The following is a 47,123-nucleotide window of genomic DNA, read 5'->3' as shown; positions in this document are numbered from 1 at the left end:
GAATTAAGTTAAAAAAACTTTATCCTAATAAATTAAATTAACAATGCACTAGTATTAATTTCTATTAATTAAAAGTGGGGATAATAATTATGGAAAATCAATATTTAATGCTTGCAGAAAATATAGTTTATAAAAACAGTAAATTAAGCTGCATAAATATAATTGACCAGATTTTAACAATAAAACTCCCGTCAGAATTCCAATTTGACCTCGTTGCTATTTGCGGACCCTGTTGGAAAGAAGGAGAATACTCAATTTCAATTAGAGTTCAGGTTGATGAATCGGAAATTAATGAACTCGGTCAAACGCATGTAAAAATCCCCAATGAGCATTTTACTTACAATGCGCTTGCTTCTGATTTAAAACTAATGATTCCTGAAAATTCAAAAAGCATGAAGTTTTATGTTTATAGAGATGACAAATTAATTCTGGAAAGAATTTATCAGATAGCCACTTTATTCGTACCGCAAGAACCACAAGAAGTAATACTTTAAATGCCAAAAATCAAAGTCGTATTTTTTGATATAAAAGACATAGAACAAAATTTTCTTGAAAAAAATAAACCTGAAAATTGTGATTTTATTTATATTCAAAGTCCTTTGCATATAGGATTTGAAGATAATCTGGAAAAAATTAAAGATGCAGAAATTATTTCTATTTTTACAGGCTCTATAGCTTCAGGGGATTTACTCAAGAAAATGCCTGATCTTAAATTTGTTACAACCAGATCAACAGGATATAACAATGTTGATATTGGATATTGCAAAGAAAAAGGAATCAATGTAGCAAATGTCCCGAAATACGGAGATTGTACCGTTGCAGAATTCACATTTGCGCTTCTTTTAAATGTAATAAGAAAAGTAAGCACAGCTAATGATGAATTACGGCACGGAGTCATTAATCTTGAAAAATACATAGGACATGATTTACTCGATAAAACAATAGGAATTATAGGAACAGGTGCAATCGGAGCATACACAGCAAAGATTGCTTACGGTTTCGGGATGAAAATTTTATCTTATGACCCTTTTCCCAGCGAAGAGTTAAAAGAAAAACTCGGGGCTGAATACGTTGAGCTTGACAGACTTTATAAGGAATCTGACATAATAAGTATTCATGCGCCTTCTCGAAAAGAAAACTTTCATATGATAAATGATAACGCTTTTTCTCAAATGAAAGACGGTGTAATAATAATCAACACGGCACGCGGTGAAATTATAGACACAAATTCGCTTTATAAAGCACTTAAGTCAGGCAAGGTAGCAGGTGCAGGATTAGATGTACTTGAGTGTGAAGAAATTATTGCAAATGAGGAATTATTTTTTTCCAAAATTGATTGCGTAAAAAAAGATTGCCTTGAGAAAACGCTTATAAATCATAAACTCCTAGATATGCCAAATGTTATAATAACCCCTCATATAGCTTTTGATACCATAGAAGCCATACACAGGATTTTGTATACAACCATAGAAAATATAAACGGCTATATTCAAGGAAATTTGGTTAACACGGTAAAATAGACGTTTTTATTTATTTGCCTTTTCTGTATACAAATTTATAGCCTGAGAAGCAATATTTTTTACATTAGCATCGCTGTCATTTTGCGCTTCGCCAAGAATTATTCTCATTGTTTCAGCATCTTTTTTATCCTGAGGATCAGCAAGCATCACAAGGGAAGCAAGACCTGCTTCTCTAACTTTAGGGTTGGTATCTTTTTGCGCAACTTCTACAACCTGCACAATACCTGAAATTTCTGTCATGGAAGGTGCAGGAATGTTAGCTTTAGCAGCTTCTTCTTTTAGTCCTTGTTTAAGTAATTTTTGAACCGTTGATAACGTCAAGACTGCAGCAATTTTGATATTATCAGCTTTATTTTTGTCATCTCCCGTTAGAGCAGATGTATCTTTAGTTGCTATATTGGCTAATCCCAGAAATGTATTTTGCTCAAGTAACTTTGGTAAAACCAGACTATCAAGTTTTTCTTTTGCTTTTTTAGCTTCTGCACTGGCAGGAGAAGCAATAATACTTTTATTAATTGCGCCTGCAACTTGTACGAATTTAAATATAGTTTTTATTGCCGTAATTTGTTGTTCTATAGCTGCTTCAGGAGTTCCTTGTTGCGGTGCAATAATATTTATAGCATCTTCAAGAGGTTTGAGAGCTTCCTGTTCTTGTTGCGAAGGAGCTTGCGAAACTTCTTTCTTTTGCGGAATTTCTTCTTGTTTTGGAGTTGCTGTTTGTTCTGTCGGAGAATTTGCTTCAGGTTTTGTTGCTGACTCTTGCTTTGGAGCTTGTTCCTGCTGTATATATTGCGGAGGTGGCGGAACTGCACCAATAGTGGCAGAATGAGGAATCTCCTGCGGTAAAGGCTGTGCTTCTGTTTGTGGAGAAATTTGAGTTAATCCCGGATAAACAGGTATTATTTGTTGTTGATAAGTATTATATTCAGGAATTTTCGGTGATTCAATTCCATTAAGCTCAATATTTACTGCTGAAAGTTTTGGTGCAAAAGTTTTATAAACAGGATTGTAAGGAATACTGCTATAAACAGGTACAACACCGGCATGTTGTAAAGGCTCTGTTGCGTTGTCATGAATAAGTACAGGTGACGAATTATCTTTCATTGCAGGGACTATACCCTGCGGTAAGTAAAATTGTTGCGGAGTTGTATTTTGTATCATTTTCTTCCCCTTTTATATCTAGCTTCCGTTTATTTCCATTATTAGTCTTTAGATTTGCCTACACCCAGAACATCATGTAAAAACAGTGCGCCTGCTCCAAAGAGAAGAAGACCCGCAGAAGTGGCAGCAATAATAGTTCCTGCACTTTGAGAAGTTAAGCACTTTAGCATTTTGCCGATAGAAGAAAACATTTGGTTCCTAAAATCCGTGTTTGTAAGTGCTTTACAGATTTTTGTAACGGAGTTGTCAATCTTTTCCAGAACTTTTAGAACTGTAGGCATTATTTGAGCACTTTTATATTTCTCAATTATAGCCGGTGCGGCCATCGCCATTATAGAAAGCCCCAGAGGGACAATATTTTCTTCAGTTTCCTTAATCCAGCAGAGTGCATGATTCATTGCACTTGATAAAAATGGCATATAAGTATCATCTAATCTTTTTTCTGTCGCATATTCCTTAACTTTTTCCAGCAACTCGGATTCTTTAGAAGAAGAAAGATTTTTTATATACATATCAGTATAGTCATCGGCAAGATTTTCTTTTGTTTTACAATCAGCTTTAACGTTTCCGTCAACTACGATGCTATAAATAGAAACAGCAGCACCGGCAGCACCGATTGCCATTGATGGTATTTTGAATAATAAGTTAGTTTTGCTCATATACAAGCACCTATCTTGACACTAAATTAGGTTTCGGCTCCGAAACACTATCAGGTTTTTTGTTCTCTGATTGTATTCCTGCGATTTTTGTTAAAAGTACTTCGGCTGTTTCTGAATTACCAAAAGTATCTTTTTTATCTTTTATTGCTTGCAAACGTTGTACTGTTACAGGATTTCCTACTGCATATCTGTTTTCAAGCGCTTGCATTGCCGCAAGTACAACAGGCTTAGAGTCATCTTGCAGCGCAACATTCAAGAGGTTTGTAAGTCGTATATCATCTTTTCTTGATGGATCTTCCTTAAATTTGGTAATAAGTTCCGCAACAGCGTGTAGACGTACAGTTTTGTTTGATTCGTTTAAATTTTTTTCAAGCTGTTGGACATAATCATCAGTTAATTCAACTACTGGTTTGTTTTTAGCTATTTCTTCAGGGTTTTTTTCAGGTGCCGTTGCGGGCAAAGGTTCTTTTTTCTGTTCTGCCGATTCAGCGGCAGGTTTTTTTTCAGGTGCCACAGTAGGCAAAGGTTCTTTTTTGGGTTCTGCTGACTCAGCTGCGGGTTTATTATTTACGGGCAGATAATAATGAACAACAGGAGGTATAATTTGTGGAACAGTTGGGGAATTAACTCCATTAATAGTAATATTTACGGCAGGAGCAGCGCCTCCGTTATTTAAGCCCTGTTGAATCGGTTGTCCCTGTGAAGGCACAGGTGCGGCATAAACAATACCATCTTGAATTAAAGAGTTATATCGTGTTGGAATATAATTATTATTTTGAATAGGCTGGTATTCAAGAGTTTGTCCCTGAATATATTGCGAAGGGCTGAATTCAGAAGCTTGCTGCACAGGAATATAGTTCTGTACAGGCTGCTGAGATATGTAATTTTGAATATTTTGTGTAGACATAGCCCTTCCCGAATTTTGAAATTTACGCTTTCCATGAACAAGATAAATACTTGCTATTAATATAAACAATTGTTTATATAAAAATTTGCGTTATTTGCTGAGTTCTAAATAAAATTGCAACACTTTGTTACAATCTTAGAAATAATTAAATAAGCTTATTTCTTCCTTTGATATTTGGACTTATATCGATATAAATCCAATAAATTGCAGCAAAATTAAACCCGAGTTAATTAAGTTTGGGCGCAGGCGGCAATATATATATAGAATTATTGCTTTTATTAACAGGTTTTAATTTTTCTATTTTTGGCGCCGTATAAAAAGCATCTTTTGTTCCGTTAAAAATACTTGTTGAAATTACTTTTATTCCTTTTGCTGTTTCTTTGATAACAAACCAGCCGGCTTTTAATGTGTATTTGGTTACGTTGTAAGTGGCTTTGGCTGTAAGGTTTATGCTCTCATCAATCATAGCAGAAGCTCTTCCTGCGTTGGCTTTTTGGGGACACAGGAAAAATATACAAATAAAAATCATAAAAAGTAAATATTTAAAATTTCTCATAAATTTAGTTTATCCTTAATTAACTTGAATTGCTAGTTAAATTTGAGTGTCATTGCAAGCATAGCGAAGTAACGACGATTCTGAGAATTTAGCAAATAAAAAAATTAATCATAAATTTTGCCATCGAGGATTGCTCTTTTTACATAAAAGACTTCGCAGGCTCCATCACCTGAATCATCTCTTGTTAAACTGGAATTCCAATGAATATTTCCGTTTCCAACCGTTCCGCTTATATAAACCAGATAGCCTTCCATATAAATTTTTTCTCCGGTTCTAACTTTGTCAATGGCATTAAAGACGTTTTTATTTGCGGGAATAATATGATGGTTAGCCGAATGAGAGACTATATAAGAAGGCGAAAGCGTAAAAGTTTTGTCATACTGGTAATAATACCACCTGTTTGATTGAGTATACGAAATACCTTTCTGATTTTCAGGAAGCATTAACTTGTTCCATGCCAGTGCAAGGTCATAAGGAGCAACTTCTCCATCCCATCCCCATATATATCTGTTTTTGCTCATAACCATTGCATAGATTCTATAATTTGCTTGAGGATATAGCTTTAATTTATAATCATTTTTTTCAATCCTGATAGGATTACTTTTAAAACTATAATAAACACATTGCTCAGGGTCTTTGAGGTTTTCGAAATTATATGTTTTTGCCATTTCTTGATTTTCAGGTGAGTCTTTAATAGTAAATGGCGTATTATAAGCATTGTTGCACACCAAATATAATATCAAAGCCAGCATCCAATATATAAAAAAATCAATTTTTTTCATTATATTTTTCCATTATGCAGGTATACTAAAACGAGTTTATATTTTCAAAAATTCATCGTTTCCGAAAATAACGCTCCTACTGTCGATTACCGCTTTTTTGCAGTTTGTTAAAATCCTGAATTTATTTTGAAGCGGTATATTTAAATCTTCGTCTTATTGAGAAAGAAAATTAACGTATGTTTAAAGTAAATTTTTGAAAAATACATGAATCGTTGAAAACTTTATTGAAAAGGCAAATATGATATAATTTTTTTTAAATAATTGTATCATATTGGAGAATTAATTATGAAAAGTGACAAAATAACGCAGGGACTGGATAGAGCTGCACATAGAGGACTATTGTATTCATTGGGTATGACAAAAGGTCAGTTAAAAACACCATTTATCGGGATAGCCAGCAGCTTTTCTGATTTAGTCCCCGGTCATTCAGGGATGAGGGATTTAGAAAGATTTATAGAAAAAGGAGTTCATTCAGCAGGCGGGCATTCCTTTATCTTTGGAGTTCCTGCTGTGTGTGACGGAATTGCTATGGGGCATGAAGGAATGAGATTTTCTCTTCCGTCAAGGGATTTAATTGCTGACTGCGTTGAATCAGTTGCAAGCGCGCATTCATTAGACGGTTTGGTTTTGCTGTCAAATTGCGACAAAATTACTCCCGGAATGTTAATGGCTGCATCAAGATTAAATATTCCCTGTATTGTCGTAACAGCCGGACCAATGGTTGACGGAAAATGTGAAAATCAAACTTTAACTCTTATTAGAGGAACTTTTGAAGCTGTTGGTCAGGTAAAAGCAGGAAAAATGACTGAGGAACAACTCGAAAAATACGAATTAAATTCCTGTCCGGGGGTAGGCTCATGTCAGGGCTTGTATACTGCAAACACCATGGCCTGTTTGACTGAAGTTATGGGAATGAGTTTGCCGGGATGTGCTTCTGCTGCGGCTGTTTCTGCAAAAAAACGCCGAATAGCTTTTGATAGTGGAATGAAAATCGTTGAACTCGTCGAAAAACAAATTCTTCCTCTTGATATAATAACAAAAGAATCGGTAAGCAATGCAATTATAGCTGATCTTGCACTTGGCGGCTCAACAAATTCTGTTCTGCACCTTCTTGCTATTGCAAATGAAGCAGGTTTAGATATCTCTTTGAAAGATTTCGAAGCATTAAGTTATAAAATTCCGCAAATTATAAAGCTTGACCCGTCAAGCACTCTTACCATGACTGATTTTGAAAATGCAGGAGGAATTTCGGGAACTTTAAAAAACCTTACGCACAAAGAAATAGGTATTGCAGACACAAAAACGCTATCAGGCTTGACAATAAAAGAAATAGCAGAAAAAGCATGGGTTGATACAGAAGTAATAAGAACTGTAGAAAGTCCTGTAACTTCAAATCCCGGACTGGCTGTTCTCTATGGAAATATTGCCCCGGAAGGAGCAGTAATAAAAATTTCCGGTGTTGATGCTGAATGCCTTAAATTCGAAGGCACCGCAAGAATTTTCAACAGCGAAGACGAAACAATGGAAGCAATAAATTCCGATATAGTTAAAGCCGGTGATGTAATTGTAATCAGATACGAAGGACCAAAAGGCGGACCCGGAATGAGAGAGATGCTTGCCCCAACTTCCTCAATAGTAGGAAAAGGTCTTGGCAAAAGTGTCGCGCTTATCACAGACGGAAGATTTTCAGGCGGTACACGAGGACTTTGTATTGGACATGTTGCGCCTGAAGCCGCAGCAGGAGGAGCTATTGCCTACCTGAAAGACGGTGATAAAATTAAAATAGACATACTCGCCAGAGAATTGAATGTGGATATTTCTGATGAAGAATTAGAAAAAAGAAAACAGGAAATCAAGCTTCTTCCTCAAAAAATAACAAAAGGTTATCTCTCCAGATACTCCAAAACAGTATCATCTGCAAGTAAAGGCGCAATAAGCTGTTAATAAATTATTGTTTAGAATTTTTATCCATTTCTAAAATTACGGCACCGTCTATAACAGCAATTTCGTCATTTTCTAAATAATTGAATTTTTCAGGAATTTCATAAAAACCTGAGGCGTCATCAGTAAGAGTTTTTTCATTATCATCATAATTATGAAAAAATTTTCCTGATTCGATTTTGGCAGGTTTTATATAAAAATTACCGTTTGATTTAGAATACGGGTCATGAATCGCTAAGGACTTATCATCAGAAAGAGAATCATTCTGACCTGTACCTGTTACGGTAATCCAATGTCCGTAATGTCTTTCATATTGAGAATTCTTTTTATTATAAATACCCAAATTTAACAGAACAACGTTACCTTTTTTTATTTCTTTTTTGATTTTTTCAATATCAGGGCACATAGAAGTTTTATATTTATCGTCCACAGGACGAATCCCTTGATATTCAAGTTTTGAAATTTTATAACCTCTGCTATTAATGAAGTTTTCCAGCCCGACACACATATTATTTGCTGTAGTGCCTTTGTTTACTTCTTTAATTAATTTTACATGTTTTGAAAGTTCTTCAATAAGAGTAGAAGGATTATTGGATGTGTATAAATTTTTATAGCCATTGTTGCTTAACCATATAATACTGTTTGCAGCAGAAACAGGTGCGCAAGAATACTCATCTTCCTGCTTTAAATTAGGAAAAGGAACCGATATTGGCAGCGCAGGTGTTTTCTGCAATGGAACAGTAACAGGCATATCATTTATATTATGTTGTACCTGCTTAACCTGAGAATAGATAGGTACAGAATAAGAAGGACTTTGTTTGTTTGAAAATGTATATCGTGGAATATAATTATTTTGAATAGACTGATATACAGGAGTTGATGTCTGAATATAACTAACAGGAACTGGTACGCAATAAATTTGACCTTGTTTAATCAAAGAAATATATCTTGTTGGAATGTAATAATTTTGTATCGGTTGATATATTTGAGTTTGTCCATGAACATCTTGTGATGGTATATCTCCGGAAATTTGCTTAAGGGAAACATTATTCTGAAAAGGCTGCAAAAGTATATAATTTTGAATATTTTGTGTAGTCATTGCCCTTCCCGAATTTTATAACTTATGTTCCATGAACCAGATAAATAATTGCTATAAATATAAACAATTGTTTTAGTTTAAATTTGCTCTTTTTATTGAGTTTTAAATAAAATTGTAAGACTTTGTTACAATCTGAAAATTCGGAAGTTTAATTTTTTTTTAAATTTTGAACCTTTTTATTTGCAATTTCGTTATGATATTAAGAGAACATAATTAAAAGGTTTAAAAAATGAGTTGTGATAAATTTGAAAAACTTTTTATTCAGGAAACGCAGGATGAACTTTTAAGTCATATTAAAAATTGTGAAACCTGTAATTTTGAGTACAAAAAAATGTTAATAACAGAAAAAATAATTAAGGAATCAAAACCTCATTTTTTAGGAAGAAAAAAAACTAAAGTTTTTGTAAATATGGCTGCCAGTGTAGCTTTACTTGTAATAACTTCAACAGTTATATTTAATAATTGCTATGTTACAAAAATTGCTTATGATGAGTCTGTTTCTACAGCGTTTCCGGTAGATCAATACGGGTTATTAGAAGTCCAATAATGCTAATAGAAGATTTTATTAAACAAAACCAAATAAAAATCAGAAACATAATAGGTCAATTTACTGATGATGAAACGTCAAAGGATATTGAACAGGATGTTTACTTAAAAATATGGAAAAATTCTGCACAGGACAAACCTTTTGGTTATGTAAAAACTATTGTGGTGAATACCTGCAAAGATTTTTTTAAATCAAAACAATACAAACAATCTCAACAAACTTTTAATGATGATGAAAAACTCCTATCCGCAAAAGCAGCGACAGATACCCCTCATCAAAGAACAGAAAGAATATTCAGGCAAAAAATGATAACAAATGCCATAAATAATCTTTCGCCAAAGCTTAAAGAAGTTATTATTCTTTATGATATAGAAGAATTGGAACAAAATATTATTGCGCAAAAACTAAAATGTCCGATTGGAACTGTAAAATCAAGGTTATTTACCGCAAGAAAACAGCTTCAGGCTGATCTTGAAAAATTAATAGAAGGAGATTTATTATGAAAAAACTGCTTATTACTCTTTGTGGAATTGTTATCATTTCAGGACTTTCCAATTTTGCTCATGCTGAAGAAAAACGTCATCCTGACAAATTTTCCCCGGAAATGAAAGCTAAAATGGAACAAAGAAAGGCTGAATTTGAAAAAAGGCTAAACCTGACGCAGGAACAAAAAGATAAAATGAAAGCCATTCACGAAGCTTCAAGAGATCAAATCAAACCTCTCTTTGAGAGTCTTAAGGCAGAAAGAGAAAAATTGAATCAGCTAAAATCTTCCGGCGCTTTAGAGCAGGAAATTCAAGCAGAGCAGCAAAAAGCCGGAAGTATTAGAGATTCGATAAAAACTATCAGAAAATCGAATTTTGAACAAACTCAGGCGCTTTTGACTCCTGCACAACAAAAAGAATTCAATAAAATGCATGAAGAACGTAAAAAATTCAGGAATCATAAAAATAAATTTGAAGAAAAAGATAATAAAAATTAAATTAATAAAATAATTCTTAGAAGCTGTCTTGTTAAAATCAGAACCGCCTTGTCAAACAAGCCGTTTATGATTTTAACCGCAGTCCCTAAACGAGCCTTAAAAGCTTATATATATTAATTTTAATATTTTAGCAAGATCGGCTCTTAGAAATCAAACCAAAATAATATTTTTGGTTTGATTTCTTTTTTTTGGTGCTATTATTTACTTGAAATAGTACTGGAGGTATTTATAATGTCAAATGCAGTAGATTTAAAAGTTTATTATGACAAAGATATTGACGCTAATCCTATATTAACTAAAAAAGTAGCAATTTTAGGATATGGAAGTCAGGGACATGCACACGCTCAAAATTTAAAAGAATCAGGCGCAAACGTAAAAGTTGCACTTAGAGAAGGTTCAAAAACTTGTGAGAGAGTTAAAAATGCCGGTCTGGAATGTATAACATTTCAAGAAGCAGTTGAATGGGCTGATGTTTTAATGATTTTGCTCCCTGATACAGTTCATAAAGAAATTTATGACAAAGATATCGCTCCAAATATAAAAGCAGGTCAGTATTTAGGATTTGGACATGGTTTCAGTATTCACTACGGGCAGATTGTTCCACCGGCAGATGTAAATACATTCATCGTTGCACCAAAAGGTCCTGGACACCTTGTAAGATCAGAATACAAAATCGGCAGAGGCGTTCCTTCACTGGTAGCTGTTGGTCAAAATCCATCAGGCGATACTTTAGATGTTGCTCTTGCCTATGCAAAAGGTAACGGAGGCTCTAGAGGCGGCGTTATTGAAACAACTTTCAAAGACGAAACAGAAACAGATCTTTTCGGAGAACAGGCTGTACTTTGCGGTGGCGCAACAGCATTGATTAAAGCAGGCTTTGAAACTCTTGTTGAAGGCGGATATCCCCCAGAAATGGCATATTTTGAATGTCTTCATGAATTAAAACTAATTGTTGATTTGATTTATTACGGCGGAATCAGCGATATGAGATATTCTATCAGTGATACAGCCAGATATGGCGATGTGACTCGCGGGCCAAGACTTGTTACAAAAGATACCAAAGCTGAAATGAAAAAAATTCTTGAAGAAATTCAGAACGGTGAATTTGCAAAAGAGTGGATAGAAGAAAACCAAAAAGGTCAACCAAATCTTAAAGCACTCGTTGATGAAGACAAAGATCACGAAATTGAAAGAGTTGGAAGAAAACTTCGCGGTATGATGAGCTGGATTAAAGATACTCAGCTTATTAACTCAGACGAAAGATAATAAATAAAAGTTTGATATTAGTTTGTTAATAACTTTGTATATAATTTAAAAAAATATTTGCAAATTATTTTGTTTAATTATATATTATAAATATAGCCCGACCATGAGATCGGGCTTCTCTATTTTTAAAATAATTTTATAAAATTAAGAAACTAATTTATCAATTTTGTTTTGTTCCGGAGGACCTATTTGATCAAGCAGAATCTTGATAACATTTGACATTTGACAGACGAAAGAATAGCTGCTTTTTACAATAGAACAATCAAGGCAGTTTCCATTGCTTAAATAACATCTTATTGCCTGATCAGTCCAATTTTTAGTTATCGAGTTTGATATTTCATTAAGTTCTCGTGATGGAATGTAGCTAATCTTTGAAGCATTTTCTGATTTATTATAAGCTTTGTTTATCATATAACCTGACATCCCTTATATCCTCTAAAACGAACACCCTGATACAAAATTGCATCATCCTTTGACAAGGATATACTGTTCTTGTCTTATAGTAATCATTTATTTGTTGTATTATTTTGAAAATTTTTTATAATTAAAAAAATATAATTGTATAATTGTCTTATTAAGGCATATTGGATGTTTTTTCTTTAAAATTATGAACAATAAAAGTATAAATAAGTATATTTTTTCTTTTCTACTCTGCTCTATCCTGGCTTCAAATTCAGTAAGTACAAGAGCAGAGGGAATTAATATTGAAAAAATAAACTTTGAACTTGGAGTTAGCTGTCTTAAGCAAAATGATTATAAACAAGCAATAAGATATTTTGAACTGGTTGTGCAAAAAAATCCAAAAAATATTGAAGCTTATTATAATCTGGCTTTAGCTTATAAAAAATCAGGTATGGCAGAAAAATCAGTTTCAGAATTTGATACGGTTGTAAAATTACTTAATGACCCAAAAAATTCTCAAGTAAAAGAAATAGACATAAACAAAATTAGTCAGGAAAACAGAATCCTGCACAGCAATGAGCTTGCCTCAGATAAATACGGACTTTATTCAAAGGTTAAATCGCAGGAAAATGATTATATTGACCTCGGGGACATTCATTATGACAATCAGCAGTTTGATACCGCTATTGAATACTATAATCTTGCTCTTCAAATAAATCCTTATAATGACAGTATTTATTTCAAAATTGCAAAAAGTTATGTTGATGCGGGAAATTTCATTAAGGCAAAGCCATATATAACAAAAGCAGTTGAATTAACTCCGCAAAATCCAAAATTTACTTACTATAAAGATCTTGTAGAAAAAAATACAGGCAGTAAAAAAATTAATTTACCGCAAAAAACTGTTAATCAGCCTATAAACAAAAAAGAACTTTTCCGCGAAGAAACCCCTGCGGTTAAAGTAAGCACAGAAATAAATAAATCAAAAAATAACCCTGATTTTCAGAAAGAAGAAACAAAAAAAATTGAAATTCCAAATATCAAATTAAATGACAAGATTTTAAAACCAAAGATTGTTTCTGAAATAAAATCACCAGCTTACAAAAATACATTTACAGAAGACAAAAAACAGTTAATTAATCAGGAAAATTCATCTCAAGGGAAATCACAGGAACTAGATTATCTCGATTTAGCCGACTTGCATTATGACAATCAAGAACTGGAAACGGCTATCGAGTATTATACTCTTGCTTTAAATATCAATTCAAATAATGATTATACTTATTACAAGCTTGCACGGTGTTTTCTTGACATGAAACAATATAAAAATGCCGATAAATATATAGATAAAGCCATTGCCTTTAATTCGGTTTCTTCGCAGAAAAAATATTTTTATTTTAAAGATGAAATCTTAAATAAATTGAATTCTGACAACAATACGGCCTTGTCGTACAAAATACCTGATAATTTTACAAAAAGCAAAACTAATAAGGTCGTGAAACTTAATCCTGATTTGAATAAATTTTCAAAAGAAAGACAGAACCCGTCTTTTAATAACTTAGTTTCGCCCCTTAAAATGATAGCTGAAGATCCAAAAATAAATCCTGAAGATGAAACCGTATCAACAGAAAAACAAGACGTTTCCGAAGTTAAATCAGCAGAAAAGCCTCATGTTATTAAAAATCAAAAATTACTGGAAATATCAGCCTTTTTTAACAAACTGAAGCCTGATTTTAGCCAATTTAACAATTATTATCAGGAAAAAATAGTAGTAAAAGTTCCTCAAAAAGAAAAAGTTAAAGAAAAAATAAGTGTTAAAGTCGACAAATCAAAAACTTTAATAACAGATATTTCAAAGCAGCAAACAGCTTCAACAGAAATGCCGGCTTCTGTCTTTGGCAATGATATGAAGTATTACCAGACTCAGGAACCGGAACATGCCAAACCTGCCGAGATTCAATACGAAAAACCAATGCAGGAAGAAACTAAAGAAGTACAATATACAGCTGATTATTATAATGAAAAAGGTATTGAATATTTTAAACGTGATAATGCCCAAAAGGCTGAAAATTTCTTTAAAAAAGCCTTGGAATTAAATCCAATGTACGCAAAAGCTTATAATAACCTTGCAAATATAGAAGTACAAAAAGATAATCCCGAAAAAGCTATTGAATACAGCAATAAGGCACTTGCGATCGAGCCTTCTTATCCTGAATCTTTCTATAATTTAGCATTGATTTATAAAAAGAAAAAAGATTTTGCCAATGAAATTGCTTATTTAGATAAAGCTATACAAGCTGACCCAAAATATTATCAAGCTTATTTTACAAAAGGACTTGCTTATTACAATGCAGGAAAGTATGAACAGGCTAAATATAATTTTAAAGAAGTATTGAATCTCAAAAATGACCATTATCTTGCAAGTCAAAATCTTGGGATTATTTATGCAAACGAGTTAAACAAAACGGAAGCTGAAAATTACCTGAAAACAGCTATAAGGCTCAATAAAGATAACCCGACTTCATATTATTACCTTGCTTCTATTTATCAAAGTACAGGGAGTGTATTTGATGCAATAGAAAATTACCGCAAAACCATAGAACTTGATCCCTCAAATTATAAAGCTTATCTGGCTTTAAGCAAGGTCTATGAACAAAACGATGAAGTTGACAGGGCTATCGATACGTTAAATGATGCAATACAGCTAAATCAGTCAAATGCGGAACCATATAATTATAAAGGTTTGCTGTATCTGAAAAAAGATAAATATATAGAAGCAACCAATGCTTTTCAGAAAGCTATCGCTCTTAATCCCAACAGGTCTGTCTATCATTACAACCTGAGCCAGAGCTATATTTGTCTGAATATGAAAAACAAAGCCCAAATGGAGTTTGAGAAAGCTGTAAATAACCAGCCTAAATCCATACAGGACGTTATCGACCTTTCGGAAATTTTTTATGACCGCTCAATGCCGAGTTATTCAATAAAAGTTTTGAAAGAAGGGATTGCCATTTTGCCTGATAATGATTATCTTTATGTGGTGCTTTCAAATTTTTACGAAAAAACAGGCGCTATAAATTCAGCTAAAAAATTGCTTTCAGATTATCTTGTCAAAAAACCAAACGGCACACTCAGCCTGCTAATTCAGCGTAAATTAAGCAGTATGGAAAATACGGGAAATAATAATGAGAATTAATTGTTATGATTATAGATAAAATACAGAATGCATCTTTGTATTATGATATCAACGAAAAAATGGCCATAGCCCTTAAATATCTTGAAAATACTGACTTTTCTGAAATTCAAAACGGAAAATACGAAATTTTAGGCGATGATATTTTTGTATTAGTACAGGATTACCAGACAAAACCTCTTGCAGAAGGAAGATTTGAAGCTCATAAAAAGCATATTGATATTCAGTATTTGATTAAAGGCGTAGAAAAAATGGGCTATACAAATGTTAATACGCTAAAACCTCTAACTGATTATGATGAAACCGCAGATATTATGTTTTTGGAAGGTAATGGCTATTTAGTTACAGTTGAAGAAAAATTTTTCACTATTTTCACTCCGTTAGATGCCCACATGCCGGGAATTGAAGCAATAACTTCTCAATACGTCAAAAAAGCGGTTGTAAAAATAAAGATATAAACATCAAAATTCTCTTTACAACAAATATTGCTGATGATAAAATTTATCACAACAAATAGGGAAACTCCGGTTAAAATCCGGGACTGTGCCGCAACTGTAAAGAAGGCATTTTGTTTAATTTATGCTTTCAAGTCAGAATACCTCTTTGTTATATGTTAATAGCGAGCACTAGAGGATTATTTCGATGATAATTACATATTTATAATTTTATAGAAGAACGCTTTTAAATTAAAAGCGTTCTTCTATGTTTTTTGTCATTTTGCCTGAAAAACTCGAATTGCTAAATCGCCTAAATCGTCATTGCGAGCATAACGAAGCAATCTATAAAAATTAAATACCAAGAAAGAAACATGAAAATACAAGCTTTAAATACAAATAATACGCCTAAAATTCTTGTTCAGCAAAAAACGATGGGAGTTTGCTGTCCGCATGGAAATCCCGGCGGTTCATGTCCTCTATGTCTTGGAATGGGCGGAGGCGGAGGAGGCTCGGCAGCAAAATCAAAGCCTACCGCAAAAGAATTAGGGCTTCTGACATGGGCTGACTTGCTTCCTGCGTGGAATGCAATGCTTGCTGCAAAACAAAGACAGGAATTCAATCAAAAACTTGATAACATGTCTGCTATGAAAAAATTTATCGAGCAATCAAGTATTTTTAAAACAATAAATAACTTTATCGATAATAATCTTGTTAAACTGTTTAATTCAACAGGTTTAACACCTCTTGCAAAAACCATAACCCGAACAATGCAGGCAATAAATAATATTTTTACCGAATTAAAAACACAGCTTTTTCAAAATATAACTAAACTTGCAGGTTTGTTAAATGAAAAACTCCAACAAATTATGAACAAACTAAAACAGGCAACAGAAAACTTTAAAAATGCTATGGAAACTTTTATTTCTAATATGAAAGATAAAGAAAAGGCTGTAAAAGAGTTTTTAGCTGCTTTTGCAAACAGGCTAAAGAAAAAACTTTTCAGAATAGTAGAACCGACTGACAATTCTTTTGAAGAATTAGAAGATCAGAAAAACAATGCAGAAACTTACGAGGAATTACTTAATGTATAAAAATTCTGTAATAAATAATTTCTCTGCACTGCAACCCCGTAATTCTACTGATACCAATAATAGAAAAAAAGTTAAAGAAGAAATTACAAAAGAAGGCGTTGTTGTAAATACTTTTATAAAAGACCCCGAAACATATTATGCGGATTCTCCGGTGCAGGATACACCTTTGCCGAAGGCTATGTTGGAGAAAAAAGAAAATAATTCCGCTAAATGGTATAACAACCCGATAGTTCCAATAATTGCAGCACCTTTGTTAATTCTTGGTATTGGTGCGGGAGCTGCGAAATTATTCAAAAATTCTTTAATCAACAAAAATAATTTATTATCGGATGTCAAAATACCTGATGTTCCAAGAATGGTTACATTAAACAATGATAATAGATTAGTTCTGTATGCTTTTATTCATGATCCTTCTACAAAAACATTACTAACTGCCGCAGCAGTTTTAGCAGCTTCCGCAACAGGTTTTATGATGAAAAATGTTGTTGACGGGGTAAAAGAAATTTGGGTTAAGAAAAATTTTGCAGATATAAAACGTGATAAAGAAGAAAAACTTATTGATATAGAAACAAAAAGTTTCTCAGGAAAAAACCAGATAATCAGAAGTTTGATGTCTCAAAAAAATAATGAATTAAACAGTTATGACAATTTTTTAGTAAATCAGGAAAATTCTGATAAAAAACAAGCGGCTTTTGGAAATAAAAATAATAATAAAGATGAAAATAAAAATGATTTAGGCAAAATTGCTTTATATTCAGGCGTAGGGGTTGCAACTATAGGGCTATCTTTATTGTTTGCAAAATCTATTTTCAAAAATATTGGCAAAATGGCGCAACATCTGGAAGCTTATAAAAGTGAAATTCAACAAAAGTTGGGTGATGATTTGAAAAATATTTCCCAACAAGACTTGAAAAAAACTCTGGAAAATTCTAGTGCTACAGCAGAAATAAAACAATCTTTTGTAAATGACTGTAATAAAGCAAAATCAAATAATTCAGTATTTGAAGATGCCTCTCGCGAGGTATACGGAAGCAGCGGCAAAACAATTTTTTCTGCGGTTGTAAGCCACGTTTCATCCTTTATTTACACGTATATGATTAATAAATCTCCTCAAACAAGGAATTTGGCAATACTTCTTTGTTCCTCGGCAGCCTTTGAGTACGTGGGAGAAAAAGCCATAGAAGGAATTAAAGAAACTCAGGTAGAAAAAGCAAACGCCAAAACAGAAATTGATCTTCAAGACAGGCTTGTTCAGGTAGAGCTTAATAACTTTTATCGGAAGAAAAACAGCTATATTCAGCCTTTAATGGAAGATTATAAGGAAAAAATCAAGCAGCCGCTTTCTTTAAACGAAATTAAAAAACTGAAAGAAAACGTACTTTCAGAAATCAAAAGCGGTCCTCCGTTTGTTTATTCTTAATCAAACAGCTTTTTATTTTGAATTGTTATATTTTTGCAAAAAGTTATAAACTTTAGAGCCGTGAGTTTTTCCTATAACTCTTGATAATTCTGACTTGTTCGCCGTCATAATCCCGTTTATATCGCCGAAATATTCTATTAGTGTCTTTTTATGAGAAAGTTGCAGCGTAGATATATCATCAAGTATTGATTTTATAGCGCTTTTTTCCCGTAATTTCCTGTGATAACTCACAGCAAAGCGATGGGCTTCATCTCTGACCTGTTGAAAAAGAAATAATGCCTTTGAATTAGCAGGAAGAATAATAGGATTTGGCTGCTCGGGAAGAAAAATCTCTTCAAACTTTTTGGCAAGAGAAACTATAGGCATATTGCTAAGCCCCAGTTCTTCCAATGACTCCAATGTGGCGGAAAGTTGTCCCTTTCCTCCGTCTACTATTATTAAGTCAGGAAAAATTTGTTCTTTTTGGGCATTATTTGACATATCACGCAAAAGTTTTTGATACCGTCTTTTTATTACTTCCTTCATTGAAGCAAAATCATCTGTCTGCCCTTCGGCAAGAGTTCTGATTTTATACTTCCTGTATTCTGATTTATATGGTTTTCCGTTAATAAAGACGACCATACTTGCCACAGTATTTGTTCCTTGAATATGCGAAATATCAAAACATTCGATTCGAGCCGGAAAATTTGGAAGATTAAGTTTTTCCTGAATATAACAACCGATTTCGTTCCAGTCATTTTGAAGACTTGCCATTTCTGAAACTTTTAAACCTTCAAGAGCGGCTAAAGCGTTTTTGTCCGCCATTTCAACGAGTTCAAACTTCTTTTGGCTTTTGGGAGACATAAGACTGACTTTAGAGCCTTTTTTGAAAGAGAGCCATTCTTTAATGATTTTGCTTTCTTCATCTTCGATTTCGCAGGAAATAAGCAGTTCTTTAGGAATTTCTGACCTGTCAACAAGCTGGTAGTACTCTTGAATAAAAGCAATTAATGCTTCATAAGGTGTGTGGATTTCATCAAGCTTGATGTCAAAATCTTCTTTAGCTATAAGCCTGCCGTCTCTGACTTTTAAAAGAGCAATGCTCATTATGGAATTATCCCGTGCAAATCCCAGTATATCTTGGTTTATGTCGGTATTTTCAGAAACCACTTTTTGCTTGCCGACTGCCTTCAATACGTCAAAATAACTGTCCCTGTAGCGTGCAGCTTTTTCAAATTCCTGATTTTCCGCAAAAATCTCCATCCGGTTTTTCAATTCGGCTAATAACTCGCTTTGTTTACCGGAAAGAAACATTTCAACCTGCTTAACAACTTCCTTATAATCTTCCGAGGCTGTAAGTTTTTGGCATGGTCCAAGGCACTTACCTATTTGATAATACATGCATGGGCGGTCTTTAAAACGTGGAGTTTTGCATTGTTTAAGCGGAAACATCTTTTTAATCAGCTCAAGAGTTGAATACATTGCTCTTGCATTTGTATAAGGTCCGAAATATTTCCCTTTTTGAAACTTTTTATCAGCTTTTCTTGTTACAATTATTCGGGGATATTGTTCTTCTGTAATTAAAAACCACGGAAACCTCTTGTCATCTTTAAGAAGAACGTTATATTTCGGTTTATGCTTTTTTATTAAATGAGATTCAAGTATTAATGCCTCAACTTCCGAGTCAGTAATAATAAAATCAAACCTTATAATCTGAGGAACCATAACAATAAGTTTTGGAGAGTCATGATTTTTCTGGAAATAGCTTTTTACACGCTTTTTCAGATTTTTAGCTTTGCCGATATAAATTATTTCATTGTTTTTATCGTGCATGAGATAGACCCCTGATGCATCAGGAAGCAATTTGAGAGATTCTTCAATTGTTAGTACTGGTTTCATAAAAAAATTATACTATTTTATTAAGAATTATTAAACTGAAACTTTTCAACATTATCAAGTATTTTCAGCTTTACAACTCTCTTTTTTAAATATTAGCGGCAATTTTTATTTTGAGTACGCTTTAATTATTTAGAAGTTGCCAGTATATAAGACAAAGGAGAAAGAGATGACTATTACAATACCCGGAGCTAAAATATTTCCTTATAAGCCTGAAGATACTGCTGTTAATAAAATTGAAATTGATTATTCCGGTGCTCATTTAGGTACGTTATTTAGCCCTACAATTACTATAAAAAATAAATCAGGGCAGCCTCTGGGCGTAGTTAATTATGACGGTGATAAATCAATAGGTAAAGTTATAGATGATCTTGCTCATCGTGTGCTTGGTAAAAAAGTAGATTTCTCAGCATAAATTTAATATTTTTTTACTGGAATTTTGATTTCTAATTAAAATTATATATCTTTTTCAGGATATAATTTTATAGAAATAAGAGTTTTGGTCTAACACATTGAAAATCAATATCAAATCAGAAAAATATAATATTAATAACGCAACAGATTGTAACTACAAGAAATTATTAGCAGAAAACCTTAGCTGTCCTGTAGAAAATTTGTCTTCTATAGTAGCTCCTGTCGAATTTATCAATCTTATTAACAAATATACTCCTGAAAACTTTCATACAGGTGATTTTTTATCTGGAAATTTTGAAAATTTATATCAAAATGTACTGAATAAAACTTTCAGAATAAATCTTCATCTTCATACCGTTGAATCTGACGGAATTATTTCAGTAGAAGAGCTTCTTAATCAGGCTGTTCTTTATGCAAAAAGTGTTAAAGCTCAAAATAAAGATGATTTGCCTGCTTTTGTTGTTTCTATAACCGATCATGATTCTTTAGAAGGCACCAAAAAAGCCCTTAAACTTATTGCTGAAAATCCGGAAAAATTTAATGATATTAAATTTGTTACAGGTATTGAGTTTAGCGTGAGTCTTGATAATGAAGAAATTTTCAAAAAGCCTGTTGCGGCTGACTTGATGGGGTATTGCATAAATCCGTTTGATGAGGATTTGAATAATTTTATACAAAATATTAAAAATTCCAGAAATGAAGAAGCTCAAAAAATCTTACTAAAATTAAGTAAATTTGGAATAAATGAAAATTTTGAAACTTTGAAAAATTCTCATCCTTTAATTAAAATTGGTGGAAGTATGGCATTTTTTGACTTTATTAAACGTTATATTTACAAAAAATACAAAAAATCATCGGAATTATTAAAACATAAAGATGAAATAGAAAAATTATTCGCAGGAAAACAAATTGCATTTAGTCCTACCATAAAACAAGTAACACAGGTTTTAAATAAAAGTTTCGGGTATGCAGGTCTTGCGCATCCCGGAAGAATTCATTTAGGCAAAGTCGATGAATCCAAGGTTTTTTCTTCGAGTGATAGGGACATTCAACAGGAATCGCTCTACTTACTTTTAAAAGATTCGGCTAATCAGGGAGCAGTGCTGACAGAAAGCAATTATCATTATACGATGAGACATTTTAACGAAGAACTGCAAAAACTTATTGATGTAACCGAGCTTGCTTGCGAAGAAATTGGATTCCTGAAAACAGGCGGTACTGACGGACATAAAGCAAATATCTTTACGCATACTTTGGATTTATCAGAAGAAGAACTTAAGCTTCTTTTAAGGAGTTAAAATTAATGTGTATTAAACAGAAAAAAATTTTTTTTATAGTGGTTATATTTCTTATTTCAAGCTTGTTTTTAACATCTTATAAGTCTGAAACTCCTTTTAACTCAATAGATGAAACAATCAATCGAAGTCAAATATCAAAAAGTTCTGTAGTTTCTGTTTCTATAAGAGATATTCAAAGCGAAAAATCGGTTTATCAAAGAGATGCAAACCTGCTATTGCATCCTGCTTCTACTCTCAAAGCATTTACAACTCCTGTAATTCTTGATGTTTTGACAAAAAACTTATCAACAGGTCTTTATAAAGATAATAAAGGGAATATTTATTTAAAACTCTGCGCAGACCCTCAATTAAACACAGAAAAACTTTCTGATTTGATAATGGGCTTCAAAATAAAAGGATATAACCGAATTAAAGGCAGCTTGTATCTTGATGATTCGGCTATTGATGATATTCCGTGGGGTACGGGGTGGATGTGGGACGATGAAAACAACTCTTATATGCCAAAATTCAATGCATATAACTTAAACAGAAATTTAATATCAGTAAAAGTTACTCCAACAGAGTTAAATCAAAAACCAAAAGTGGAAATTATTCCATACTACCCTGTAAAAATAATTAACAATGCCGTTACTTCCAATGAAACCAATTTTTCAGTTGAACGAAAAGTATGGAAAAATTCTGAAAATCTTTATGTGGACGGTAAAATTTCCGTTTTGACAGCAAAAATATTGCCTGTTGGAAATCCTGAAATATTTTTTAAATATCAGCTTCAAAAAATCATTAAAGATAATAAAATCAAGTTTTCAGGACAATATAAAACAGTAAAACTTCCCGTTGACGCTGTTTTAATTAGTGAAATATCTCATAATATACTTGATGAAGTAAAAATAATAAATAAACAAAGCGATAATCTCTCTACTGAAACTTTGTTTAAGCTTGCAGGTGCTGAATATACAGGGTTGACAGGTTCAACTGAAAACGGACTAAAAGCTTTTAAATCTTTTTATTCAAAGCTGGGGATTGATACATCAGAAATTTCAATAGTTGATGCCAGCGGAGTTTCCCAAAACGATCTTATAACAGCAAATTGGATGACGAATACCCTTGCAAAGCTTTATAAGAGTCAGAATTTTGAGACCTACAAAAGCACGCTCGCAACTCCTTTAGAAAGCGGAACATTGCAGAATAGACTGGCTGTCCTTCAAGGAAAACTTTTTGCCAAGACAGGCACAAATGCAGGAGTTAGCGCAATAACAGGTTATTTGACAGGTAAATCGGGAAAAACTTATTCATTTGCAATAATCATCCAAAATTTCAAAGACAGCGCAAAACCTGTTAAAGAACTCGAAGATGAAATATTGACAATACTTGGTATGTAGTCGCAATATCAAAGGCAGCAACAGTGCCTGTGATTAACTAACTCGAATTGCTTGTCATTTTGTTGGTTTTTATCGCTTACTTGAAGAATCACTCTAAGTCTATTCTTAAGCCTCAGCTCGCAATCCGCTTTGCTCAAGATGACATTTTAAATAATCATTATTTACAGTATTCTTAGCTATACTGAAACGAGTTTGTTTTCAGGAAAACCGGCAAAGCCTGATTTTCCCGAAAAGCATCACTCCTAAAAGCTATAGTGCTTTCGCAAAAAATATTTCATTTCTTAATTACTTTTTCAGAGCACTATATCTATCAATTATGGTTTTTTATAGTTTAATAAGTCTATTAGCAAAATTAACGGAGAATTTTATTATGAACGCTACATTAAAAACAATTCTTAGCAGGAGAAGCGTAAGAAGTTATTCTGCTGAACAAATTAAAGATGAAGAGCTTGATTTGATTTTAAAAGCGGGACTGTACGCGCCAAGTGCGCATAATCAGCAATCGTGGCATTTTACGGTTATTCAGGATAAAGAAGTTATAGATAACTTAAATGAATCATCCAAAGAAGCTATGCTTAAGCCGGAATATGAGTATTTAAATAAATTTGCAACAAATGAAAATTTTAATCTTTTTTATAATGCACCGACTGTAATTGTTGTTTCAGGCGAGAAATCAGCTTTAGCTCCCCGTATGGACTGCGCTGCTGCTATACAGAACATGCTTATTGCGGCAGAATCTTTAAATATAGGCACTTGTTGGGTCGGACTTGTTACGCCGCTTTTCAAAAGCGAAAGAGCAGATGAATTTTCAAAATTATTCGGTATTACTGATGATTTTGAGCTTTATTATGCAGTTGCCCTCGGTTATAAAACGGAGGAAAATGCACAACCTGCACCAAGAAGAGAAAATACGGTTAATTTTATAAGATAATAATTATTATAAAGGTTATACTGATTACAATGCAAAATTTTAAAAGGAATTATAATGACATTTAGAAAAACTCCCGAGGAAAAACAGCAAAAACAGTTGGAAATGACTAAGCTGGAAACCAAATACGAGCAGTTTTTAGCTAAAAAAATCTCGAAAAAGAGAGCGGTTCTTTTATCCAAATATCCTGAAATTAAAACATTGTTTGAAGGCTGGTTGTATGGAGTTTATGTCGCTATATTAGACTCTCAAAAAGTTAGCGAAGCAAAAGGCAAATTATATTATTTATTTGAAAATATTCCCGAATCTGAAGGTAAATATAAATTAAATTACGAAATTATCAATAATAATTGTGTTTTTGAACCCTCAGAGTTAAAAAATTTTCCTAAATCTTATTTGACCGTTTTAAAAAGAAATAAATTTGATATAAAAAAAGATAAATCCGATATAAACGAACTTATAGAAGCGCATCATTATACTGTTGACGCAGAGAAAAAGAAAAAGCCCAAAGATGTTATCAAGATGGAGTACAGGGCATGTGATTTGTACTATAACCATAAAATTCCACCTGAAAAAATAGCCGCAACTTTAAGAAACAGACTAAAAAAGCCTGCTATTCAAAGAATAATAAAGCTTTATCCTTATTTCAAAACATATAACGCCGAAAATAGTACCGAAGAATCAAATAATAGTTAAATTTAGTTATATCGAAATGAGTACCAAATCCCTCTGACACCGTTTGCTGATAGAAGTGTCTTCAAGAATAAAGTACTCATTCGTAGTTTAGATTTTGAAATTTATTTTAAGATTGTGCTGTTGGTTAAATCAATTCTGACAGGCTTTTTAAGTTTTACATAAATCTGATCGCCTTCATTAAGTTTGATTTTTCTTCCTTTTATAACAAAATTCACGGCTTTTTGATACCATTTGTATTTTTTAGAAGGTAAATCAACACTTCCGGGGAAATCTGTTTTTTGTCTTCTTACCGTATTTATATTTTGAGCTTCAAAAACAGATTTAGCGTTTCTAATAAAGTATTTTGCAGGAATTAAATCTGTAATTTGACCGCTGATATACGTACCTTTAGCAATTAAAAGGTAATTATCTTTTGTAACGAGATTATCTTTGACTTCTGTAACAAAAACTTCTCCCTGTTGGCTTTTTTGGCTGTTTATTACGCCAAGAAGAGTAACAGGAAGCAATGTTCCTTCAGGAATTGTCGCTATTGTACCGTTAAGGCTTACAGGGTCTATAACTGTTCCTGTTGCTTTGATAGGTTGCATTGCGAGTGCAAGTTTGGAATTTGGTCTTTTAAGTGCCTGTTTTCTCATATTATAAAGACTTACTGCAAGCTCTGCTCTGGAAATTTTTGCATCAGGGTTAAAAAGATTTGGGCTTGCCGGATTATGTGCGGTTACTTTAAGAATTTCAGCTTTTCCCGCACTAAGAACTGCCCATGTCGGAATTTTAGCAGCATCTTTATAGACTTTCAAAGCTTTTTTTGCTTGAGCTTCTGTAATATTACTTGTTTCAACAGAGGCAATCATCATATAAACAGCGTCTGCTTTGTTGATATTGTCATCAGGCTTAAATGTTCCGTCGGAATAAATTTTTAGCAAGTCAAAGCTTTGAGCTTTTTCAATCATGTCATAAGCCCAATAGTTTTGGGGAACATCGCTAAAATAGTAAATTTCTTTCAGGATGCAGTTTTCCTGACCTAAAGCTTTGACTACCATTGTTGCAAATTCGGCTCTTGAAACAGGCTGATCTGCCTTAAATGTTTCGTCAGGATAACCAATGACGACATCATCTGTTGAAAGCTTCTGAATTTGCGGAGAAGCCCAGTGATTTTTGCTTAAATCAGAATAATTTTTGGCGGAAACGCTGTTAATAACAAGCCCCGCACATGTAAGTGCTATCAACACCTTTACAAAACTTTTCATTTTCACTCTCCCTTTTTCGACTTTATACCCGAATATATTATTCTTTAAATAAATGTTTGCACTGATTATACCAAATTTATCTTTTATCGGAAAAAGATTTTTTTGGTGAAGAAACAAATAATCTTTCGATTTTTCTTAGTAATTTTATAATTTTTGCTTCTTTATGTTTCATAATAGGGTCAACAAGTATAGTAACAATACCTAGTCTTTGGCCCACCCAAATATCTGTAAGCGGTCTGTCTCCGACTATAACAACTTGAGATGGAATCAATTCCAGTTGCTTGAGCGCGAGCAAAGCGGCTTTTCTTCTGGGTTTGCCTGCTTTGTCAAATGCTATGCAGCCAATTTGCTCTCCTGCTTCCTGAACATAAGATTTGTCGGGGTTGTTGCTTAAAATTGCAATTTGAAAATCTTCTTTTGCCTTGATAATCCATTGTGCTATGTCTTCAGGTAATACGCAGGTATTAGGAGGCATCAGCGTATTATCAAGGTCAAAAATCAAACCTTTAATATTCTCATCTTTAAGCTCTTCGAGATTGATATCGGTAACTCGATCAACTATATAAGTGGGTTTCAGTCTTAATGGCATTATTTTTTTGCTCTTTCTGTCTAATAATTCCCCATTTCCAATCTTCGGGAGAATTCTCTATATTTAATTTAATACAAACTTCATCATTTGTGTTGGTTACTTCAACTTTTTCTTCAAATTTGTTAATTATTTCAAGAATTTCTGTTGAGATGCAGGAAGTCGGTGTTATAAAATCAACAATTTCGCCTGATTTTAGTTGATTTTTGGCTTTAATCTTAAAGATATTATTTTCTACTTTTTCAAGAATTATAGCCTGAAAAACTGATTTCAAAGTGCTTTTGCTCGCTTTGTAATCATAATGGCTGCTGTCAGGTCTTTCAAGCAAAAATCCCGTAGTTAATCCGCGATTTCCTATATTAAATAGTTCTTCATAAAATTCTTCTATATTTATCAGGTTTCCGTCATAGAAAGCATTAAGAGCTTTTTTATAAGTTTTAGCCACTAAAGCGGCGTAATACATACTTTTTGTCCTGCCTTCAATTTTGAAGGAAGAAACGCCTGCATTGATTAAATCAGGGATATACTCAATAAGAGAAAGGTCTTTAGGGTTTAAAATATAAGTTCCGTGCTGATCTTCGGTAATTTCATATTCATCATCGGGTCTTTTGCTTTCAATGAGTTTATATGTCCAGCGGCATGGCTGAGCGCAGGCTCCTTGATTGGATTTTCTTGTGTTATTTGTCATATAATCGCTTAGCAGGCATCTTCCCGAATAAGCAACGCACATGGAACCGTGAACAAGTGCTTCCAGTTCTATATCGGGAACTTTTACCGCAATTTGTTCTATCTCTTTTAAGGACAGTTCTCTTGCTAAAATTATTCTTGTTGCTCCCAAATCCTGCCAGAATTTAGCAGATTCATAATTTAAAACATTTGCCTGCGTGCTTATATGAATAGGAACGTTTGGCAAATATCTTTTTGTGAAGGAGTAAAACGCAGGGTCTGCAAAAATTATACCGTCAGGACTAGCATCTGCAAGTAATTCCATAAGCGGAGGGAGTTTTTCTATAATTTCGTTATTTGGAAAGACATTGAGCGTAACATAAGCTTTAGCTCCCATACTGTGCGCGATTTCGATAGAATTTTTTATATTTTCGTTTGTTATTATATTTCCTGTTTTTGGACTCCTGAGGCTGAAATCAGCAGTTCCAAGATAAACGGCATCAGCTCCGTATGCCATTGCATACTGCATTTTTTCTGTATTTCCTGCCGGTAACAAGAGTTCTGCGCGTTTCATCTTATTTTTTCAGTCCATATTGTAATTTTAACAAGACAATTTCTTCTTAATTAAACAGTTTATCAAAAATAAATTAATTAAACTATTTTAAAAAATAGATAAAAGTTGATATTATTGCTATACTTAACTGGTAAACAAATTTTACAAATTTTTGTATATATAACAGGTTTTTTACAAAATGCGCACAGAAAAATATTCAAAAATAATTAAAAAAACACTGCAAATAATAGCATCAGATAAATTTTTGGCAATTTTAATATTGGTTTTAAGTCTTTTTGTTATAACAGGATTGTTAGCCAGCCGTTATTACTTATTTCAAAATATAGTAGAAAACGGTATGAGCAAGGTTGATGTTATAGCTCCAAAAACCATCAAAGTCGCAGATCCTGACAAAATTGAAAGAGCAAAACAGCTTGAAGTTTCAAAAATTAAGCCTGTCTTAAAACCTCTACAAAATGGTATTGATGAATATATCAGGAAAAATCTGGGAGAGCTCCTAAATTCAGTAAAAGAAGTTAGAGAAAAAAGCGAAAACAAATCTGCTAAAAGGTCTGAAGTAAAAGAACTGCTTGAAATTTCTGAAGATAACTATTTTATAAATAATTCTATTGATTATTTATTTAATTCTTCGGAAGCCGGATTTGCGAGAATAGCAACAGAATCGCTTAATTCTTTAAACGATATTCTTGCTGAAGGTCTTTCTGATACTGATTTTATAGTAAAAAGAAATGATATTTTAACTAAACATATCCGAAGTTCACTTCCTAAAACACAAAAAAGAGCAATTTCACTAATTTTAAATAAAATACTTGAGCCAAACATGACTGAAGACAAGCTCGCTACAGAATTAGAAAAGCAGAAAGCAATCAGTCAGGTTAAACCTATATATTCTATTTACAAAAAAGGCGATATTATTGTCTCAGTTGGAGACAGAATAACGCTGGTTCAAAAAGCTGCGTTGAAAAAAATGGGTTATAATGTTGCACAGCTTGATTTTTTCGGTCTTTTAGGCATATTTTCTCTGGTAAGTTTGTGTGTTTTTACTTTTGCTTATTTTCTTATTACTTTTGATTCTAAATATTTAAAACCTTCTTATCTTGCTCTTATTGCGCTTTTAATATCTGTTATCACCATGTTTGCTGTCTTATTGCCCCCTGATGTTCCTGTATATATCCTTCCAATACCTGCTATAGCAATGCTGTTAACTATTTTCACCAGCTCGAGAATATCAATGCTCGTTACGGTAATGAGTATAATACTGCTTGGAGTTGCGCTTCAGTATCAGGCGACAGATATATTTGTCTTTTTGCTCGGCGGTTTGATAGCAATTTTTACTTCAAATTCAGTTAACTACTACAGACGAATGGATATAGTACGTGCAGGTTTTTATGTTGGTCTTGTTCAAACTTTTGTTATTATTTCAATATTTTTACTGCAAAACGGTACGGACAGTATTGAATTTGCGCCGTTGCTGAAAAATATTCTTCTTGGTTTTGTGAACGGACTGGGAAGCGGAATAATCGCTCTGGGGTCTTTACCGCTAATTGAAAGTGCATTTAAGATAATTACGCCTTACGGACTTGCTGAACTGGCTGACCATAATCAGATTTTGCTCAGAAGGCTACAGTTTGAAGCGCCTGGTACCTACCATCACAGTCTTATGGTAAGCAATTTGTGCGAAGCCGCAGCTGAAGCCATTGGAGGAAATCCTGTTTTGGCCAGAGTAGGAGCTTTTTATCACGATATAGGAAAATTAAAAAGACCGCTGTTTTTTATAGAAAATCAATCTTATTTTGGTATTGAAAACCCGCATGAAAAACTTAATCCAAGGCTAAGCAAGATGGTAATTACTGCTCATCCCAAAGACGGACTTGAACTTGCCAAAGAATACGGACTTCCTCCGGTAATTCTTCAGTTTATAATTCAGCACCATGGCGACGGAATTGCTTCGTATTTCTATATTCAGGCTCTGGAACAAGAAGGAGCGGAAAACGTTTCCGAAGAGCAGTTCAGGTACAATAATCCTAAGCCTTCTACTAAAGAAACAGCGATTCTTATGCTGGCTGACGCAGTTGAATCTGCGGTAAGATCAATTAAAACCCCGACACAGGAAATGATAGAAGATATAGTAGAGAATATTATTAAAGAAAGACTTTATGACGGCCAGCTTTCTGAAAGCCCGCTTACACAAAAAGATTTAAAAGTTGTAGCGGGAGTATTTAAGCGTGTTCTCAGAGGGATGCAGCACCATAGAATTAAATACCATCAAAATGTCCTTGAAGAACTAAATCAAAAAACCGCATCTACAAGTTTAAAACAAATTCAGCAGCAGCTTGAAGCTGAAACCTTGCCGATATTCCCCGTTGAAGACCAGACTAAAGAAAATAAACAGTAATAAATATGAATAAATTTGAAATCTTAATAACTGATAATCAGGATAAATTCAGCATAAATACTTCTGAAATAGAGGGAATTGCCTCAGAAATGTTGGAATATCTTGTTAAAGATGCTGAAATATTAGAATCATCAGTATTAAAAGATATAGATTTGCTAGAATATACTCTGGGAGTGGATATTGTCTTTTGTGATGATGAAGAAATAACAGAATTAAACACTTCTTATAGAGGCAAGAATAAAGCGACAGATGTGTTATCTTTTGCTCTTTTTGCAGATAATCCCGATGAAAATTTTATAATAGATAATCAAATTTCGCTCGGAGAAATCATTATCTCGACTGAAACTGCCAAAAAACAAGCAGAGGAAAGAAGTAAATCATTTAAAGAAGAAATTTATTTTTTACTAAGTCACGGCATTTTGCATTTGCTAGGATTTGACCATCCTGACGAAGGAACGCTTGAGGATATGCTTGCTCTTCAGCATGAAATGATAAATTTTGCCGTTAAATAACTCAGTCGCAAATTAATTTATTTTTACAAATTGTCATTCTGAGGGTTTTAACCCGAAGAATCTGTCCGGTAAGCATTTTTAGCTAAAATCATAAATTGGACAGATCCTTCGCTTTGCTCAGGATGACATTCTCAAAAATCAATATTTGCAATAATTTTAGCAGGCGACTCGAGTTAAATAGAGTTTAAACGGTCTGTTCTGCCAGAGTTTTTTTTATTTCCGACAACAAATTTTCAAAATTTTGTAAAATAATTTTTTTATCTGTCGAATAATCATTTTTAATTAATTCTATTAATGAATGTTCTAATTTGTTGGAAGTTTTGCTTAGTTTGTTGAAGCCGAACATAGCGCTTGATCCGGATATTTTATGTATATGTCCGTATGCTTCTTGCAGTGCTGCAATTGAATTTTCTTCCTTTAGATTTTCAGCACTAAAGATGCAATCTTTTACAGTTGTTAAAAAATTGTATTTCTCGTTTAAGCCTTTGAAATAATTGCTTTTTACAATATTAAGTTTTTCTTGGAAATCAAATTGTTCTAAGTTCATAGTTATATTTATATAATATTTTTGAAAATAATTAAATCTTTAATTTTTTGTTTATCAAAAAAAGTTGAAAAATTAGTCCTTTCGCTCATTAAATCTGTAAATAAAAATGTTAAATTAAAATTACAAAACTTAAAATCAGGTAAGAGAGGAATAGACATGGCACACACAATTTCTAAACAAATTTATGATGATGAAAAGAAAAAATATGTAGAATGTGAAATTCTCATTCTCGATGAAGAAGAAGGACTTCCTCCCACTGACAGAAGAGAAATCGTTTTATCCTGCAACGATATAGAGCCTACGTTTTCGGAAATTTCCGATTCTAATACTTCTGATGTAAATGATTTATATCCTGAAACCGAACTTATTGACGAATATGCGGATTATGACGATTATAAAGATGATAAATTCGGGGATGAAGGAAAAAGAAAATATTATAAATAGAGGATGAAAAAAACCTTCTTAAAAGATTAAAATAGTTTTAACGGGGAAATTTTTTTTGGAGGTTTTTTATGAAGACTATAAATATGTCTCAAGATTTAAGTTTTGCTATTGATGTAGTTGAAGAAATTTTGAACAGTAAAGATGGAGAGGGATTTCTTCATTCAATAAGAAAATTTAAACAATCAAGAGAAGTTGATGATTCAACATTGTTAAGACTTAGAAAATATTTGAGATAAATCTTTCTATAACGCCTTATTTTTTGCTACCATGCATGCAGATGGAATTTTTGTCATCGTTATATAAATATTTTTTATAACGGTATTATAGGGTGGTTATAGATTTTGAGAGCTTACGTTCCCCTTCATTTGCATACGGAATACAGTCTTCTTGACGGAGCAACAAGAATCAAGGATGTTTTAAAGCATGCAAAAGAAAATAACATGCCGGCAGCCGCAATAACAGATCATGGCGTAATGTACGGTGCTATTGAGTTTTATAAAACAGCAAAAGAAGAAGGCATAAAACCTATCATAGGCTGCGAAGTCTACATGATAGAAGGGGATATTAACGACAAAAGCAAAAAGGTTTCTAATAACCATCTTGTTTTACTGGCAAAAGACAAAAAAGGTTATCAAAATCTTGTAAAAATTGTCAGCATTGCGCATATTGACGGATTTTATTATAAACCGAGAATTAATCATGAAATTCTGGAAAAACATCGTGAAGGATTAATTGCTTTATCGGCCTGTCTTGGCGGAGAAATTCCAAGAGCTCTTCTCAATGATGACTACGAAAAAGCTAAAGAAAAAACTTTGTATTTCAAAAATCTTTTCGGTAAGGATTTTTATCTGGAATTGCAGGATCACGGGATTGAAGGACAGAAAAAAATCAACCCCGGACTTATAAAGCTGGCTAAAGAAATGGAAGTTGAGCTGGTAATTACAAACGACAGCCATTATACAAAAAAAGAAGACGCTGTATGCCATGATATCCTTCTTTGTATGCAGACAGGAAAGACCAGAAACGATCCTTCCCGCATGAAATTTGCGAATAATGAGTTTTATATCAAAAATGCCGGGGAATTAAGATTCGCTTTCGACTGGATGGAAGAAGAAACTTTCAACAGGGCTATAGATAACACAGTAAAAATTTCCGAAAAGTGCAACCTTATTCTTGATATGGGAAAATCAATTCTTCCCAATTATCCTATTCCTAAAAATCACACGGTTGAGTCTTATCTTGATAAAGTTGTCAGGGAAAATATTTCAAACCGTTACGATGAACTTACTCAAAAAATTGAAGACAGAGTTAAGTTTGAGCTGAAAATTATCGAGGAAATGGGTTTTGCGGCGTATTTCCTTATTGTGTGGGATTTTATTAAGTATGCAAGAGATAACGAAGTTCCTGTAGGGCCGGGCAGGGGGTCTGCGGCAGGAAGCATTATTGCTTATATACTCGGAATTACAGAAATTGACCCTATCAGGCATAATCTCCTTTTTGAGCGGTTCTTGAATCCTGAAAGAATCAGCATGCCTGACGTTGATATTGACTTTTGTATTGATAAGCGTGAAAAAGTTATTAATTATGTAACCGAAACTTATGGCAAAGATAAAGTCTGCCAGATTATCACTTTTGGAACGCTTGCCGCCAGAGCAGCGATGAAAAGCGTTGCACGTGTTCTTGATATACCATATTCTGAGTCTGATAAATACGCAAAAATGATTCCCGCGCTTCCAAAAACCAAAATTGACGATGCTTTGCAGGCGGGAATGGATTTAAAAAAGCTTTATGACACTAATTTGCAGGTAAAAGAACTTGTTGATTTAGCCAGGTCAGTTGAAGGAATGAAATACAATGTCGGAACTCATGCCGCAGGGGTTATAATTTCTCGTGATCCGCTGTCCGAGATAGTTCCTGTTCAGTATTCAAAAGAAAAATCTGTAATTACATCTTATCCGATGGGAGATATCGAGAAACTCGGTCTTTTAAAAATGGATTTTCTCGGATTGAGAAACCTTACGATAATTGATAAAACAGTTAAATCAATCAAAAATAGGCACGGAGTTCAAATCGACATAGACAAAATTTCCCTTGATGATAAAAAAGTCTATGAAATGCTTTCGAAAGGAGATACGGACGGAGTTTTCCAGCTTGAATCTTCCGGTATGAAAACGCTTGTTAAAGATTTAAAACCTTCTGTTTTTGAGGATTTAGGCGCATTAGTGGCACTTTTTCGTCCAGGTCCTCTCAATTCCGGCATGGTTGGGGATTTTGTCCAGAGAAAACACGGACGTGCCAAGGTTGAATATAAAGATGCCAGACTTGAGCCTATTTTAAACGATACTTACGGAACAATAGTCTATCAAGAGCAGATAATGCAGATTGCACAATCGCTTGCAGGCTATACACTCGGTCAGGCTGATATTCTCAGACGGGCTATGGGTAAGAAAAAATCTGACGAGATGGATAAACAAAGAGAAATTTTTGTTTCGGGTGCTGTAAAAAATAAAGTTGACCAAAAAGTTGCGGAAACTTTGTTTGATACAATGACAGAATTTGCCGCATACTGCTTTAACAGGTCGCATTCGGCAGCTTATGCTTTTCTTGCCTACCAGACGGCATATTTAAAAGCGCATTATCCTGTGGAATATATGTCCGCATTGCTTTCCAGCGTTAGCAGCAATCAGGATAAAATTCAGCAATATATCGTGGAGTGCCAGAAGATGGGAATGGAAGTGCTTCCTCCTGATATTAACAAGTCAGGTTCTGATTTTACACCTGATGAAAATAATATAAGATTCGGGCTTGCTTCAGTGAAAAATGTCGGCGAAGGCGTTGTAGAGCAGGTTGTAAAAGGCAGGGAAGACGAAGAATACAAGTCTTTCTACGATTTCTGCACAAAGGTCGAGCTTAAACAGTTCAATAAAAGGACTCTTGAAAGTTTAATAAAAGCAGGTGCTTTTGTAACTATCGAGAAAAGCAGAAAACAATTACTGGAAAACTTTGATTCTGCATTGAATACTGCCATAAGAGAAAATGAAGCGAAATCCAGCGGACAGATGAATCTTTTTGCTATGCTGGCAGGAGGAAATGCTCCAGTGTTCGTTCTTTCAGGATCTTCCGAAGAAGAATTTCCCGACAGCGAAATTCAGGGATTTGAGAAAGATTTATTGGGCTTTTATGTAACCAGCCACCCGTTATCAGGCATAAAAGACCAATTACCTTTCCTTACCACGCATAATGTTTCTGAATTGGCCGAAATAAGAGAAGGTGCGCTTGTTACTATCTGCGGATTGATTTCCAGTGTGCGACTTATTACCACTAAATCAGGAAAAATGCTCAAAGTAGGAACGATTGAGGACTTAACGGGAAGTGTGGAATTTGTTGCTTATAGCGAAATCCTCAATAAATTCGGTGACTTTCTTGAACCGGAATCAAAAGTTATAATAGGCGGAAAACTCCAGCACAGAGGCGATGAAGAAATTTCCGTCAATGTAATGATTAACAATGTTTCTAAGGTGGAAAACTGCAATATCGTTAACATTAATATGGGCGAAAGCATGAAATTTGAAGAAATAATTGCTCTTAAAGACCTTTTGATTGAGCATAAAGGCACGGATCCCGTTGTTTTTAAAATAGGAAATAACGGCGGCTCTGTTAAAATCCTTGTGTCATCAAGTTATTGGGTACAGGCAACCAACGATCTTCAGAATATAATTAAAAATCACTTTAAATCAGAAGTAGAAATCTGTTCGCTTGATTGTTCATAAAAAATGTTGTAAACCTTGGTGATTCTTATTAAAATATAGTGGTAATCCAGATGATAATGTTCGGAATTGTTACAGTAAATCCCTTTAGGGCGTGGGTAAGAGGCTGTTCTTAAAAATTAAATAATTTCAGGTATAATAAATACAAGGAGAACTAAAATGAAAATTCTTGTTGTTCACGGTCCAAATTTAAACCTTTTAGGCGAAAGAGAGCCGGAAAAATACGGTAAAAGAACACTTGAAGCTATCAACGCTTCCATAAAAAAGCTTGCAGTTGAGCTGGGAACTGAAATTGAATTTTTTCAATCAAACTGTGAAGGACAATTAGTTTCCAAAATACAGGAAGCAAAACAAAACTTTGACGGAATTGTAATAAATCCTGCGGGTTATACCCATACAAGCATTGTTTTGAGAGATGCTATTCTGGCGGTAACAAAGCCATGTGTTGAAGTTCATCTGTCCAACATTTATACGCGAGAAGAATTCAGGCATCATTCTTTTATTGCGCCTGTGTGCGTAGGACAAATAACAGGTTTTGGCTTAGATAGCTATCTTTTAGGGCTTAAAGCACTTGTAAATCACTTAAAAGGCTAATTTTATGCCGGTATAGCTCAGGTGGTAGAGCATCTCATTCGTAATGAGGGGGTCGCAGGTTCGAATCCTGTTACCGGCTTTTTAAGAATATAAACGTTTAACAGATAATTAATTTAAAAATATAGTTGGGTTTAAATAATGAAAATTTTAATGATATATCCCGAATGTCCGGGTTCCTTTTGGAGTTTTACTCATATAATAAAATTATTCGGGAAAAAGGCATATTTGCCGCCTCTCGGGTTGATGACCGTCTCGGCTCTATTACCTCAGGAGTTTGAAAAAAGACTTGTTGATATGAACACAACAAAATTAACCGATGAAGATATTTTATGGGCAGATTTTGCTTTCATAAGCGGAATGATTGTCCAAAAAGGCACTTCTATTGCCGTTATAAAAAGATGTAAAGACCTCGGAGTCAAAACAATAGCAGGCGGCCCTTTATTTACTTCTCTGCATGAGCAGTTTGACGATGTCGACCACTTTATCCTTAACGAAGGAGAAGTTACCATACCGATGTTTTTAGAAGACCTTGAAAAAGGTGAACTGAAAAGAATTTACACTTCACAAATTAAACCTGACATTAAAAACACTCCAAAACCCGATTTAAGCTTAATAAACCCTTCTGATTATTACATAATGCCGCTGCAATTCTCCAGAGGTTGTCCTTTTGACTGTGATTTTTGCGATATAGTAAACCTTAACGGAAGAATACCGCGAAATAAAAGTCCTGAACAAATATTGAACGAGCTTCAGGCAATACATGATTCCGGTTTCCGCGGAAGTATTTTCTTCGTGGATGATAATTTTTTGGGTGATAAAAATAAAACAAAAGAGTTGCTTAAAGAAATAATAGAGTGGAGAAAGAAAGTTGACTTTAAACAGTCATTCTTTACGGAAATCTCTATAAATGCCTCTGATGATGATGAATTGTTAAAATTAATGAGCGAAGCAGGGTTCTTTCTTGTCTTTATAGGAATAGAAACTCCTTCGACAGCAAGCTTGCAGGAATGTAACAAGCTTCAAAACCAAAACCGTAATTTGGTTGATTCTATAAGGAAATTTTATAAGCATGGAATGGAAGTTACAGGCGGTTTTATAGTAGGTTTTGATACTGATGATGAGACTATATTTGAAAGCCAGTTTAATTTCATTCAAGAAGCCGGAGTTTCTAAAGCTATGATTGATTTACTTCAGGCTTTGCCCGGAACTAAGCTTTATAAAAGGCTAAAAGAAGAAGGAAGGTTGGTTAAAACTTCTTCTGGTATCAATCAGGATTCAACGATTAATTTTATTCCCAAACTGGACAAAGAAATCTTAGTTAAAGGGTATAACGATTTAGTTAAAAAAGCTTATTCTCCAAAATATTATTTTGAAAGAATAAACAACTTTTTAAAATATTATGAACCGGCTAGAGTAATTCCTTTAAACAAAAGAATTGTACCGTCATTTTACAAAATTCTCTTTATCATGAAGAATCTGGAAAAAGGTAAATTTTATGTGTTTAAACTCCTGATAGAAACTTTGTTAAAACGTCCAAAATGCTTTGTTGCCGCGTTAGATAATTCTGTTTTATACATTCATTTCAGCAAAGTATTCAGCTAAAATTTGTTTTTGCTCTGATGAAAGGAAAAGAAAATGATGCATAATTTCTATTTTTACAAAGAAATTACTAATCCTTTGATTTTGTTGTTATTACAGATAATAGGGATTTTGATTTATTTTATACCTTCTTTTGTTGCTGTATACAGAAAACATAATAATAAAAATCCAATCATAGTTTTAAATTTGTTTCTCGGGTGGACTTTTTTCGGTTGGGTAATCGCTCTTGTGTGGGCTTTAACTGACAATACAAAATAGAGTATTTTCTTTTTTGTCATGCTGAATGAAACGAAGCATCTGCCCATTTTGGGTTTTAAGCTTAAACACTTTTTCGGACGGATTCTTCGGGCTAAAGCCCTCAGAATGACATTAATCGTCATTGCGAGCATAGCGAAGCAATCTATAAAAAATAAAATAGATTGCCACGTCCAAAGCATTCGACGTGTAAATTTAATCGGCAAATGGATTGTCGCGTCATCTCTTCGAGTTTACTCGCAATGACAGTTATTAAGAAGCTTTTAAAGCTTGGTCAATGTCTGCAATAATATCATCCACATCTTCTATACCGATAGAAAGCCTGATGAAATCATCTGTAACACCTGTCGAAAGTTTTTCTTCTTCTGTAAGCTGCTGATGCGTTGTGCTTGCAGGATGAATCACCAGAGATTTTGCATCACCGATGTTTGCAAGGTGTGATAAAAGTTTTACATTGTCTATAAATTTGATACCCGAATATTTTCCGCCTTTTATTCCAAACCCTATTATTGCCCCCTGCCCTTTTGGCAGGTATTTTTGAGCAAGTTTGTAGTCAGGATGGTCTTCAAGCCCCGGATAATTTACCCAGCTTACCTGTTTATGGCTTTTTAGGAATTTTGCGACTTTAAGAGCATTTTCTGAATGTCTTTGCATTCTTATATGAAGCGTTTCCAGTCCCTGCAAAAGCATAAATGAGTTGAACGGACTGATTGCAGGACCCATATCTCTCAAAAGCTGTACCCTTGCTCTTATAATATAAGCTGCTTTTCCGAAATCTCTTGTATAAATTACACCGTGATAACTCGGGTCGGGTAAAGTTAAATCAGGGAAAGTGCTTGCGCCAAACCAATCAAAATTCCCTGAATCCACTATTAATCCGCCGATAGAAGTTCCGTGTCCGCCGATAAATTTAGTGGCGGAATGAACTATAATATCTGCTCCATATTCAAACGGTTTGAAAAGATAAGGAGTCGGAACCGTATTATCCACGATAAGAGGGACATGGTTTTTATGAGCAATCCTTGAAAGCTTTTCTATATCTACAATATTAAGTTTCGGGTTGCCTATAGTTTCTGTATAAACGAGTTTTGTGTTTTTTGTAATAGCCTTATCAAAGTCATCAGGATTATTTGAGTTAACAAAAATGGTCTTGATTCCCAATCTTGAGAGCGTATGTGCAAAAAGATTGTATGTTCCGCCATAAAGAGCGGAGGAAGAGACTATTTCATCTCCCGGTTTTGCAATATTTAAAATAGCAAGAGTAATTGCGGCTTGACCTGATGCGACAGCAAGAGCTCCAATGCCGCCTTCAAGCAAAGCAATTCTTTTTTCCAGAACGTCTGTTGTCGGATTCATTAATCTTGTATATATATTGCCGAATTTTTTAAGCCCGAATAAATCAGCAGCGTGCTGTGAATCATCAAAAGTGTATGAAGTAGTCTGATATATCGGAACAGCTCTTGAATGCGTTACGGGATCAGGTTCCTGACCGCCATGTAAAGCAATTGTATCAAATTTCATTATTATCTCCTTTTATGAGTTCCTCAAATACTATAAATCTAATATGTATATTTAATTATAAACCCAAAATATAAGCAAATATTAAAGGCGCAACGATAGTTGCATCAGATTCTATAACGAATTTTGGTGTGTCTTTGGCTAATTTGCCCCATGTGATTTTTTCATTGGGGATAGCTCCGCTGTAAGAACCGTAACTGGTTGTAGAATCGCTTATCTGACAAAAATAACCCCAGAGAGGCACATCTAAGCCTAAATCCTGATGAATCATAGGAACTACACAAATAGGGAAATCCCCTGCAATACCTCCACCTACTTGAAAAAATCCGATAGAATTGTTTTCAGAGGCTTCAACATACCATTTGTATAAGCTTATCATATACTCAATGCCGCTTTTTACCGTAAGAGGATTTTTGATATCTCCTTTTATGCAGTGAGATGTGTAAAAATTTCCTAAGGTCGAATCTTCCCAGCCTGGAACAAAAATAGGCAGTTTTTTTTCTAAAGCTGCTAAAAGCCAGCTGTTTTTTGGGTCGATCTGATAAAACTGCTCTAAATCAGGATCTTGTAAGACTTTAAATATAAATTCGTGCGGGAAATAGCGTTCCTGCTCTTTGTCAGCATTAAACCAGTATTTTTTCATGAATTTTTCAATTCTTCTCATTGCTTCTTCTTCAGGAATACAGGTGTCAGTAACCCTGTTAAAGTGGTTGTTTAAAAGATTTTCTTCATCTTCTGGGGTCAAGTCCCTATAATTTGGGATTCTTTTATAAAAATTATGCGCAATAAGATTAAACAAATCTTCTTCAAGGTTAGCTCCTGTGCAGCAAATAGCAGAAACTTTATCCTGTCTTATCATTTCCGCAAGGGAAATCCCCAACTCTGCCGTACTCATCGCACCTGCCAGAGTAACCAACATTTTTCCGTTGTTTTCAACGTGATTTTTGTATGCTTCTGCTGAATCTACAAGAGTAGCAGCGTTAAAATGCTTGAAATTTTCTTTCAAAAAGTTTGTAATCGAGGTTTTAGTCATTATTTTTCCTTTAAAGTGCCATTCTAAGGACTTTTGCTATGATAGTCAATCCGTAGAATAATATTAGACAGCTTCTTTCTGTGCTTTTACACTTGATGATAACAAAGACAGTCTATAATAACACTTTATATTATAGTATTTAAGTTATATTTTGCAATGACAATTCAATAGTTTTTTAGGGACCTAATTTTACATTTTTTACAACAGCTAAAAACGCAAATTTGTGGAATATTTCAGGGTTAAAAGACTTGGATTCTTCTGTAAGCATTATTCTGATGGCTTCATTGGAGAGAACAGAATTTCTATAAATTTTTTCAGAAATAAGAGCGTCAAAAACATCTGCTATCCCTATTATCTGACCAAATTCGGAAATTTCTTTACCTTTTAATTTGTTTGGATAACCGTCTCCGTTCCATTTTTCATGGTGTTCCAGTGCGCCTTTTGCAATAATTTCAGGGAGTTTCATCTCATTTATAATATAGTCATAACCAAGAACAGAATGATCTTTAATTAGTGTAAACTCTTCCTGTGTCAGCTTATCAGGTTTGTATAAAATCCTTTGAGGAATTTTGATTTTTCCTATATCATGCAAGAGTGCTGAAAATGTTAAATCTTTAACTTTGTTTTCGTGAAAACCCATTTCTCTGCCTATAATAGCGCTTATTACGGCTGTATTAATTGAATGCGAGTAGGTATAAAAATCATGGACTCTTAATTCGCCGATATTTGCAACTTTATCGCATTTTTCATAGACTTCATCACAAATAGACATTGTTGCATCCTGACAAACAGAAGCTTTTGGGGGTATGCCAGATTCTATGGCTTTTAATATTTCCTTGACATTATCAATAAGTTTTTCAACTTTTTCAACGTTTACTACAGTTTTGTATTCTGCTTTTTCCGAAATACTTTTAGGCTCGGGAGGATCTTGAATTGTAGGCTTTTCAATAACCATTACTGTCTTTTGGTCTATATAATCCTGTTCATCTCTCTTAAATATTTTTGCATGACTAAATCTCATCAATAATTCAGGTGTAAAATCAGTCCCTTTTTCGTAAATAGTATTACCGTTTTCGTCATACAAATCACAATCTAATTTTTGTAATCCTACCAGTTCAAGAGCTATAATACGTCTCATACTAAATTCCTTATTAATTTTATCTTATTGAATTTGTAACAGAAAATAATCGTCTAACCATGATTATAAAAGAAGTTTCTATATAAATCCAGTTTCATAATAAAATATTAATAATTAATACAAATCTAATAAAAAATACAAGAAAATGTCTTATCTTTAAGTTAACAAATGCATGTTTTCAGGAATTTCATTTTGCATTAAAAGCCCGTAATCTAAACTATCGACAATAGCCAGATAGGTTGCTTCCAAAATGTTTCTGCTAAGACCCACTGTATCCCATCTTTCGTATCCGTCGGAAGTTTCAACATGTACGCGGGTTTTAGCGCCTGTTCCGTCTGTTCCGTCAAGGATTCTGACTTTAAAATCCGTAAGCTTGAATTTTTCTATTTTCGGGTAAAAAGGTTTTAAAGCAAGTCTTACTGCGCTGTCCAGAGCATTCCCCGGACCTTCTCCCTCTGATACGGTATGCAAAATTTCGTTGCCTACTCTTATTTTTACAGAGGCTTCAGTGTTTAAAGGTCCGATTCCTCTGGTATCTGAAATAACCCTAAAGCCTTTAAGCTCAAAATACTGGGGTTTTATGCCAAGAATTCCTCTAACCATAAGCTCAAAAGAAGCATCTGCATCTTCAAATGTAAATCCTTGCCATTCGAGGTTTTTAATTTGTTCAAGAACTTTTTTCATCTCATCACTTGTCAAATCTTTTCCCAGATTTAGTTTGGAAATTTTTTCTTTGATTGAAGCAGTGCCAGCTTGATCGCTTATCAATATTTTTCTTAAGTTTCCGACATTTTCAGGATCTATGTGTTCATAAGTACTCGAATTTTTCATTACTCCGCTTGCATGTACGCCTGCTTTATGCGTAAATGCGCTTCTACCTACATACGGAGCGAAATCATTTGCTTTTTTATTGGCTATTTCGCTAATTTGTCTGGAAGTAGAAACCAGACCGATAATATTGTCACCGAGAATATCAAATCCTAATTTGAATTGAAGTGCAGGGATTATTGAGCATAGATTTGCATTTCCGCATCTTTCCCCGTAGCCGTTGAAAGTCCCTTGAACCTGTTTAACCCCTGATTGAACGGCAATTATGGAATTTGCAACAGCAGTATCGCTGTCATTATGCGCATGAATCCCTATTATTGCATCAGGAAGATGTTTTTCTACAGTTTCTGTAATTTCTCTCATTTCTACAGGAAGACAACCTCCATTTGTGTCACAGAGAATTATTCTCTCCGAACCTGCTCTGTATGCCGCTTCGATGGCTTTTAGTGCGTAATCGGAATTATTCTTAAATCCGTCATAAAAATGCTCTGCATCAAAGAAAACTCTTTTCCCTTTGCTCTTTAAATAAACAACACTGTCGTAAATCATATTTAAATTTTCTTCAAGCGTTGTGCAAAGAGCATGTTCAACATGGAAATCCCATGTTTTCCCGAATATAGTTATTATTTCTGTCCCTGAATCAATAAGCTGATTAAGTACAAAATCTGATTCAGCATTTCCGTTTGCTTTTCTGGTGCAGCCAAAGGCTGTAATTTTAGAATTTTTCAGTTTAAGCGTTTTTGCCGTTTCAAAGACTTCTATATCTTTCGGGTTTGCGCCAGGCCAGCCCGCTTCAATATAATCAACTCCTAATTCGTCAAGCAGGTGAATTATTTTCAGCTTGTCATTGACTGAAAAAGCTATGCCTTCAGCTTGACCGCCATCTCTTAAAGTTGTATCATATATTTCGATTTTATTTTGAAGCATTATAAGTTAATCCTTATTTAGCGTGAACTGTTGCTCAGGTTGTTAAATTGCATTTCTCTGGAGATTGCAACCTTGCCGGAACGAACAAGTTCTCTTATTCCGACTGCTCTTAAAAGCTCTATCATTGACCTTATTTTAATATCATCGCCCATTGCTTCTAATGTGTACGTTTTTGGGGTAGCATCAACGATTTTAGCGTCAAATATTTCTGCAATACGGAGAATTTCAGAGCGGTCGTCTTCTTTTGCGGCGACTTTTACGAGAATAAGTTCTCTTTCGATGCTGCCTTCGCCTGTTATATCCACAACTTTTATGGTGTTTATCAGTTTATTAAGCTGTTTGCCGATTTGCTCTATTACTCCGTCTTCTCCTGAAGTAACAATAGTAATCCTTGAATATTCTGCATCCTGCGTAGGCGCAACGGTTAAGCTCTCAATATTGTAGCCTCTTCCGCTGAAAAGCCCTACTATTCTGCTTAAAACTCCTGCTTCGTTCTGAACAAGAACTGAAAGTGTATGTTTCATTATGATTTATCCTTATTTGTTTTTATTATTTATTTACTAAATGCAGTTTTCGCACTCGCTTTTGGAACATTTTCTTTCACATTTGCAAAGAAGAACATTACTGATAGGATCACCTGCCAGTACCCAAGGGAATACAGCTTCCATTGCCTCGACTACAAAGTCTACAATAACCGGGCCTTCGGTATTTATTGCTTTCTGAATTGTGGCTTCAATGTCTTCTTCTCTTTCAACCCTGAATCCTGTTGCTCCGTAGGCTTCTGCGAGTTTAACGTAGTCAGGACCCGTCATTACTGTTTCCGAGTATTGTGCGTTAAATAACCTTTCCTGCCACTGTCTGACCATCCCTAAATATCCGTTATTTATGATAAATATTTTGACAGGAATGTTGTAATGTACACAAGTAGCAAGTTCTTGGATATTCATTTGAATACTTCCATCTCCTGCAATGTTTATAACAAGTTTATCCGGGAATGCAACCTGCGCACCCATTGCAGCAGGAAAACCAAATCCCATTGTCCCTAATCCGCCTGAAGATACGAACTTGCGAGGGGTATCGAATTGGTAAAGAAGTGCTGTCCACATTTGATGTTGACCAACTTCTGTTGCAATAATAGGGTCTTTAGCTTTTGTTTGTTCATATATTTTTTCAAATACTGTTGTCGGATTTATTTTATCCGAAATAACTGTCGGTTTAGCCTTTTTTTGTTTCCAATCATTTATTTGTTCAACCCAAAGAACTTTTTGAGCAGCTTTTTTCTGAATTTCTTCAGGATTTATGATATTAAGCATGTCTGAAATGATTCTTTTTGCATCTCCAACGATAGGAATGTCGACAGCCACGTTTTTACTGATTGAACACGGGTCTATATCGACATGAATAACCTTTGCATCGGTACAGAACTTGCTTACTTTTCCTGTAACCCTGTCGCTAAACCTTGCTCCTACTGCGAATAAAACATCACAGTTAGAAACAGCGTGATTTGCCCAGTAATTTCCGTGCATTCCGACCATCCCAAGAGATAAATCATCAGTTTGAGGGAATCCGCCTGTACCCATAAGAGTGTTAACAACTGGTATGTTCAATGTTTTAGCCAGTTTAATTAATTCTTCAGAAGCTTCTGAGGCAATAACGCCTCCCCCGCACATAATTACAGGTTTTTCAGCTTTATAAAGCAAATTCAGCGATTTGGCAATTTGAAGCGGATGTCCGTTATAGTTAGGGTTATAACCCGGAAGATGAACTTTTTCCGGATAACTAAAATGTGTTTTGTTGACGAGAATATCTTTAGGCATGTCAACTATTACAGGACCGGGCTTTCCGGTATTTGCAAGGTGAAAAGCTTCTTTAATAACTCTTGGAAGGTCTTTCACATCTTTCACAAGATAATTATGCTTGCAGCATGATCTTGTGATACCTACTATATCTGCTTCTTGAAAAGCGTCATTTCCTATTAACTCGGAAGATACCTGCCCTGTAAATACAACAAGCGGATATCCGTCATAATAAGCGTTTGCTATGCCTGTAATCGCATTACAAGCTCCCGGTCCTGACGTTACAATAGCAACACCTGCTCTTCCTGTAACTCTTGCATAACCTTCGGCAGCGTGAATTGCGCCCTGCTCATGTCTTACCAGATAGTGTTTAATTTCTTTACAACTGTAAAGTTCATTATATATATGTAGAATTACACCTCCAGGATAGCCAAAAATCTCTTTAACACCTTCTTCTTTGAGGCATTCAATAAATATTTGCGCTCCTGTAAGTGATTTAAGCTCTTTTTTTATTTCTTTAGGGTTAGTTGTGTTCATTTTAGACATTTATTTCTCCGTTTTGTATTCGTCTTTACTAAAATTTGTTTGCGGATTTATTAAAATGTAAATTTAATAGTATTTTAAATATTATATCTAAAGCAAAAATTAGTTCTAATATTATTTTAAAAGTTTATTAAAAATATATGAAAAATAACTGTAAAAAGTTGTTTTTATTAAAGCAGCCTACACCAAACAGAGGAATTTTATTAAGAATTGTTTTTTTATATTAAGAAATGTTAAAAATGTCCGATATCTAAATTATAACCTCGAAGCTTTAAAACTAATTATCTTAACAAGTCCTTAGATAAAACATAGGGGTATCTTTTATGATGTCAGAAACCTGGTCTCTTAAAAAATCAATGGAGTTGATTAAGCTTAAAACAGATAAATTAATTGATGGAAAAGAAGGCGGTTTTTTCCTTAAAGATGATGTTTGGGGAAAAGATACATTGATTTTAAGAAGCGGAATGTATCTAACGGAAGAAATAATCGGCAAACTTATGAATTTTGGTGTAAAAAAAGTAAATGTTGATTTTGATGATGTAATCGTTGAAGAGCCTGACAAAGAAGAACAACAGAAATTATTAAAGCACTTTACCGCTACTCAAAGCGTTTTAATAGTCGAAAAAAATCTTATAAATGCAAGCACTTTAGTCAGGCAGCTGGTTAGCAACGGTTTTAAAGAAGGGAATATATTTGTTACCAATAATCCCAATACTATAAACAGGTATTTTAGGGCGAAGCAGATTAATTTTCTTTTTATAGACGAAGAATTATATGAAATTTGTGAAAAATGTGTTGAAAAATATTCTTTGTTGAGAAATACACATACTTTTATAATAGTAAGCACATTGAATTTATCGGAAATTAAAAAGGTAAGGATTTCAAGAATTAAATTTTTACAGAAATACTGTAGTGAAGAAAAGTCAAATAATTTAATTTTAGAGGCACTAAACCAGAATTTTCTTGATTTTTGCGATGAAGAAAAAACTTTGATTTCATAAACTATTTACCTATTAATAGTGGATTAAAAAAAATGACCAACTTGTTAAACTAAAGTTATAACGAGAGAACTTCTAATTATTTTTAAAAACAATTTGAGGGAAAAGGTCATGGCGCAAACTTCCGGAACAGGTTCAATAAGCAGAAATAGTGTTAAATTCAGCAGAAATGAAAGATATGTTCCTCAACTTTTTGACAAAAAACAGCAAAATAATAATTCTTCTAATAACAAAAAAGAAGAGTCGACTAAAGAAGAGTTTCATAAATCAAATTTCGTTGACAGAAGCGCGCAGTTAAACGCAAGCCTTAATTCTCTTGCAATTTCCAATATGATTAATTTAAAAAGAATTGAAAAAAGCCAAAAATTAAAAATAAATGATTTTATAGATAAAAAATCAGAAATTAATTCAGATAACTTTAATCCTTTTGCAAAATTTGCGAAAAAAGATTAAATAACCGGAATTGCTAAATAGTCGAAATCCAAATGAATACTGGTATTGTCATTCTGAGGGCTAAAGCCCGAAGAATCTGTCCAGAAAAGTATTTGAGCTTAAAACCCAAAAAGGACAGATGTTTCGCTTTGCTCAACATGACAATAAGAA

The 47,123-nt window shown here is 33.9% G+C and carries 44 protein-coding genes, 1 tRNA gene and 1 riboswitch; of the genes, 27 read left to right on the top strand and 18 right to left on the bottom strand.

What is annotated here, in order from left to right:
* The first annotated feature begins 89 nt into the window (after positions 1-89).
* Complete coding sequence (locus WCG23_05830; GenBank protein ID MEI8389387.1) at positions 90-494, top strand: hypothetical protein; 405 nt, start codon at positions 90-92, stop codon at positions 492-494.
* Positions 495-1,520, top strand: coding sequence for an NAD(P)-dependent oxidoreductase (locus tag WCG23_05825; protein MEI8389386.1), 1,026 nt, complete (start codon positions 495-497; stop codon positions 1,518-1,520).
* A gap of 6 nt (positions 1,521-1,526) precedes the next feature.
* Here WCG23_05825 and WCG23_05820 read toward each other — a convergent pair whose 3' ends face one another.
* The 5 genes from WCG23_05820 to WCG23_05800 all read right to left on the bottom strand — a co-directional run bounded on the left by WCG23_05820 (position 1,527) and on the right by WCG23_05800 (position 5,585).
* On the bottom strand, positions 1,527-2,681 hold the full coding sequence (locus WCG23_05820) for a hypothetical protein (GenBank protein MEI8389385.1): 1,155 nt from the start codon (positions 2,679-2,681) through the stop codon (positions 1,527-1,529).
* A 41-nt stretch (positions 2,682-2,722) separates the two neighbouring features.
* On the bottom strand, positions 2,723-3,340 hold the full coding sequence (locus WCG23_05815) for a hypothetical protein (protein MEI8389384.1): 618 nt from the start codon (positions 3,338-3,340) through the stop codon (positions 2,723-2,725).
* Positions 3,341-3,350: 10 nt separating this feature from the next.
* Positions 3,351-4,247, bottom strand: a complete 897-nt coding sequence (locus WCG23_05810) for a hypothetical protein (protein ID MEI8389383.1) — start codon at positions 4,245-4,247, stop codon at positions 3,351-3,353.
* A 226-nt stretch (positions 4,248-4,473) separates the two neighbouring features.
* The gene (locus WCG23_05805; protein MEI8389382.1) at positions 4,474-4,803 is read right to left on the bottom strand and encodes a hypothetical protein; all 330 of its coding nucleotides are present in this window, start codon (positions 4,801-4,803) and stop codon (positions 4,474-4,476) included.
* Between the two features lie 104 nt (positions 4,804-4,907).
* Entirely contained in the window at positions 4,908-5,585 is a 678-nt protein-coding gene (locus tag WCG23_05800; GenBank protein MEI8389381.1) for a hypothetical protein, read from the bottom strand.
* A gap of 285 nt (positions 5,586-5,870) precedes the next feature.
* Here WCG23_05800 and ilvD point away from each other — a divergent pair, with 285 nt between their 5' ends.
* Positions 5,871-7,529 (top strand): dihydroxy-acid dehydratase, encoded by a 1,659-nt coding sequence (gene ilvD, locus WCG23_05795; GenBank protein ID MEI8389380.1) that lies wholly within the window; start codon positions 5,871-5,873, stop codon positions 7,527-7,529.
* Between the two features lie 4 nt (positions 7,530-7,533).
* Here ilvD and WCG23_05790 read toward each other — a convergent pair whose 3' ends face one another.
* A complete protein-coding gene (locus tag WCG23_05790; protein ID MEI8389379.1) occupies positions 7,534-8,625 on the bottom strand; it encodes a C39 family peptidase in 1,092 nt (363 codons plus the stop codon).
* 229 nt (positions 8,626-8,854) lie between these two features.
* Here WCG23_05790 and WCG23_05785 point away from each other — a divergent pair, with 229 nt between their 5' ends.
* The 4 genes from WCG23_05785 to ilvC all read left to right on the top strand — a co-directional run bounded on the left by WCG23_05785 (position 8,855) and on the right by ilvC (position 11,420).
* Complete coding sequence (locus tag WCG23_05785; GenBank protein MEI8389378.1) at positions 8,855-9,172, top strand: hypothetical protein; 318 nt, start codon at positions 8,855-8,857, stop codon at positions 9,170-9,172.
* The gene (locus WCG23_05780; GenBank protein MEI8389377.1) at positions 9,172-9,675 is read left to right on the top strand and encodes a sigma-70 family RNA polymerase sigma factor; all 504 of its coding nucleotides are present in this window, start codon (positions 9,172-9,174) and stop codon (positions 9,673-9,675) included. The genes WCG23_05785 and WCG23_05780 overlap by 1 nt, the downstream gene beginning before the upstream one ends.
* Positions 9,672-10,154 (top strand): Spy/CpxP family protein refolding chaperone, encoded by a 483-nt coding sequence (locus tag WCG23_05775; GenBank protein MEI8389376.1) that lies wholly within the window; start codon positions 9,672-9,674, stop codon positions 10,152-10,154. The genes WCG23_05780 and WCG23_05775 overlap by 4 nt, the downstream gene beginning before the upstream one ends.
* 231 nt (positions 10,155-10,385) lie before the next feature.
* Complete coding sequence (gene ilvC, locus WCG23_05770) at positions 10,386-11,420, top strand: ketol-acid reductoisomerase (protein MEI8389375.1); 1,035 nt, start codon at positions 10,386-10,388, stop codon at positions 11,418-11,420.
* A gap of 144 nt (positions 11,421-11,564) precedes the next feature.
* Here ilvC and WCG23_05765 read toward each other — a convergent pair whose 3' ends face one another.
* The gene (locus WCG23_05765; GenBank protein MEI8389374.1) at positions 11,565-11,843 is read right to left on the bottom strand and encodes a hypothetical protein; all 279 of its coding nucleotides are present in this window, start codon (positions 11,841-11,843) and stop codon (positions 11,565-11,567) included.
* A gap of 184 nt (positions 11,844-12,027) precedes the next feature.
* Here WCG23_05765 and WCG23_05760 point away from each other — a divergent pair, with 184 nt between their 5' ends.
* The 4 genes from WCG23_05760 (at position 12,028) to WCG23_05745 (ending at position 17,963) form a co-directional block, all read left to right on the top strand.
* Positions 12,028-15,018, top strand: coding sequence for a tetratricopeptide repeat protein (locus WCG23_05760; protein MEI8389373.1), 2,991 nt, complete (start codon positions 12,028-12,030; stop codon positions 15,016-15,018).
* Positions 15,019-15,023: 5 nt separating this feature from the next.
* On the top strand, positions 15,024-15,473 hold the full coding sequence (locus WCG23_05755; GenBank protein ID MEI8389372.1) for a YhcH/YjgK/YiaL family protein: 450 nt from the start codon (positions 15,024-15,026) through the stop codon (positions 15,471-15,473).
* A 5-nt stretch (positions 15,474-15,478) separates the two neighbouring features.
* Positions 15,479-15,637, top strand: a riboswitch (cobalamin riboswitch).
* A gap of 186 nt (positions 15,638-15,823) precedes the next feature.
* The gene (locus WCG23_05750) at positions 15,824-16,543 is read left to right on the top strand and encodes a hypothetical protein (GenBank protein MEI8389371.1); all 720 of its coding nucleotides are present in this window, start codon (positions 15,824-15,826) and stop codon (positions 16,541-16,543) included.
* Positions 16,536-17,963 (top strand): hypothetical protein, encoded by a 1,428-nt coding sequence (locus tag WCG23_05745; GenBank protein MEI8389370.1) that lies wholly within the window; start codon positions 16,536-16,538, stop codon positions 17,961-17,963. Before WCG23_05750 ends, WCG23_05745 begins: the two co-directional genes overlap by 8 nt.
* A 12-nt stretch (positions 17,964-17,975) precedes the next feature.
* Here WCG23_05745 and uvrC read toward each other — a convergent pair whose 3' ends face one another.
* Positions 17,976-19,841, bottom strand: coding sequence for an excinuclease ABC subunit UvrC (uvrC, locus tag WCG23_05740; GenBank protein ID MEI8389369.1), 1,866 nt, complete (start codon positions 19,839-19,841; stop codon positions 17,976-17,978).
* Between the two features lie 166 nt (positions 19,842-20,007).
* Between uvrC and WCG23_05735 the strand changes: the two genes are divergently transcribed.
* The 5 genes from WCG23_05735 to WCG23_05715 all read left to right on the top strand — a co-directional run bounded on the left by WCG23_05735 (position 20,008) and on the right by WCG23_05715 (position 24,553).
* Positions 20,008-20,253 carry a hypothetical protein gene (locus WCG23_05735; GenBank protein MEI8389368.1) on the top strand — a complete coding sequence of 82 codons (246 nt, stop codon included), beginning with the start codon at positions 20,008-20,010 and terminating at the stop codon, positions 20,251-20,253.
* Between the two features lie 97 nt (positions 20,254-20,350).
* Positions 20,351-21,550, top strand: a complete 1,200-nt coding sequence (locus WCG23_05730; protein MEI8389367.1) for a hypothetical protein — start codon at positions 20,351-20,353, stop codon at positions 21,548-21,550.
* A 5-nt stretch (positions 21,551-21,555) separates the two neighbouring features.
* Positions 21,556-22,929 carry a D-alanyl-D-alanine carboxypeptidase/D-alanyl-D-alanine-endopeptidase gene (dacB, locus tag WCG23_05725; protein MEI8389366.1) on the top strand — a complete coding sequence of 458 codons (1,374 nt, stop codon included), beginning with the start codon at positions 21,556-21,558 and terminating at the stop codon, positions 22,927-22,929.
* 370 nt (positions 22,930-23,299) lie between these two features.
* Positions 23,300-23,860: a nitroreductase family protein gene (locus tag WCG23_05720; protein ID MEI8389365.1), complete on the top strand. Its 561-nt coding sequence runs from the start codon at positions 23,300-23,302 to the stop codon at positions 23,858-23,860.
* 54 nt (positions 23,861-23,914) lie between these two features.
* Positions 23,915-24,553, top strand: coding sequence for a hypothetical protein (locus WCG23_05715; GenBank protein ID MEI8389364.1), 639 nt, complete (start codon positions 23,915-23,917; stop codon positions 24,551-24,553).
* 101 nt (positions 24,554-24,654) lie between these two features.
* Here WCG23_05715 and WCG23_05710 read toward each other — a convergent pair whose 3' ends face one another.
* From WCG23_05710 to WCG23_05700, 3 genes are all read right to left on the bottom strand, one after another.
* Positions 24,655-25,800, bottom strand: a complete 1,146-nt coding sequence (locus WCG23_05710) for an S-layer homology domain-containing protein (GenBank protein MEI8389363.1) — start codon at positions 25,798-25,800, stop codon at positions 24,655-24,657.
* A 76-nt stretch (positions 25,801-25,876) separates the two neighbouring features.
* Positions 25,877-26,389 carry a YqeG family HAD IIIA-type phosphatase gene (locus WCG23_05705; GenBank protein MEI8389362.1) on the bottom strand — a complete coding sequence of 171 codons (513 nt, stop codon included), beginning with the start codon at positions 26,387-26,389 and terminating at the stop codon, positions 25,877-25,879.
* Positions 26,355-27,626, bottom strand: a complete 1,272-nt coding sequence (locus WCG23_05700; GenBank protein ID MEI8389361.1) for a peptidase U32 family protein — start codon at positions 27,624-27,626, stop codon at positions 26,355-26,357. The genes WCG23_05705 and WCG23_05700 overlap by 35 nt, the downstream gene beginning before the upstream one ends.
* Positions 27,627-27,804: 178 nt before the next feature.
* Between WCG23_05700 and WCG23_05695 the strand changes: the two genes are divergently transcribed.
* Both WCG23_05695 and ybeY read left to right on the top strand, forming a co-directional pair.
* Positions 27,805-30,021 carry an HDIG domain-containing metalloprotein gene (locus WCG23_05695; protein MEI8389360.1) on the top strand — a complete coding sequence of 739 codons (2,217 nt, stop codon included), beginning with the start codon at positions 27,805-27,807 and terminating at the stop codon, positions 30,019-30,021.
* A 5-nt stretch (positions 30,022-30,026) separates the two neighbouring features.
* Complete coding sequence (gene ybeY / locus WCG23_05690) at positions 30,027-30,533, top strand: rRNA maturation RNase YbeY (GenBank protein ID MEI8389359.1); 507 nt, start codon at positions 30,027-30,029, stop codon at positions 30,531-30,533.
* Between the two features lie 184 nt (positions 30,534-30,717).
* On the opposite strand, the gene WCG23_05685 is transcribed toward ybeY, so the two are convergent.
* Positions 30,718-31,080, bottom strand: coding sequence for an Hpt domain-containing protein (locus WCG23_05685; GenBank protein MEI8389358.1), 363 nt, complete (start codon positions 31,078-31,080; stop codon positions 30,718-30,720).
* Positions 31,081-31,236: 156 nt separating this feature from the next.
* On the opposite strand from WCG23_05685, the gene WCG23_05680 reads away from it, so the two are divergent.
* The 7 genes from WCG23_05680 (at position 31,237) to WCG23_05650 (ending at position 37,742) form a co-directional block, all read left to right on the top strand.
* The gene (locus WCG23_05680) at positions 31,237-31,524 is read left to right on the top strand and encodes a hypothetical protein (GenBank protein ID MEI8389357.1); all 288 of its coding nucleotides are present in this window, start codon (positions 31,237-31,239) and stop codon (positions 31,522-31,524) included.
* Between the two features lie 68 nt (positions 31,525-31,592).
* Positions 31,593-31,760 carry a hypothetical protein gene (locus WCG23_05675; GenBank protein MEI8389356.1) on the top strand — a complete coding sequence of 56 codons (168 nt, stop codon included), beginning with the start codon at positions 31,593-31,595 and terminating at the stop codon, positions 31,758-31,760.
* 105 nt (positions 31,761-31,865) lie between these two features.
* Positions 31,866-35,294 carry a DNA polymerase III subunit alpha gene (locus WCG23_05670; protein MEI8389355.1) on the top strand — a complete coding sequence of 1,143 codons (3,429 nt, stop codon included), beginning with the start codon at positions 31,866-31,868 and terminating at the stop codon, positions 35,292-35,294.
* Between the two features lie 156 nt (positions 35,295-35,450).
* Positions 35,451-35,885 carry a type II 3-dehydroquinate dehydratase gene (gene aroQ, locus WCG23_05665; GenBank protein ID MEI8389354.1) on the top strand — a complete coding sequence of 145 codons (435 nt, stop codon included), beginning with the start codon at positions 35,451-35,453 and terminating at the stop codon, positions 35,883-35,885.
* A 6-nt stretch (positions 35,886-35,891) separates the two neighbouring features.
* Positions 35,892-35,964, top strand: a tRNA-Thr gene (locus WCG23_05660).
* 59 nt (positions 35,965-36,023) lie between these two features.
* A complete protein-coding gene (locus tag WCG23_05655; protein MEI8389353.1) occupies positions 36,024-37,487 on the top strand; it encodes a B12-binding domain-containing radical SAM protein in 1,464 nt (487 codons plus the stop codon).
* Positions 37,488-37,520: 33 nt separating this feature from the next.
* The gene (locus tag WCG23_05650; GenBank protein MEI8389352.1) at positions 37,521-37,742 is read left to right on the top strand and encodes a superinfection immunity protein; all 222 of its coding nucleotides are present in this window, start codon (positions 37,521-37,523) and stop codon (positions 37,740-37,742) included.
* A 249-nt stretch (positions 37,743-37,991) separates the two neighbouring features.
* Here WCG23_05650 and WCG23_05645 read toward each other — a convergent pair whose 3' ends face one another.
* The 6 genes from WCG23_05645 to ilvB form a co-directional block, all read right to left on the bottom strand.
* Positions 37,992-39,260 (bottom strand): homocysteine synthase, encoded by a 1,269-nt coding sequence (locus WCG23_05645; GenBank protein ID MEI8389351.1) that lies wholly within the window; start codon positions 39,258-39,260, stop codon positions 37,992-37,994.
* 55 nt (positions 39,261-39,315) lie between these two features.
* Entirely contained in the window at positions 39,316-40,290 is a 975-nt protein-coding gene (locus WCG23_05640) for a deoxyhypusine synthase family protein (GenBank protein MEI8389350.1), read from the bottom strand.
* A gap of 175 nt (positions 40,291-40,465) precedes the next feature.
* Positions 40,466-41,428 (bottom strand): HD-GYP domain-containing protein, encoded by a 963-nt coding sequence (locus WCG23_05635; protein MEI8389349.1) that lies wholly within the window; start codon positions 41,426-41,428, stop codon positions 40,466-40,468.
* 156 nt (positions 41,429-41,584) lie between these two features.
* A complete protein-coding gene (cimA, locus tag WCG23_05630) occupies positions 41,585-43,183 on the bottom strand; it encodes a citramalate synthase (protein ID MEI8389348.1) in 1,599 nt (532 codons plus the stop codon).
* Between the two features lie 17 nt (positions 43,184-43,200).
* Complete coding sequence (ilvN, locus tag WCG23_05625; GenBank protein ID MEI8389347.1) at positions 43,201-43,707, bottom strand: acetolactate synthase small subunit; 507 nt, start codon at positions 43,705-43,707, stop codon at positions 43,201-43,203.
* 36 nt (positions 43,708-43,743) lie between these two features.
* A complete protein-coding gene (ilvB, locus tag WCG23_05620; GenBank protein ID MEI8389346.1) occupies positions 43,744-45,525 on the bottom strand; it encodes a biosynthetic-type acetolactate synthase large subunit in 1,782 nt (593 codons plus the stop codon).
* A 320-nt stretch (positions 45,526-45,845) separates the two neighbouring features.
* On the opposite strand from ilvB, the gene WCG23_05615 reads away from it, so the two are divergent.
* Both WCG23_05615 and WCG23_05610 read left to right on the top strand, forming a co-directional pair.
* Positions 45,846-46,523, top strand: coding sequence for a hypothetical protein (locus WCG23_05615; protein ID MEI8389345.1), 678 nt, complete (start codon positions 45,846-45,848; stop codon positions 46,521-46,523).
* Positions 46,524-46,631: 108 nt separating this feature from the next.
* Positions 46,632-46,973, top strand: coding sequence for a hypothetical protein (locus tag WCG23_05610; protein ID MEI8389344.1), 342 nt, complete (start codon positions 46,632-46,634; stop codon positions 46,971-46,973).
* Positions 46,974-47,123 lie beyond the last annotated feature (150 nt).

This window comes from bacterium, assembly GCA_037147175.1.
In the GTDB taxonomy this organism is placed as follows: domain Bacteria; phylum Cyanobacteriota; class Vampirovibrionia; order Gastranaerophilales; family UBA9971; genus UBA9971.
The sequence above is the reverse complement of the archived record's forward strand: the minus strand, read 5'-3'. Positions and strand labels throughout refer to the sequence as shown.

What these genes read in the sequence shown, in the direction of transcription:
- ilvB (MEI8389346.1), bottom strand. Translation starts at nt 45,525, where the DNA reads ATGTCTAAAATGAACACAACTAACCCTAAAGAAATAAAAAAAGAGCTT.
- WCG23_05700 (MEI8389361.1), bottom strand. Translation starts at nt 27,626, where the DNA reads ATGAAACGCGCAGAACTCTTGTTACCGGCAGGAAATACAGAAAAAATG.
- WCG23_05755 (MEI8389372.1), top strand. Translation starts at nt 15,024, where the DNA reads ATGATTATAGATAAAATACAGAATGCATCTTTGTATTATGATATCAAC.
- WCG23_05735 (MEI8389368.1), top strand. Translation starts at nt 20,008, where the DNA reads ATGACTATTACAATACCCGGAGCTAAAATATTTCCTTATAAGCCTGAA.
- WCG23_05745 (MEI8389370.1), top strand. Translation starts at nt 16,536, where the DNA reads ATGTATAAAAATTCTGTAATAAATAATTTCTCTGCACTGCAACCCCGT.
- WCG23_05640 (MEI8389350.1), bottom strand. Translation starts at nt 40,290, where the DNA reads ATGACTAAAACCTCGATTACAAACTTTTTGAAAGAAAATTTCAAGCAT.
- WCG23_05645 (MEI8389351.1), bottom strand. Translation starts at nt 39,260, where the DNA reads ATGAAATTTGATACAATTGCTTTACATGGCGGTCAGGAACCTGATCCC.
- WCG23_05705 (MEI8389362.1), bottom strand. Translation starts at nt 26,389, where the DNA reads ATGCCATTAAGACTGAAACCCACTTATATAGTTGATCGAGTTACCGAT.
- WCG23_05615 (MEI8389345.1), top strand. Translation starts at nt 45,846, where the DNA reads ATGATGTCAGAAACCTGGTCTCTTAAAAAATCAATGGAGTTGATTAAG.
- WCG23_05810 (MEI8389383.1), bottom strand. Translation starts at nt 4,247, where the DNA reads ATGTCTACACAAAATATTCAAAATTACATATCTCAGCAGCCTGTACAG.
- ilvD (MEI8389380.1), top strand. Translation starts at nt 5,871, where the DNA reads ATGAAAAGTGACAAAATAACGCAGGGACTGGATAGAGCTGCACATAGA.
- ilvN (MEI8389347.1), bottom strand. Translation starts at nt 43,707, where the DNA reads ATGAAACATACACTTTCAGTTCTTGTTCAGAACGAAGCAGGAGTTTTA.
- WCG23_05775 (MEI8389376.1), top strand. Translation starts at nt 9,672, where the DNA reads ATGAAAAAACTGCTTATTACTCTTTGTGGAATTGTTATCATTTCAGGA.
- WCG23_05695 (MEI8389360.1), top strand. Translation starts at nt 27,805, where the DNA reads ATGCGCACAGAAAAATATTCAAAAATAATTAAAAAAACACTGCAAATA.
- WCG23_05780 (MEI8389377.1), top strand. Translation starts at nt 9,172, where the DNA reads ATGCTAATAGAAGATTTTATTAAACAAAACCAAATAAAAATCAGAAAC.
- WCG23_05830 (MEI8389387.1), top strand. Translation starts at nt 90, where the DNA reads ATGGAAAATCAATATTTAATGCTTGCAGAAAATATAGTTTATAAAAAC.
- WCG23_05610 (MEI8389344.1), top strand. Translation starts at nt 46,632, where the DNA reads ATGGCGCAAACTTCCGGAACAGGTTCAATAAGCAGAAATAGTGTTAAA.
- WCG23_05790 (MEI8389379.1), bottom strand. Translation starts at nt 8,625, where the DNA reads ATGACTACACAAAATATTCAAAATTATATACTTTTGCAGCCTTTTCAG.
- WCG23_05635 (MEI8389349.1), bottom strand. Translation starts at nt 41,428, where the DNA reads ATGAGACGTATTATAGCTCTTGAACTGGTAGGATTACAAAAATTAGAT.
- dacB (MEI8389366.1), top strand. Translation starts at nt 21,556, where the DNA reads ATGTGTATTAAACAGAAAAAAATTTTTTTTATAGTGGTTATATTTCTT.
- WCG23_05720 (MEI8389365.1), top strand. Translation starts at nt 23,300, where the DNA reads ATGAACGCTACATTAAAAACAATTCTTAGCAGGAGAAGCGTAAGAAGT.
- WCG23_05785 (MEI8389378.1), top strand. Translation starts at nt 8,855, where the DNA reads ATGAGTTGTGATAAATTTGAAAAACTTTTTATTCAGGAAACGCAGGAT.
- WCG23_05825 (MEI8389386.1), top strand. Translation starts at nt 495, where the DNA reads ATGCCAAAAATCAAAGTCGTATTTTTTGATATAAAAGACATAGAACAA.
- WCG23_05680 (MEI8389357.1), top strand. Translation starts at nt 31,237, where the DNA reads ATGGCACACACAATTTCTAAACAAATTTATGATGATGAAAAGAAAAAA.
- WCG23_05805 (MEI8389382.1), bottom strand. Translation starts at nt 4,803, where the DNA reads ATGAGAAATTTTAAATATTTACTTTTTATGATTTTTATTTGTATATTT.
- WCG23_05760 (MEI8389373.1), top strand. Translation starts at nt 12,028, where the DNA reads ATGAACAATAAAAGTATAAATAAGTATATTTTTTCTTTTCTACTCTGC.
- ilvC (MEI8389375.1), top strand. Translation starts at nt 10,386, where the DNA reads ATGTCAAATGCAGTAGATTTAAAAGTTTATTATGACAAAGATATTGAC.
- WCG23_05820 (MEI8389385.1), bottom strand. Translation starts at nt 2,681, where the DNA reads ATGATACAAAATACAACTCCGCAACAATTTTACTTACCGCAGGGTATA.
- cimA (MEI8389348.1), bottom strand. Translation starts at nt 43,183, where the DNA reads ATGCTTCAAAATAAAATCGAAATATATGATACAACTTTAAGAGATGGC.
- WCG23_05800 (MEI8389381.1), bottom strand. Translation starts at nt 5,585, where the DNA reads ATGAAAAAAATTGATTTTTTTATATATTGGATGCTGGCTTTGATATTA.
- WCG23_05750 (MEI8389371.1), top strand. Translation starts at nt 15,824, where the DNA reads ATGAAAATACAAGCTTTAAATACAAATAATACGCCTAAAATTCTTGTT.
- WCG23_05815 (MEI8389384.1), bottom strand. Translation starts at nt 3,340, where the DNA reads ATGAGCAAAACTAACTTATTATTCAAAATACCATCAATGGCAATCGGT.
- WCG23_05710 (MEI8389363.1), bottom strand. Translation starts at nt 25,800, where the DNA reads ATGAAAAGTTTTGTAAAGGTGTTGATAGCACTTACATGTGCGGGGCTT.
- WCG23_05650 (MEI8389352.1), top strand. Translation starts at nt 37,521, where the DNA reads ATGATGCATAATTTCTATTTTTACAAAGAAATTACTAATCCTTTGATT.
- WCG23_05685 (MEI8389358.1), bottom strand. Translation starts at nt 31,080, where the DNA reads ATGAACTTAGAACAATTTGATTTCCAAGAAAAACTTAATATTGTAAAA.
- WCG23_05675 (MEI8389356.1), top strand. Translation starts at nt 31,593, where the DNA reads ATGAAGACTATAAATATGTCTCAAGATTTAAGTTTTGCTATTGATGTA.
- ybeY (MEI8389359.1), top strand. Translation starts at nt 30,027, where the DNA reads ATGAATAAATTTGAAATCTTAATAACTGATAATCAGGATAAATTCAGC.
- WCG23_05765 (MEI8389374.1), bottom strand. Translation starts at nt 11,843, where the DNA reads ATGTCAGGTTATATGATAAACAAAGCTTATAATAAATCAGAAAATGCT.
- WCG23_05655 (MEI8389353.1), top strand. Translation starts at nt 36,024, where the DNA reads ATGAAAATTTTAATGATATATCCCGAATGTCCGGGTTCCTTTTGGAGT.
- aroQ (MEI8389354.1), top strand. Translation starts at nt 35,451, where the DNA reads ATGAAAATTCTTGTTGTTCACGGTCCAAATTTAAACCTTTTAGGCGAA.
- WCG23_05715 (MEI8389364.1), top strand. Translation starts at nt 23,915, where the DNA reads ATGACATTTAGAAAAACTCCCGAGGAAAAACAGCAAAAACAGTTGGAA.
- uvrC (MEI8389369.1), bottom strand. Translation starts at nt 19,841, where the DNA reads ATGAAACCAGTACTAACAATTGAAGAATCTCTCAAATTGCTTCCTGAT.